Origin of the sequence: Dysgonomonas sp. PH5-45 (genome assembly GCF_029893235.1) — a bacterium.
Lineage (GTDB): Bacteria > Bacteroidota > Bacteroidia > Bacteroidales > Dysgonomonadaceae > UBA1309.
On sequence record NZ_JARXWE010000001.1, the window covers coordinates 1 to 57,671 of the forward strand.

The 57,671-nt window shown below is 39.7% G+C and carries 45 protein-coding genes and 1 pseudogene (1 of these 46 running past the window's edge); 25 read left to right on the forward strand and 21 right to left on the reverse strand.

Annotation, left to right across the window (positions count from 1 at the left end):
* Positions 1-61 precede the first annotated feature (61 nt).
* From M2132_RS00005 to M2132_RS00020, 4 genes and pseudogenes are all read right to left on the reverse strand, one after another.
* Positions 62-448 carry a hypothetical protein gene (locus M2132_RS00005; protein WP_280670014.1) on the reverse strand — a complete coding sequence of 129 codons (387 nt, stop codon included), beginning with the start codon at positions 446-448 and terminating at the stop codon, positions 62-64.
* Positions 423-1,154 (reverse strand): annotated as a pseudogene (locus tag M2132_RS00010) (RHS repeat-associated core domain-containing protein); the annotation flags it as partial. The gene M2132_RS00005 and the pseudogene M2132_RS00010, both read right to left, overlap by 26 nt.
* A 271-nt stretch (positions 1,155-1,425) precedes the next feature.
* Positions 1,426-1,860, reverse strand: a complete 435-nt coding sequence (locus tag M2132_RS00015) for a hypothetical protein (RefSeq protein ID WP_280698169.1) — start codon at positions 1,858-1,860, stop codon at positions 1,426-1,428.
* Positions 1,861-1,933: 73 nt separating this feature from the next.
* Entirely contained in the window at positions 1,934-3,082 is a 1,149-nt protein-coding gene (locus M2132_RS00020) for an RHS repeat-associated core domain-containing protein (RefSeq protein ID WP_280670016.1), read from the reverse strand.
* On the opposite strand from M2132_RS00020, the gene M2132_RS00025 reads away from it, so the two are divergent.
* Positions 3,053-3,253, forward strand: a complete 201-nt coding sequence (locus tag M2132_RS00025; protein ID WP_280670018.1) for a hypothetical protein — start codon at positions 3,053-3,055, stop codon at positions 3,251-3,253. The genes M2132_RS00020 and M2132_RS00025 overlap by 30 nt on opposite strands.
* Here the strand turns inward: M2132_RS00025 and M2132_RS00030 are convergent, their stop codons facing one another.
* The 12 genes from M2132_RS00030 to M2132_RS00085 form a co-directional block, all read right to left on the reverse strand.
* On the reverse strand, positions 3,254-3,784 hold the full coding sequence (locus tag M2132_RS00030; RefSeq protein WP_280670021.1) for a hypothetical protein: 531 nt from the start codon (positions 3,782-3,784) through the stop codon (positions 3,254-3,256).
* A complete protein-coding gene (locus tag M2132_RS00035) occupies positions 3,781-13,659 on the reverse strand; it encodes a SpvB/TcaC N-terminal domain-containing protein (protein ID WP_280670023.1) in 9,879 nt (3,292 codons plus the stop codon). The genes M2132_RS00030 and M2132_RS00035 overlap by 4 nt, the downstream gene beginning before the upstream one ends.
* Positions 13,660-13,676: 17 nt before the next feature.
* Positions 13,677-16,067 carry a T9SS type A sorting domain-containing protein gene (locus M2132_RS00040; protein ID WP_280670025.1) on the reverse strand — a complete coding sequence of 797 codons (2,391 nt, stop codon included), beginning with the start codon at positions 16,065-16,067 and terminating at the stop codon, positions 13,677-13,679.
* Positions 16,068-16,163: 96 nt separating this feature from the next.
* Complete coding sequence (locus M2132_RS00045) at positions 16,164-16,634, reverse strand: DUF3244 domain-containing protein (RefSeq protein WP_280670027.1); 471 nt, start codon at positions 16,632-16,634, stop codon at positions 16,164-16,166.
* 389 nt (positions 16,635-17,023) lie between these two features.
* Positions 17,024-17,494: a hypothetical protein gene (locus M2132_RS00050; protein WP_280670029.1), complete on the reverse strand. Its 471-nt coding sequence runs from the start codon at positions 17,492-17,494 to the stop codon at positions 17,024-17,026.
* Between the two features lie 32 nt (positions 17,495-17,526).
* Positions 17,527-18,705, reverse strand: a complete 1,179-nt coding sequence (locus M2132_RS00055) for a hypothetical protein (RefSeq protein ID WP_280670031.1) — start codon at positions 18,703-18,705, stop codon at positions 17,527-17,529.
* A 354-nt stretch (positions 18,706-19,059) separates the two neighbouring features.
* The gene (locus M2132_RS00060) at positions 19,060-20,970 is read right to left on the reverse strand and encodes a S8/S53 family peptidase (RefSeq protein WP_280670033.1); all 1,911 of its coding nucleotides are present in this window, start codon (positions 20,968-20,970) and stop codon (positions 19,060-19,062) included.
* A gap of 112 nt (positions 20,971-21,082) precedes the next feature.
* Positions 21,083-21,724 carry a WbqC family protein gene (locus M2132_RS00065; protein WP_280670035.1) on the reverse strand — a complete coding sequence of 214 codons (642 nt, stop codon included), beginning with the start codon at positions 21,722-21,724 and terminating at the stop codon, positions 21,083-21,085.
* A gap of 16 nt (positions 21,725-21,740) precedes the next feature.
* Positions 21,741-22,727, reverse strand: coding sequence for a signal peptidase I (gene lepB, locus M2132_RS00070; protein WP_280670037.1), 987 nt, complete (start codon positions 22,725-22,727; stop codon positions 21,741-21,743).
* Positions 22,728-22,741: 14 nt separating this feature from the next.
* Complete coding sequence (lepB, locus tag M2132_RS00075) at positions 22,742-24,232, reverse strand: signal peptidase I (protein WP_280670039.1); 1,491 nt, start codon at positions 24,230-24,232, stop codon at positions 22,742-22,744.
* A 49-nt stretch (positions 24,233-24,281) separates the two neighbouring features.
* Positions 24,282-24,998 carry a 4-hydroxy-tetrahydrodipicolinate reductase gene (dapB, locus tag M2132_RS00080; RefSeq protein ID WP_280670042.1) on the reverse strand — a complete coding sequence of 239 codons (717 nt, stop codon included), beginning with the start codon at positions 24,996-24,998 and terminating at the stop codon, positions 24,282-24,284.
* A gap of 268 nt (positions 24,999-25,266) precedes the next feature.
* Positions 25,267-25,650 (reverse strand): GntR family transcriptional regulator, encoded by a 384-nt coding sequence (locus M2132_RS00085; protein ID WP_280670044.1) that lies wholly within the window; start codon positions 25,648-25,650, stop codon positions 25,267-25,269.
* Between the two features lie 434 nt (positions 25,651-26,084).
* Here M2132_RS00085 and mnmG point away from each other — a divergent pair, with 434 nt between their 5' ends.
* The 9 genes from mnmG (at position 26,085) to M2132_RS00130 (ending at position 34,693) form a co-directional block, all read left to right on the forward strand.
* Entirely contained in the window at positions 26,085-27,959 is a 1,875-nt protein-coding gene (mnmG, locus tag M2132_RS00090) for a tRNA uridine-5-carboxymethylaminomethyl(34) synthesis enzyme MnmG (RefSeq protein WP_280670047.1), read from the forward strand.
* A 67-nt stretch (positions 27,960-28,026) separates the two neighbouring features.
* Positions 28,027-28,557, forward strand: a complete 531-nt coding sequence (locus M2132_RS00095; protein WP_280670049.1) for an adenine phosphoribosyltransferase — start codon at positions 28,027-28,029, stop codon at positions 28,555-28,557.
* A 40-nt stretch (positions 28,558-28,597) separates the two neighbouring features.
* Positions 28,598-30,412: an excinuclease ABC subunit UvrC gene (gene uvrC / locus M2132_RS00100; protein ID WP_280670051.1), complete on the forward strand. Its 1,815-nt coding sequence runs from the start codon at positions 28,598-28,600 to the stop codon at positions 30,410-30,412.
* A gap of 120 nt (positions 30,413-30,532) precedes the next feature.
* Entirely contained in the window at positions 30,533-31,099 is a 567-nt protein-coding gene (locus M2132_RS00105; protein WP_280670053.1) for an HdeD family acid-resistance protein, read from the forward strand.
* A gap of 114 nt (positions 31,100-31,213) precedes the next feature.
* The gene (dtd, locus tag M2132_RS00110) at positions 31,214-31,666 is read left to right on the forward strand and encodes a D-aminoacyl-tRNA deacylase (protein ID WP_280670055.1); all 453 of its coding nucleotides are present in this window, start codon (positions 31,214-31,216) and stop codon (positions 31,664-31,666) included.
* A 10-nt stretch (positions 31,667-31,676) separates the two neighbouring features.
* Positions 31,677-32,012 (forward strand): nucleotide pyrophosphohydrolase, encoded by a 336-nt coding sequence (locus tag M2132_RS00115; protein WP_280670057.1) that lies wholly within the window; start codon positions 31,677-31,679, stop codon positions 32,010-32,012.
* 29 nt (positions 32,013-32,041) lie between these two features.
* Positions 32,042-32,902 (forward strand): deoxyribose-phosphate aldolase, encoded by an 861-nt coding sequence (gene deoC / locus M2132_RS00120; RefSeq protein WP_280670059.1) that lies wholly within the window; start codon positions 32,042-32,044, stop codon positions 32,900-32,902.
* 15 nt (positions 32,903-32,917) lie between these two features.
* Entirely contained in the window at positions 32,918-33,805 is an 888-nt protein-coding gene (locus M2132_RS00125; protein ID WP_280670061.1) for an alpha-1,2-fucosyltransferase, read from the forward strand.
* Between the two features lie 9 nt (positions 33,806-33,814).
* Positions 33,815-34,693 (forward strand): glycosyltransferase, encoded by an 879-nt coding sequence (locus tag M2132_RS00130; protein ID WP_280670063.1) that lies wholly within the window; start codon positions 33,815-33,817, stop codon positions 34,691-34,693.
* 49 nt (positions 34,694-34,742) lie between these two features.
* Here the strand turns inward: M2132_RS00130 and M2132_RS00135 are convergent, their stop codons facing one another.
* Positions 34,743-35,798 (reverse strand): hypothetical protein, encoded by a 1,056-nt coding sequence (locus M2132_RS00135; protein ID WP_280670065.1) that lies wholly within the window; start codon positions 35,796-35,798, stop codon positions 34,743-34,745.
* Between the two features lie 274 nt (positions 35,799-36,072).
* A complete protein-coding gene (locus tag M2132_RS00140) occupies positions 36,073-37,047 on the reverse strand; it encodes a polyprenyl synthetase family protein (RefSeq protein ID WP_280670067.1) in 975 nt (324 codons plus the stop codon).
* A 152-nt stretch (positions 37,048-37,199) separates the two neighbouring features.
* Here M2132_RS00140 and polA point away from each other — a divergent pair, with 152 nt between their 5' ends.
* From polA to M2132_RS00160, 4 genes are read left to right on the forward strand one after another with little or no spacing between them, the layout of a single operon-like run.
* Positions 37,200-39,971: a DNA polymerase I gene (polA, locus tag M2132_RS00145; RefSeq protein ID WP_280670069.1), complete on the forward strand. Its 2,772-nt coding sequence runs from the start codon at positions 37,200-37,202 to the stop codon at positions 39,969-39,971.
* Positions 39,972-39,990: 19 nt separating this feature from the next.
* Entirely contained in the window at positions 39,991-40,434 is a 444-nt protein-coding gene (locus M2132_RS00150; protein ID WP_280670070.1) for a YqaA family protein, read from the forward strand.
* A 29-nt stretch (positions 40,435-40,463) separates the two neighbouring features.
* Positions 40,464-41,243: a radical SAM protein gene (locus M2132_RS00155; RefSeq protein WP_280670072.1), complete on the forward strand. Its 780-nt coding sequence runs from the start codon at positions 40,464-40,466 to the stop codon at positions 41,241-41,243.
* Positions 41,244-41,278: 35 nt separating this feature from the next.
* Positions 41,279-41,830 (forward strand): NAD(P)H-dependent oxidoreductase, encoded by a 552-nt coding sequence (locus tag M2132_RS00160; RefSeq protein ID WP_280670074.1) that lies wholly within the window; start codon positions 41,279-41,281, stop codon positions 41,828-41,830.
* Positions 41,831-41,914: 84 nt separating this feature from the next.
* On the opposite strand, the gene M2132_RS00165 is transcribed toward M2132_RS00160, so the two are convergent.
* Entirely contained in the window at positions 41,915-42,712 is a 798-nt protein-coding gene (locus M2132_RS00165; protein WP_280670076.1) for a M48 family metalloprotease, read from the reverse strand.
* A gap of 841 nt (positions 42,713-43,553) precedes the next feature.
* On the opposite strand from M2132_RS00165, the gene M2132_RS00170 reads away from it, so the two are divergent.
* The 4 genes from M2132_RS00170 to M2132_RS00185 all read left to right on the forward strand — a co-directional run bounded on the left by M2132_RS00170 (position 43,554) and on the right by M2132_RS00185 (position 47,068).
* Positions 43,554-44,228: an MIP family channel protein gene (locus M2132_RS00170; protein ID WP_280670078.1), complete on the forward strand. Its 675-nt coding sequence runs from the start codon at positions 43,554-43,556 to the stop codon at positions 44,226-44,228.
* Between the two features lie 104 nt (positions 44,229-44,332).
* The gene (locus M2132_RS00175; protein WP_280670080.1) at positions 44,333-45,094 is read left to right on the forward strand and encodes a tRNA threonylcarbamoyladenosine dehydratase; all 762 of its coding nucleotides are present in this window, start codon (positions 44,333-44,335) and stop codon (positions 45,092-45,094) included.
* A 48-nt stretch (positions 45,095-45,142) separates the two neighbouring features.
* Positions 45,143-46,126: a hypothetical protein gene (locus M2132_RS00180; RefSeq protein ID WP_280670082.1), complete on the forward strand. Its 984-nt coding sequence runs from the start codon at positions 45,143-45,145 to the stop codon at positions 46,124-46,126.
* A 33-nt stretch (positions 46,127-46,159) separates the two neighbouring features.
* Positions 46,160-47,068, forward strand: coding sequence for a hypothetical protein (locus M2132_RS00185; protein ID WP_280698171.1), 909 nt, complete (start codon positions 46,160-46,162; stop codon positions 47,066-47,068).
* Between the two features lie 65 nt (positions 47,069-47,133).
* On the opposite strand, the gene M2132_RS00190 is transcribed toward M2132_RS00185, so the two are convergent.
* On the reverse strand, positions 47,134-48,108 hold the full coding sequence (locus tag M2132_RS00190) for a glycosyltransferase (RefSeq protein WP_280670086.1): 975 nt from the start codon (positions 48,106-48,108) through the stop codon (positions 47,134-47,136).
* Positions 48,108-49,106, reverse strand: coding sequence for a stealth family protein (locus tag M2132_RS00195; protein ID WP_280670088.1), 999 nt, complete (start codon positions 49,104-49,106; stop codon positions 48,108-48,110). The genes M2132_RS00190 and M2132_RS00195 overlap by 1 nt, the downstream gene beginning before the upstream one ends.
* A gap of 109 nt (positions 49,107-49,215) precedes the next feature.
* On the opposite strand from M2132_RS00195, the gene M2132_RS00200 reads away from it, so the two are divergent.
* The 7 genes from M2132_RS00200 to M2132_RS00230 form a co-directional block, all read left to right on the forward strand.
* Positions 49,216-50,313: a glycosyltransferase gene (locus M2132_RS00200; RefSeq protein WP_280670090.1), complete on the forward strand. Its 1,098-nt coding sequence runs from the start codon at positions 49,216-49,218 to the stop codon at positions 50,311-50,313.
* A gap of 286 nt (positions 50,314-50,599) precedes the next feature.
* Positions 50,600-51,811 carry an aminopeptidase C gene (locus M2132_RS00205; protein WP_280670092.1) on the forward strand — a complete coding sequence of 404 codons (1,212 nt, stop codon included), beginning with the start codon at positions 50,600-50,602 and terminating at the stop codon, positions 51,809-51,811.
* A gap of 172 nt (positions 51,812-51,983) precedes the next feature.
* Complete coding sequence (gene ahcY / locus M2132_RS00210; protein WP_280670094.1) at positions 51,984-53,402, forward strand: adenosylhomocysteinase; 1,419 nt, start codon at positions 51,984-51,986, stop codon at positions 53,400-53,402.
* 108 nt (positions 53,403-53,510) lie between these two features.
* Positions 53,511-54,059 carry a nitroreductase family protein gene (locus M2132_RS00215; RefSeq protein WP_280670096.1) on the forward strand — a complete coding sequence of 183 codons (549 nt, stop codon included), beginning with the start codon at positions 53,511-53,513 and terminating at the stop codon, positions 54,057-54,059.
* Between the two features lie 32 nt (positions 54,060-54,091).
* Positions 54,092-54,595 (forward strand): low molecular weight protein-tyrosine-phosphatase, encoded by a 504-nt coding sequence (locus M2132_RS00220; protein ID WP_280670098.1) that lies wholly within the window; start codon positions 54,092-54,094, stop codon positions 54,593-54,595.
* Positions 54,592-55,500 carry a DMT family transporter gene (locus M2132_RS00225; RefSeq protein ID WP_280670100.1) on the forward strand — a complete coding sequence of 303 codons (909 nt, stop codon included), beginning with the start codon at positions 54,592-54,594 and terminating at the stop codon, positions 55,498-55,500. Before M2132_RS00220 ends, M2132_RS00225 begins: the two co-directional genes overlap by 4 nt.
* A gap of 100 nt (positions 55,501-55,600) precedes the next feature.
* Positions 55,601-57,671, forward strand: partial view of a valine--tRNA ligase gene (locus M2132_RS00230; RefSeq protein WP_280670102.1) — the 5' portion only. It continues 545 nt past the right edge of the window; the window shows 2,071 of its 2,616 coding nt (coding positions 1-2,071); its start codon is at positions 55,601-55,603; the stop codon falls past the right edge of the window.

Consider the following 57,671-nt stretch of genomic DNA (forward strand, 5'->3'; position numbering starts at 1 on the left):
AAACTAATTTTCAATATGACAAAGAACGATGCGACTCTAATGAGCCAAGTTTATTTGATTTTTAATAACGTCCCAATTTTAATGGGACACTAGTGACCATATTTTTAATCTCATTATATTGACTGTCAATAGGTAAATTTTCCCAATTTTTTCTAATCCATACACCATCAGATAAGTATAATTTATTTTGTCTATTTCCTACAAGAAAAGAATTAAAATCTTCCTTTGTCAAATCATATGTTTCACAAACATACCACTCTCCAATAGCACCACTTTCACTTATACTTTTATCTCTTATTTCAACTTTGTCAATATCAAGTATTTGAGTTATTTTACTTTCATATATATACTGCTCGTTGCAAAAAAAGAATATATAAAATATTACAATGCATAGGATAAAACATATTATCACAATGGTAATTTTATTCTTTAACTTTAACTTGCCCATTGTTATAATTGAATATATCATACTCTTTTCCATTGCCAGCTACCATTTTTCCGATTTTAGTTGCAAAATTTCTAAATTTACTACCTCCCTTATGCATTTCAAAGCCGTAATTATCTAACAAGCCATTTTCTCCTCCCAATTTAACTGAACCAGTATTTTCATTTAAAAGAGTCAATTTTATATTACCATATACCAATCCGGTTTCTAAGTTAGCATAAGATGGCGAAGCAAAATTAATGTATCTTCCTTTTCCTTCTTCCAAGTCTGTAGTTGTTACTGGAGATAAATCTATTTTTGAAGCATCAACATATAATGGCTGCCCATTTCCATTTCTATACCAATCATTTGCTTCGAAAAATGTAAGTTTCCCATCATAATCTGGCCTGTCAACTAAGCCTGCTACATGAGCATCTCTTTTTGAACGAGCTTCATCTGTTACATCAGTCCACAATAGCTTACGAGCATCAGCATTTGACATACCTTGCACAAAATTCTTTCTATCTATCATAAGAGCATCACCAGCGATACCCTGATCATCTGTCCCTAAAAAATTACCATCTTGGTCATATATGGAACTTCTTCCATCCGGATCAACAAACTTCAACGGATTATTGGCACAATAATTATACGGACTCATGCCCGGGTATTTCTCCGCCAGCGGGTCTACACTCAACCACAGACTGGTATGGGGGTCGTAATAACGGGCGCCATAGTAATACCTTAAAAAATAGTAGCAGGGGAGGCTCGAAAGCCTACCCCACTATTCAATTTACCTACTTATGGTTGTCCTTATTTATTGAAAAAAAAGTAATCCTTGACTTTTTTCAGGTACGGCTGCTATTCTGTGTTCACCTTTGCACCTGCATTCGCTAAATTACCACTACCACCATTCTCTTCGCCAGGAAACACCTAATTTATCCAAAATCTCTGTTTCGAATATTTTCTTTGTTCTCTTTAAAATACATAGCGTGGTGCATTTAAATAAAAAAATCTACTGTTTTTTCTATCCTTTTTGCATAATTATTCACAATCTTTTTTTGAGAATTTAAATCATACTTGATTTCCAAACTTGGTTCCCATTCTGCTACATCATAAGGAATTGAAATTTCTTTTCCACTTAAGGTTAGGCTAAAATGTATTTGCTCCGCCTTCTTTTGCAATTTAGAAGGAACATCCTTAAAGATAATTTTATCTTCACCTATTTCATCAAGATAATAAATACATAGTACATTGGAAAATACCCCCGCACCTAAATCTTCTTCTTTCCTCATACTTTTTCGCAAATAACCCAAAGATGTATTCTTCGGTAAATCTTTTATTGAAATTCCGTGATTTTCTCTTTTTTGAATGAGTATTGCATCGGGGGGGCCATTAAAATCTGAAAACTCCAAGATATAATCATTTATTATCATGGAGATTATATTCTCCTTGCATTTCACATCCTTTTTGACAGAGCAACTACAAATAAAAAGCATTAGCAAAATGCTAATATTTTTTAACCGGATAAAATTTAGTGGAATCATATTTATAAGCTTTTTTTGAATTAGGTACATACACATGACGATTAATCGGCTGCCCTTTCGCATTGGTAGGATATTCAATAGCACTCTTCGCATCTCCTTTAGGTCTATAAGGAATAATCTCTCCAGAAATTCTGTCATATCCTGAAGGTTCAGCAAGACCATTCGGATGACTGTGATCAATGGTAGTAACTATTCCTAATCCATTATATTCTATTGCCTTAGCCATAGTTGTTGCAGATACTTCATTACCTATCCCATTGGTATACAATAGTGTTTTATCTGTATCAGTAGCTGTTTCATTATACTCAATCTTAGCATATTCAACAGATGTATGTTCAGCAATACCTTTAAAAGCATCATGAGCCTTTACTTGGTCATTAATAATTAAACCTTGTGTTTTCCCCTTGCCGTTAACTAATTTGACATTATCTCCGATATTATGAGCCATTCCTGTACTTTCACCCTTCTTATTAACCAATACAACTGTATGCTCTCCGTCCTTTTCTACTTGCTTAATTTTACCATTTGGATGAACAAAATAATCATCCTCCCCATCCGGATCAATTCTATTCACCGGATTGTTTTTACAATATGCATAGGGGCTTACTCCCGGGTATTTCTCCGCCAACGGGTCTACACTCAACCATAGACTGGTATGGGGGTCGTAATAACGGGCGCCATAGTAATACAAGCCGGTCTCATCGTCCAACTCCTTGACATTAAATAAAAACGGCGTTTTCCACGTATTATTGTACCGCTCCTCGATAAACACCTCCCCGAAAGCCGTGTACTGGATGCTCTGAGCCATATCGCCGTTCGCGTCGGTAGTAATTGTCGTTGAACTCAGATGGTCGCCATGGTAGAAGTATTGGTGACGTTCCTCCTTGGGCACTGTCAGCCCATTCGTAGAGGCTGCCATTGGTGATGCCGGAAGGTCGTTCTCGCAGAGGCAGGCATGACCTCCGGTATAAGGATTATTGTCCATACCGTTATACTCCTCGTTGAAGTAAGCGTAGTTCTTGCGGATAGACTCCACAGACCGCGCGTACTTGGCATTGTAGCCAACATCTATCCCCTGGTTATGACCCGCGCACTCCGAGGTGTTGGGCAAGGACGTGAAGCTCTCCGCATCCCCAAGCTTGCTGACGATACGCTGGCTACCAACATAGATATGCTTCGTGTAGTTGCCACCGGGGCTTACAACATTTCTACTTTTTTGATATTAAAAATAGCAGGGCAGACCAGAAAGCCTACCCCACTATTCAATTTACTTATTTGTTGATTATCTGATGGAATCATTCAACTCTTTCATATACTTTAAATCTGTTGAAGGTATCCATAAATAATATCCACTATAATGTTTCAATAGATATAATAATTCTTTACTATTACTTTGTAGTATTCCACTTTTAAGCATATTTTGTGCATAGTAACCTGTAATACAGAACTCTACTGTTTGATTATTTTCATACATTATAATGACATGCATACGTGCATCTTCACTATATGTATCATTATCATTATTTGCTATTAGTTCTATCCCTTTTTCTATTTTTTTTATTACTTCGCAATCTGTGATTAATGTATCAATTATACCCATATTATCATTTGGATTATATTTTTGAGACACGGCATTTTTCAATAAGTAATTGCAAGGTATTGCAATGCTTGTTTCAAAAATATTGTTAAAATACAATACTCGAACAGACTTTATAGAACTTTCGCATTGACTTTTCTGCTGTTTCGATTGACTATTACAAGCAATAAAAACAAATATGATAGAAATAGAAAATAAAAAGAATTTATTTATCACCTTATCTTTAATTTATATTTAACTTTTGAACCTCTCTTTGTTGATATAGGACTTATAACTTTTATTGGATCATATTTTGCAGTATGACTAGATCGCACATATCCTTTTGGAAATTCTTTATTTGCTCTAGCTGTTTTTACCTCAGAACCAGTTATAACTCGTCTTTCTTCTTTTCTGGTATACTGACTATCATAGGTGTTTACCCTATCCTTATGAGCCTTAGAGTCTTTTTCAAAACTTAGTCCATGATCAAATTCATGCTCTAAAACTGTTGCAGGAGAATAAATATACCCTTCATTAGTTATATTTGCTTGGGTCGGATTCCAATATACAGTTGAAATTTCTTTTCCATCAACCATCTTAGAACTACGTCTGCTTTCCTCTAATGTTTTTTCCAATCTCACTGCTAGACCTTTAGTCATCGCTGCTTCTTTCATTTTATCTCCACCTCCATTTCTAGTATTATAATCATAAGAGAGAAGAAAATCAGAAACAAACTCATTTTCAATTGGAGCACTTCGCATATTTTTTCCATTAAATACCCAATGTTGGCTATTTCCATCTTGGTCTTTATAAAAGACCCAAATATCTTCCCCCGTCGGGTCTACAAACTTCAACGGATTATTGGCACAATACGCATACGGACTCATGCCCGGGTATTTCTCCGCCAGCGGGTCTACACTCAACCACAGACTGGTATGGGGGTCGTAATAACGGGCGCCATAGTAATACAAACCGGTCTCCTCGTCCAACTCCTTGGCATTAAATAAAAACGGCGTTTTCCACGTATTATTGTACCGCTCCTCGATAAACACCTCCCCGAAAGCCGTATACTGGATACTCTGAGCCATATCGCCGTTCGCGTCGGTAGTAATTGTCGTTGAACCCAGATGATCGCCATGGTAGAAGTATTGGTGACGTTCCTCCTTGGGCACTGCAAGGCCATTCGTAGAGGATGCCATTGGTGATACCGGAAGGTCGTTCTCGCAGAGGCAGGCATGACCTCCGGTATAAGGATTATTGTCCATCCCGTTATACTCCTCGTTGAAGTAAGCGTAGTTCTTGCGGATAGACTCCACAGACCGCGCGTACTTGGCATTGTAGCCAACATCTATCCCCTGGTTATGACCCGCGCACTCCGAGGTGTTGGGCAAGGACGTGAAGCTCTCCGCATCCCCAAGCTTGCTGACGATACGCTGGCTGCCAACATAGATATGCTTCGTGTAGTTGCCTCCGGGGCTTACAACCAGATACGGGCTCACGTAGGTAGTAAAGCGGGTGGTTTCAGTATTACCTCCACTGAACACCCCGTTTACAAAGACGCCATTGCTACCCCCTGAAGACTTTACTACACGTTCCCCTGAAGCATCATACAGGTAAGAAGAGACATAACCGTTGTCCGAGATAGATGATAGGCGGTTCTCTTCGTCCCAACGTAGTTTGCGTTCGCTTCCTCCGGGAATTCGTTTGCCAGTCTCTTTCCAACGGGAGAAATTAACGTAGGTCAGGTTACCGTTGAGATCGTAATCGTAAGTACGACGGTGTTCGGTTTCCCCACTTATATCGCCCTTCTGCTCCTGAATAAAGGATACCTGGTATGGATTAGACCCATACGCGTAAGCAAGGTTGTACCCATCTCCGATTTCCGCGTTGCCCTGGCTCGTACTTTCCACTGTGACACCCTCTTGGGATGCCATCTGGTACTTATTGCTGATATTGTGAAGGTTGTCGTAACTCATTTGCAGGGTATATTGAGCCAAACCGCCATTGGTAGAAGTATAGTCGCCCACAGCCGAACTCAGACGGTAAAGACCGTCATATCTGTAAGTATGATGGAAAGACGGACTGGAAACCGAACTTACATTACCTACAGCGTCGTAACCGTAAGTGCTATTCATATAATTAGTCGCGGAGTGGGAAACCTTAAGGTTCTTCAATCGGCGCATCTGAGGATCGTAGCTATAAAACGTTTCCACGCCATTCCCGTATTGGAGATAAGACCGTTCCTCGAACTTATCGTAACCCAGTTTTGTGACATAATGATAGGTGCGACCCTTCACTCCATTTACGCTACATAACAGACCACCGGAATTATAAGTGTAATTTACCTTTTCAGTATCGGGATAGCTCATGTTGAGTAGACGGTTCCATGAGTCGTAAACCCACTTCGTGGTATAGGTGGCTACTCCTTGGTTGGGTATAACAATGGTACGGGTCAGTTCGGTTACTTCACCCATAAGGCCGTAAGTATATTGCTGGGCGCCGCTGGCATCCTCCATCAGGATAAGGCGTCCTCGCTGGTCTTCGTCCGTATAGGAGTCTCCGTAATGATATTTCACATTGTTTTCCGGGTTATCGGGGTAATTGATGCCCGTCAGACGGTTGAAGTCGTAAGTATAAGTGATATATTTATCTTCCGCCAACAGATTGGCTGTCTGACGACTCGTAAGGTTACCCTGAGGATCGTATTGATACGTACTTACGCCCGAAACCGGATGCGTTACACGGGTGCGATGACCGGCATAGTCGTAATCAGAGAGAGTTGTGTTGCCCTCTGTATCAATCGTTTCGATAAGTTGCCCGATTCCATCGTAGTTGAAACGGGTAGTGATGGTGCCATTAGGACCGGAATATTGCTCCGTTTTTACAGTCAGACCCGAGCCATTGGTAAAGATTGACTGCCGCCCCCCCTTCGCATCAACTTGCTGGCTTACAAGAGTGCGCGAAGCATTGTCTTTAGAGTAAGTCATCGTCGAGGCCTTTCCATCGGGATAAACAACACGCACGGCACGGTCCATTACATCGTAATGGGTGACGGTAGGCGATGTAGTATCAAAGTCTCTCAGGAAAATGTTGCGGTTGGTCAAGGCATCGGTCAACGGATGGTAAGATTTGACCGCGCGACCAAAACAATCGTATTTCATACGACCGCTTACAATCATTTGGTCTTCGGTACTTTGCCCATTGCTCGACGTAATAGCGGCATCCTTTTTCACCTGAATGACACGACCAAAGCCATCAACAAAAGTAACGGTTTCCATATCGCCGCTCGTAGCCCTGTTCTGAGCATCGAAATGCCCGGTCACGGCATATGCCGGAGAGGTAATATTACCCTTATTATTTTTCACAACAGACGGATGGTATTCAAAACGGATAGTGTACGGATTCCTTAGCTGTCCATGTATTTCATTCGGACCTGTTACACTTGTTATCCGTCCCAGATTATCGATAGCCGTTCTTGATTTTTTACCATTTTTACTTATCGAAAGTAAGGGTATACCATAGCGATAATCAATACTATCTATCTTACTTGTATAACCAAACGAATCGGAAACATCCTTTACATACATCTTGTACTTATCATCGTAGCTATAGGTATATTTCATGCGTTGTCTTTTGGCATTCTGGGGCAAAGTTTTGCTCGTAATATTGCCATAACGGTCGTAAACGATATCGGTAACGGCAGGCAACGATGATGAATCCGTGTATTGGGTTACCTTAGTCAGGTGAGCCGGAGAATAACTGTCGCCATACTCTGCTTCGATCATACGGTATACATTTGAATTCTCACTTACCATAAACTGATATGGCAAACTTAAAACATATTTATTAAAATCGTTTATATAAGCGATTTGGGTATAATAATTGAAACTACCTCTACCCCTTTCGCCCAGATTTCCCTTATCGCTATAGGTATAAGTGCTTAGTTCTCCATGATGACCGGTCAGGTAGTAAGTATAGTAGGCTTCGTTGGCTACAATACCTGTTGTATTACCTTCATAAATAAGCGTTTTTGTATATTTCAACGGGGCATAAATACTAAGCGGAGCGTACGTAGTACTGTCTATAGTAACTGTAGCAAACCTATAAGTATTTGTATTGTATTTACTTACGCTATATGTATAGTACTTATTTATGGTTTCCGTATATTTTTTGCCTGCTGCATCCTGTATTAAAGTACTGATAAGGTTACCGGCTTCGTAAATGTTCGACACATTGTAGGTCTGTACCGTTTCGCGATAAATTTTATCATTATCCTCGGTATTAATACTTTGAGTTATTACTTTACCAAATCCGAGGAATTCGCGTTCGCGGCGGTCATGCTTCCCGTTCTCATAAACAAAACGTGTTTTCATATTGCCTCCATCGTCGTTGATTCCATCGTTAATTTCGACCGAAGACATGGCCCACTTGCCACCCGGATGATTGTAAGTGGCTTTAGTATTTGTATAATCGAGTGTAAAACTACCTCCTAACGGATTATTCACTGTTTTCAGCTTATTGGTACGGCCTATAGTTGAACGGTAAACGGTCATTTGACTATCATCATCCGAAAGTACAATATCGGGAAATCCATCACCATCAACATCGCGGATAGCATACAAGTCTCGAGTCATGGATTTGCTCTTACTTAATCCTGGATTGAGGGATATTTTTATTGTAATCCACCACGGGGTCGGTATCAGTATATTGTATGTGTAAGCACCATTAATAGACTCAGAACAAGATGCTGATTCATTTATTTTGCTTAGTCCTCTCCATGTGATTGGAGCGGCAAAGCCGTTGCCTTTATTTAATGCAACTTTCACTACACTTCCGCTTGTCCATACTTTATCGGGCAAACCATCGCTGTTTATATCCATCAGTATATAGCTACTTTTGCTGCTTGTTTTGCTAAAACCAGCTCCGATTGAGAAACTCGAACCAAAAGTATAGCCAAGACCACCGTTCGAACTGGTATTCTCTCCGTATTGAATGTCGTTCAGGTCCCAAGTAATTTCTTCTGAAAAGGAGTATCCATAGTTGAACTGCACGGAATTTTTCCTTACTTTGTCTGGTAAGCCATCGCCATTGATATCCATAAAGATGAAATCGGCCTGATCGTTCCCTGCTGATTTTCCTCCACTAATTGCTGGCAGCTTAGATGCGTTCTTGGCAAGATCGTTGGCAGCGGCAATTTCCTTCGAATCTTTAAACCATTTACTTCCTGCTAATCCTCGAATGGAAGTAGACCCTGAGTGGATGGGTGACCCATCTAAAGAGTACCCTTCTGAAGAGTTACTGGTTTCTGATATATTATTATTACCTATTGCAATACCACTGAACCCTCCTTGCGGATTGGTCATGTGTATTTTTTGGGCTGAGATAATATCAGGATAACCGTCACCATTGATGTCCATAAAAGCAGTTTTGGTAGATGAGTTGCCCCTTGCCAAGCTTTTACTAACACCCATCATTTTCTTCGATAAATCGGCTGTACTTGTGCTTTTGTTTTCCAATGTAATACCTCGGGCACCCCCACCTTCCATTGTCATATTATTAAAACCGGCAAGTGGATTTGTTAACACTACATTTTGTGCTCCCAATCGGGAAGAACTCATAGTTGTACCCATAAGATGGGTCTGGTTATTCTGCCCTATCCAACATTTAACACTGTCTGGATTTAGACCAACAGTCATTGGGAAAAAGACCGTTGAATTAAAATTCATAGTATCTTTCTTCAGAATATTCGGATCAGCATATTTGTCATAATTTAATGCACTTTCGTTAATTTTGGTAGCATAGCGTCCTTCCGCCGAATTATAAACAAACTGTCCCCAACCACGATACATAGGACCAAAGTAACTCGATTTATGTGAAGTATACATATCGGCTTTAGAAAATACTACAAGAGGAAATGGTATAAGAAGTGTTTCATTGTAGATAATACGTACTCCTAAATGATTAAGTTGGGTTACATATTTACTACTATCCTTGAGATAATATTCAAACCAATAACTGCCCGGTGGCAAATAGGGGAAAGAAGCGCTCCCTTCCCATGATGTTTTCCTGTAATTTGTTTCATCTACTGTTACATCCATCTTGGCTATCACTCCTGTTGAATCTTTCACTACCATCACCAAGTCTATTGCCTCTTTTATCATATCACTGCTTTTCAGATATGTATCATCTTGTATATTTGACGGCAAATAAGTTGTACTTATTGATACATTATATATCTCTTTAGTAAAGACAGTAGGAGCTATCGGTGTTTTCAATTGTTTGGCATAGACTTTATATTCTACAGGAACCAATGAGTGCATCTCTTTTCCATTGCTTGTTATGCCGGTTTCCCATTTTATTTTATACCACTCTATATTTGAATCTGAAATGATTTCAAATTTCAGGTTTTTATGATTAGAAGAAGGTATATTTCCAAATATTTGATCCGAAAGCCTTATGTTTGCGGCTTCTTTAGAGAATGTTCTTGTGTACACAATCTGCTCATCGTAGTTTGGATTCTCTTGTTCTTCCGAATTGTCATTTGCTTGTATGCTTCTTTCGTTGGCTGCAATAATTCTTAAAGTAACTATATCGGAAGTGATTGGCTTTGAGAAAGATCCTTTCAGAAAAACCTTATTGGATACGGTATCAACCCTTACCCAGCTTTCTTCACTGTAAATAGTTCCTTCTTCTGCTCTATAAGCTATCGAGCTTTCTCCATTCGGGTTTACAAAAGCTGGTTTTCCCTGATAGGTTATTACAGGACTCCATTCCACCTGGTCAAAAGCTCCATTAGACATCTCATTTCTTCCTGATTGCAACCGGAAGAAAAGTTTTTCGCCAGCCTTCACCACAAGGTTATTTACATTCATCGGGTAAGGCTTACCTGTATTTAACAAAGAAATCGTTTGTGTAGCCTTTTCGGTCGATTTAAATTGAATAGCAGCTCTGACACCATCGGCGTTACTGTATTCATCAGTATCATATTTTCCTTGTGGAGCCAATAGTTTAATAGTACTGGCGACATTTACCGTGCCATCGAAAGGAGCTTCCCAAACACGTACCACATCCTGCATAGGAGAATTTTTAATTTCTTCGGCCTGTTCTTCCGGATCTACCTGAATATCTTCTTCATCTAAACTAAGATTGCCACTCCCGTTAATCGGATTGGGTGTACCTGTACTGTTTGTTGTGAAATAAGGAACTAAACGTCCGTTAGAATCAGTAATAATTTTATTAAAATGAACCGTTCCATTAGATACGATATCCACTAATCCGTCGTTGTTCACATCAGCAAAATAAACCTTGATTTTGGATGTTGTAGAACTTTTGTCTTTTCCTTTAGCGGCCGTAGCAATAAAGATACCAACACTGCCTTTCCAACCTCCGGAATAAGAGCGGCTGGTTGTTTTGGAGAATTCTTCTATTGTTCCGCCTATTTCAATCCTATCTCCATATTGATGGGAAACGTTTGTTGCTTGCGAAATATTGGGACGGTAATATAATTTGCCTTCATCGACAAAAACTTTATCGGGTAACCCATCGCCATCAATATCGATTAAAGTGGATAAGCCTTCGGTAGTACTACTACTATATCCGGTGCTTGCTCCAATGGTACTGCTTATCGTTGTCGGATCAATCCCGACTCCGACACCTCCATAAAAAGAAATACTTTGGGAGGTTGTTGTATTTCCACCCAAAGCTGTGGCTTTGTTGCTAAATCCAGATACGTTTATACTACTCATGGGATTTTTCATACTTGTCTCGATATTATCATTATGAAGACTCCATTCTTCTGCCGATTCGGTGAACGGTTTATATCCAGCTGAAGAGTTTACATCGTCGTAATAATCGAAAGTATGAGTAGCGAATTCACTGCCTGAAGAATCCAAATGAGTTACCGATTGCAACACTTTTGCATTAAAAGCACCTGTCCCATAATTGAACGTGTAGCTGCGAAGCGTGTTTCCTTCAAAAGCAATCGTGATCCCGTTTAACAACTTATTAGAAGAAGTAAGGAATCCGTAACGCGCGTTGTTAGTTTGTTTTTCTTTTTGCGTATTGCTTGTAAAAGTAACTACAGTGTGAGGATCTTTGCTTACCTGGCCTGCTTTAACTGTTCTCAGGTAAAGAGACTGGGAGGATAATCCGGAGGTTATTGGTTCCGCCACTTGTTGATAATGATATTCTATGTAGTCGCCATGTAGTTCTTCAACGCGCGAAAGTTTCCATTCAACTGCTACATTTTTTTGAACGCCATCAGTCGTAGTAACATTTCCTTTTAAAGTACCTCCGTTAGTTCCATATATATATTTTGTTCCTGATTTGTCTGTTACTTCCCAATAATAATTACTAGGAGAATTTCCTTTTCGTATAATCTTAGAGAAACTGTTTTCGTTGCGAGGATAAAACTGTCTGTTTTCAATTCGGGCTATTTCATCATTCCGATGAGCCACAGAAGCAGTATTATTATGTAATGTCATTAACATAGAACCATCCATTAAATATGTTTCTGTTTCATAGCTATCATCATAACGAGGTACACCCCAGCGGGTATCAATATTTATGGAAGCAATATTCAAATCCCAACCTTCGCCGAGCCAACCATTACCTCCATCACTGTTATAGGCAATGGATAGGTTGGGAGCCATACCGTTGCGGGCGGGAGGCATTTCGAACGAGTAACTTAATCCGGCAGAACCCCTAACATTTGCCTGAGGCGGGCTGATCAGTTGTACTTTAGATGTCGGATCAGCAGCTTGTATGTCGCTCATCATCGTGGGTGTATAACCTTGTGTTTCGGGCGATTCTGGAACCTGAATCACTCCATTGATCATATCGGTAAAGTGCGTGGTGCGGGAAATGATGAGTTGATTTTTCTTGTCGATCGAATCTACTTCCAAAGCAGCCCAAAGCCGAGTATCCATATCGAAATAGAACGTACGGATATCATCTTCGGTAAATCCTTTGGGTATTTTTGTTGGATCGTACTTAAGAACAACACGTGCGCCATCGGCAAAATGCTCCCCGTGAGGAAGAAAACGATATCCTTTATGATCGGCGGTAATATTACTTAGCCCCATGTTCATAACCGGAATATCAATATCACGCAGTGTAGTGAGGGATATTTTTTTAGATGATCCAAGAAGAGCCGCAGAATCTACTTCCAAACAGGCCGTTTCCAGTTGGATACGGTCGGCGATACCTTTTTTAAGTTCTTTACTTGCATAAAGCACTTTTGTATTGATATCGTACGCATAATCGACCCTTGTGTTTTTAGGGAATACAATGCTTTTTGTTTTATTTTTGCCATTCAACACAGCTTTCACATCTACCTTCCGACTATCATCTAAAGATACGATTGTTTCGAATTCGCCATTTCTGCTCTTTATTGGTTTTTCATTTACATAGAAAACGGCATCCGAGGCGGTCTTGTCTTGAACAAAGCCATGAATATAAGCTTTATTGTCATAACTCAGGTTTACTGTATTCAGAACTAAAAAGGAGTTATTCGATCTTTTATTTACCTCTATGGACAAATTACTGACCTTATATCCGTATTCTACATCTTCAGGTAAAGTGAACTGAACAAAGTTGTTTCCTTGGTTTAGCCACAAAGGATTAATTTGTATTTTTTGACGGGCAGAAGCATCACTCTTTTTTACCAGATATCCGCCAACAGCTAAACGATCGTTTATGCTATAAGGAATATTGGTGTAATCATTTACTCCTTCCAAATCGAAACTTAGCCAAACTTCATCTTTCAATTCGGGACTTTCGGCCAAGCTTACCGTAAAAATATTATCAGAAGGATTGTCTACTTGTTTTCCATCGTACAGACCGATCACCCCTTCTTTCGAGATAGAAAGGTATTCGATTCTTTCGGTTGTCTCGCTTCCTTCAGCGGAATTAGACATAAATTCGACCGCCGGTTTCGAGGCTGAAACATTACTACTCTCTCCTTCCGGAAGGATATTCGTTTCTGTTTTCGGAGAAACAACGGTTTGCTGATTCTTTATCTCTTTAATCCTTGGATTATTCCAGGCAATGCCCACAAGAATAGATGTGGCAAGTAAAGCCCCTGTTATAGCTGTTTTATAATTGATTTTCATGATAAATAGCATTAGAATTATTCGGCAATAATTTTTCTGGTAAACTCTCCATGATTGCGTGTAAATGCTTTAATAATATACACACCTTTGGACGGCAAATGAAAATCGGCCGATTGTATTTGTTGGAGAGACATGTTTTCTTCTTTCAGTATCAACTGCCCAGTGGTATTATAGATTAAGAACGAAACTACGTCAGGCTTTTCAAACTGTAGTTTAGCAGTTAAATTGAGATTCTTTTGTATGCAACTAAAATTTACGACTTCGGCCGCTGCCTCTTCAATAACTGTAGAAGAATCTTCGTCAGACTGGTTTGGACGAGCTGAAGAAGAGCGCGAACATAAATTATTTAATGTTAAAGTATGAACAACAGAAGCTTGTTCAGAGTAAATCTTTGTCACATTACCCGTAGTAATCCAATCGTAGAGTGTTGTGAAACCCACCGCATTTAAGTTTCGCAGTTCGAGAAAGCCTCTACTCATGTCTATAAATCCATAATAGGTGGTAGCTGCAACAGTAGTCGGATTAGGTCCTATCCGAACTCCGTTCTTATAAAAACTAACTTTATTATTTTGAAACTTTACCTCTAATTCGTCGCCAAGAGCAACCTGTATACCCGAAGGTGTTGAAACATTAGAGATTATTAATGACAAAGTATTACCTTCTTTGCTGATTCCGTGATAGAGAATATTGGAGGCTGTTCCTTTAAACCCAACGGTGTAATTGTCCGTCAAATCTGTAACAACCCATTTTAACGATCCTCCTTGCGCAGGAAATGGATTAGTAGTAAGAGCTTCCCGAGGAGTAGCTCTCGTTAAATTCTCAAAACTGTAACCTCCTCTTTGCTCAATGTATAGTTCGTATTCGCCAGCCGAAAGTCCGTTTATATCGAACTCATAGCTATTTTCATTCCCAGAACGGATCACTTCGCCAGAATTAACATCTTTGAGCTTATAGAAAAATACCCTTTCGCCCTTTATGATACGGATATGCAACTCTCCATCATTATTACAGTTTTTATGCTTAATATCAATGTCTCCGGCAATAGGCGAATCGCAATATACGAAGGTAAATACATCTTTATAATTGCCATCAATATCGAACAGAACATTGTTGTAGATTGCTTTTTTACGAAGAGCATCAATACCACTTACCTCAACATACCGGATAACTGTTTGTTGAAATTCGTCACTTCCCGAATTATTGATCATCAGGTAAGAACTTCCATTCACATGATCTTTAAAACCAGAAGCTTTTCCATCAGCATAAGATAACTCCACATAGTAGCTTTCGTTCTTTAGATTTTGGGTATTGACTAACCAATGCCGGGGCATCAGCTTCATTCCAATTAAGTAATCCTTTCGTTCAGGTTTCAGTCCTTGATTATTATCGCCCCAGAGAAGATGAGAGTAGTTACTCCAAGTGCTTATAGATTCTCTCCCTATGGTTAACAAACGTGAGGTAGAACTCCCATTTTCAGGATTAGCTTTATGAAAATAATCGTTTGCCTGCATATAGGTGTAATAAGGAGCTTCTTCATAACTGGTGGCCGCCTCAGTTTGGTCAAGGCCACTGGCATCATCCTTGCATAGCCCCGTTATCCGATTGTTATATTTGGTTTGTTCTGTAATATTCCACAGTAGTTGCCCATTACTACCTATGTAAGAAACGGGCAACGTTATCCCATATTTAATAGCCAAATATGATTCTACTTTTTGTCGTTCAAGAGGGGTAAGAAAACGATTGTACGCAATAATTTCGGGAATATACCCAGAAAAAGACAAGTTTGTTGGAGAAGGTGACGGAAAAGCAAAAGATGCTTTTTCCTTTCCTCCCCATATGCCATTATGGGGAATTAAACTACGATAATGGCTACTTATACACATGGACGACTCGCGCGCAGAAGTTCTTAAATCCATACCCTCAGACTTACCATAATCCAAAGTATCCAAAGGCAAATAATAGACCTTATCCGTTCCCTGAGTATAATCTGTTCCGCTTCTACCTGATAAACTGTATATAGGAACTTCTTGCGAAAACTGACTGTTAGGAGCAAAAACACCAATAACAGTAGACTGGGCTAAATTGACATACTTTAAAGGCAGTTCAAAAATCTGATTATTAAATTGTTTTTTTAACATGATGGCCGGATGACCATTATAGAAACGAACCGAATCTGTTAAATATTCTTGTTTTTGAGAAGGACTTGCGTAATTGTAAGTATACAATTTCAAGTGGTCTCCGCTATAGTCCATCCATTGATATTTTAACGGAATTCCGGTACCCTTTGTCTTCATCCACAATTCAGGACTACCAACATCACCTGGAGACTGGGAATAAAGCAATTTGGGTAGAACAATAAGCCCAATTCCTATTATTGAGCTTATTATAAGCCTTTGGGTATAAGTCATAAGTTTTAGGCGTTTGTTTGGTTAAAATATTTATGTTAAATCTTCATCATTTTAAGTTTATAATACTACAAGATTGATAGAATGGAAAACTAAGCATTACATTTCAAAACTTCCATAAATACTGTTGCCATAATTATTGCTGAAAGATATTTTATATTCTCCTGAATTCCAGTTTATTGAAGAAATGAATAGATTACCTCCCGTAATTGGATTAATGGTATTATAATATACTATCTTCCCAAATTTGTCGAAAATCTCAATAGTAATATTATTCAAATCTTTTAGAAAATAAACCTTAAGAAAAGAACTGTTTTTAGTTACTGAAAACGGGATGCCACTACTACTACCAGCAATAGTAGACCTGATTGTAATGTGAATCAAAGAACCCTGTAGGTCGATCTGTTCCTCTTTATCCATTTTTTTACCCTTATTCGTAGTATAGCTGACAGTATTATTACTGACGGTATTGTTAACCTGATTGGAGCCCAATGCGCTATTGAAAGTTAAAACTCCTGTCAAAACAAAAACTAACAACAATGATAGTAGTGAATGTGATTTAGCTGCCATAAATAAAAAATTTACAAAAAATGAAATAAATACAAATTTATCCTTCTTAGAAATGACGTGCAATAAAGGAAATCGTCATGGCAGGTTTTGGGAGAATGTAAAATTATTTAATTTGCTAAAAATTAGTACTATATTAATTTAAAACAACATCTTTTGGCAGATTTTACAAATAGTATGTTTAAAGTTTATTAGGTATATATTGATAATAAACTTTACAAAAGGAAGCATTTTGTGTTATTTTTAATAAATTGCATATTCCCCTCAGAGTAGCCCAATCATATTGGAAGCAATATTTCTAAAGCAATTTATTTTTATAAAAAATGTAAACTGAAGCTCTTTGTTAAAAACGAAGACCCCTATTTTGCAGGAGTTTTGTTAATGGCTGATTATTATACTAAGGTAATTATGTCTAATTGTTTTGCAAAACTCTCCTGTTTTTTCATTCCTGTAAGTTCTCTGATTACGGTTTTTCTTTTTTGAATAATATTCTGATTTGATTTTATCAACAATGCTATCTCAGTATTATTGAACTCTAATTTTGTAAGACAGCATATAAGAATATCCCTCTTATCCAATTGAGGATGCAAGTTTGTCAGTCGAATTAAAAAATCATCATATAATGCGTTAACTGTTTGAAAAAACAACTCCCAATCAAACTCTTCAGCAGAATCATATATAATTTCATTAACTTTTCTAAGAATACTTTTTCCATCTTTTTTGTCATAATCATTTAAATAATTTTCCAATAAAGATATTTTCTTTATAGTATTGAGTTGTTTAAATAAAATTTTACGCAAATCACCGATATTTTTATCTTTAGTTGAAGAAGTATTTATTTTTTTATCCTGTTCATTAACCATTGATTTTAACAGATAAATTTGCTCTTTGGCTGTTAATAATGCTTCTTTATTTTGAGTTCGTATCCGATAAACATAAAAGTGCCAAGAGCAATTACTACAATTGAAATAATAACAATCCAAAGTCTTTCTATCACTAATTTCTTATTTGCATTTTGAAGCAATTCAAAATCATATTTTTTTAATACATTCAGAATATGGAAATTCTCCTTTTCTTCAAAAGTGGATGATAAACTTTTTGAATATAATTTATGATAATCCAATCCTCCCCGATAATTGCCTGAATTTTCTTCAATTTTAGATAACTGCCTGTAAATAGAAGCTTTCGATAAATCATCATCAGATAAATCTAATGCTAAAATAGAATAAAATAAAGCGGAATCCTTTTTATTTTCATGAATATATATTCTGGATAAACTCATACAATGTTTTGCTTTCTGATCATTATCACTACATAATGATAAAGCTTGCATTGAAATTTCTTTTGCTCGATCATCCTCATTAATCATCTGAAAAGCGAGCCCCATGTTATGCATTACATCAATTTGAGCTGTTAAATCGTTATTCGATTTAGCTAAACCCAAACCTTTTTCATAATATACAAATGCACTATCAGGCAACTTTTTCAACAAAAAAGAATTAGCGATACAATTATTAGATGCTATTCGATTCTTATATTTATTACAACGTAAAAAATTATACTCAGCTTTCTTAGAATATCGAATAGCTTCATCAAATAATAATTGATTATAACTTATTTCTCCTATAAAAAAATCACATAATCCACACAAATAATAGTCATTAATAGTTACAGCAATATTTTTAGCTTCAAGATAATTTATTACCGCATTATCGAATTTCTTTTGTGATTGTAAAACTCGTCCACAGTAAAATGCTGATAAACAAATGTTTTTCTTTTCATTATTTTTTATAAAATAATCCTTTGCTTGAAAAATTAAGTTTTCAGACGAGATGTCCAAAAAATTTTTATCCTTTGCTTGTACTAAAAGTAAAATATATTTAGCATGTTGATCTTCTTTTAATTCGTATGGATTGTGAATTGAATCCAAAAATATCAAAGCACTATCAGGGGTATGATCTATAAAATATTCCACTGTACCCAATATCTCCTCAAATTTATCCGATTTTTTATTACATGATGTAAAAAAGTAAAATACTATAGAAAGGCAAAAAATAAAAGAAATTTTTTTCATAAAATTCATATTATACCGGACACTGTTAGTACAAAAATAACATAACTATTTAAAAGTGAAAAGTTTTCTTTTTAGTGCAATTATTGTTTATTCCGTAAGTAAACCCTAAACAATAGATTACTTATTTAAACATAAAATTCAACGCACCACCCACTAAATAATGCTTCGGCTAAAGCCGACTAAAGTATAAGCGTCTAAAGACGGTGGTATTAACCACAACATTTGGAAAATAAAGTAGTATCCCTTTTTTATATTCCATCTATATCTCCTGCCCCATCTTAAACAAAAAAAGGACTGCAACCTTTTCTGGATAGCAGTCCCTTTTAAATGGAATATTGAGAGTTTTTATTTATACTATTCTACAATAACAATCTCTGTTTTGGTCGATGTTTTTCCGGTCAACTTCAACAAATAGGTTCCCGATTTGAACGGAGAAACATCAATCTGATTATGCCCCGCATCAAAAGATGTACTGTAAACCACTGACCCAAGAAGATTGTACAGCTTACAGTCAACCACTTCGTCAACTTTAATATTTAATACACTTTTTGCAGGATTCGGATATACCCACGCAGATAAGCCCGCAGCTGTATCTTCATTGATAGACATCGGCCCCTCAAGATCTTTGCCTGTTACCACCAAAGTATAATCTTGCGGTGCAGCCAATTCTCCTTTATGCGAAACTGTAATCAAATATTTTCCCGATGGATTCTTTATATCAATCCGCTCGAAGTTATCCACATCGTTATCGCCTGTTGTCGCCGCATTGGCAGGATTATCCTTATCAAGTTTCCAAGGATAGTAAATATTACCGTTTTCATCTTCTACAACTACGTCAAGATCATTCACCAGCGATTTCACATCCCAATCTATAATCTGATCCTTGTTTTCCGGTCCTACGGGGTCTGTCCACGATATGGAAACTCTCATTGGTTCTTCGCTTTCTCTTACATATAGTGATTTAATGTACACATCACCATTTTTGAGTGTATTCTCTTCAATGACAGAGTTACTAATAAAAATAGAGCCACGTTGTTTATCGATAATCGCTTTTGCAGCATCCTCAAAGTTTGCCACACCCCAACCCATATCGTAATCGGGACCATCGTTTACCCCGGCTTCGAGGGCTGTGTGTTGCAACACGCCCCGCACGGTGGCCGAATTCATATAGCTGCCGTACAGGTTATTGTGCAACTCCTGAATCAATAATATGCCGGCTGTAACGGCAGGTGCAGCCATTGAAGTACCGCTCTGCACACCATAAGAATTATTATTGCTTGCCATTGTTGAATATACATCCACTCCTTTGGCAACAAGGTTCGGTTTGATGCGTCCGTCGTCGGTAGGCCCCGGGCTACTGAATACGCCTAAAACAATCGTCTCGGGCGAATAATCCGTTATTCTTTCGATAGCCCCTACGGTAAGGGTATTTTTTGCAACAGCCGAACCCGACAGTATTTCATATCCGTTCTTATTAGGATTCAGTTTTTTCCAATCCTCTCTGAAATTTCCAATTGAATTTACTAACTGATATTTAGGATAAGTATAGCTCAGATTGTCCCATTGGGAAGCAATCTTATTGTAAGCCCCAAATTCCCACTCTTTATCGCCTGACAGAAGAGAGTTATAAGAGTGGTTAGAAACCAGATAGCCTTTGCGTGCAAATATCCCCATTTCTACTATATCGTTTGTCCACTCATAGGCATGCACTTTCGATTTGGGAGCCAGCCCTCGCGCCTCGATGTTTGCTCCTTTTGCGGTAACCGTTCCTACAACATGGGTAGAGTGCCAAAGAATAGTACCTGCAATTCCATCGCCAAAAACTATTTTTGAGCCATCAGTTCCTTTAAATTCGGTATGAGTGCCCAGCACTTTTCCACCATCCCAAACTCCGGCAATCATATTTTGGCCTTCCAAGTCCAGCCCTAAACTACCACCTTGGTACAACGCCGAGGTACGAATTGTTGATGCAGAAGTAAGGTTTGAAGTTGTATAATAGACAGGACTTCCATCAGTATCCACGTCTACCAACTGAATATACGCTCCGTTTTTTGTAGCTCCCGACCGCAGTATTCCGGGATTTTTACTAATAAAACCGTTCAGCCGCTCTTCGCGTGCCTTGCTTTCGGCTTCAAGTTCTTTTATAAGGGTTTCAGACTTAGTCTGATTGTACCCGTCAACAATTTTTTTTCTTTCCTCCGGCGTTTGCCCATTAGATGAAATGAACAATGCCAAAAAGAACAATAACGTAAAACTTTTTTTCATTTTGTAACACTATTAAATAATAACCAGTAAGATTTTTTCAGTTCTCGGTAATCGTAAAGATATAATATTTCGGAAATCTATTTACAAATGATATCAGTACTTAACGATTTTTTTATTTCTGACAGCATTCAGACAATATTAACAAACTTTCGTTTCCCATATTAAACAACAAATCCACAATGCTCAGATTGGGCACAAAGCCAAATCGTTGTTCAAAAACCTGATAATAAGGCACTGAGGCAAAACCAGGGTCGGCTATTTCCCATTTTTTCTTGGGATGAATAGCCGAACGGAAATCGTATTCATCGCAAAAAAAAGATTCTTTGTACGAATCGGTGTAACTGACCAAAGGCGTCTTATCAAAACCTATCAAAGAGGAAATCAATGAGTGCAGTTCGTCGTTGAAATCGATAAGAAAAGTATATTTTTTCTCATATAATGGCTGAAAATCGTCACGATAGTACTCAAAAAAAGGAGTGGAATTGTATGCCGAAACGAGTGCATTCCAATGTATATGCCGCCAATTTCCATGATCGGCAATGCGGATATCCTTTGTATGGCTTTTCTGCGTTTGCGGATGCTCTACCGGTATAGACAGAGCGATAGGCCCATTGGCCGACAAGATAGTACACCGGTTACGATAAGTTTGCTTTTCGTAATTATCGTACCGCTCAATCCATACTTTGTCTGCACAAAGCATTTTTGAATAATACTGAATGGGAGCTAAATAAGCAGTAGATAACCAAATATCCATTTTCAACACAAAAAAATTACTTTACTGACGAGAATATGCGCGACCACCGCACCCCCGACTCTGCGGAACTATACCAAACGAACGACGCCCTGCCTATTATATCCCTTTCCGATATAAAGCCTACGTAACGCGAGTCGACCGATTCATCGACATTATCGGACAGAAACCAATAATAATCGTTCCGGAAGATATAGCTATCAACAGGTTTTCCGTTACAATAAAACTTTGATTTCAGAAATATAAATTCCTGCCCTTGTTCGTCCAGAATCAGTTTTTTGTACAGAGGAATGGTTTGTTCGTTCAGTTCTATTTTCATTCCTTTTTTAGGAACAAGTACTTTATAGTTGGAGGCATCTTTTTCCGCAATCTGAAGCTGCATAGTGTCAGGCAGATTTTTATTAATCAGAAAAGACTCATATCGGTTTAAGGAAGCATAAACAAGCGAATCACTCTCGTTCAAATTACGCAAAGGTATATCCAAATGGCGGGCAAGGCTACGAACGGTATCGAGTAAAACATCCGGGAAACGGAACTGCATCAGAAAATCGGGCGAAGTTACATACTGTTTGCCATTGATCAGATACGCGAATCCATCCACAAAAACCGTATCGCCCGGCGATGCCACACAACGGCTGATACATACGCTGCGTTTGTCGAGGGGTTTATCTGTTTCCAACGGGTTGTTAAAAACTACAATGTCGTTACGCTCTACTTGCGATGCAAACAAACGATTGTAACCAAACTGAACAGCATCCGAATACGTGCGTAAACCGGCAATAGAATCGAATACAAACGGAATGGAAAGTAAAGTAACGGGCATCCGTATGCCGTATGCCGTTTTGTTCACCAAAACCCTGTCACCCTTTAGCAATGAGGTTTCCATTTGTATCGATGAAACCGAATAAGAGGCAATAAAAAAAGTACGTATAACAAGGATAACGAGCAAGGCTATGACAAACACCTTGCTCCAATATTTAAACATATCCTTATACTTTTCTGTCATCTACACATGTGTTTTTAGTCTTTTTCGGCACTCGTAAAGAGTCGATCCCAACGGATAGAACCCTTGTCTTTATCAATCGACAGCCAGATGAACAGGGGTTTACCCACTATATGGTCTTCGGGAACGAAGCCCCATGCACGCGAGTCGGCCGAGTTGTCACGGTTATCGCCCATCATAAAGTAATAGTCGAGTTTAAAGGTGTATGAGTCGGCTTGCTGCCCGTTGATATAAACTTTTCCGCCTTCGTATCTGAAATCGTTGCCTTCATAATTTTTTATACAACGCTCGTAGGCTGCTACCTTATAGTCTACGTTCTTGTCGAATCTGAGGGTTACACCCCGTTTCGGAATCCAGATGGCGGGATAGTCGCCGTATTCGGCTTTCAGATTATAGTTGATAGGATACAAAAAGACGGGAGCTTCCTGATAATATTTCTGACCATTGAGCACACCCATTCTTTTCATGAAATCGCTGCTTTTGATAACAGTCCAAACATATGGTTTTTGTTTCAGCTTATCAATCATATCTGGTGTAAGGAACACTGTGGAATATAATATTCCTGCCTTTCCATCCACCATTTTAAGGCCTAATGCTTCGATGGCATGAGGGGCAAACTGCCCTAAATCGTCAGGAGTACTGCTTATCCGGGATCTGTCTTCGTTTGTTATCCCCAATTCGTCTAACAGAGCCGGAGAGAAATACGTTCCGTCGGTCTGTACATAATACATATGCTGAACGTTCTTGGGTGCTTTTTGGGCTTTTCCGTTGATGAAAACGGTGTCGTTTCTCAAAGAAATCACTTCGCCGGGCAGGCCCATGCAACGCTTCACATAATTTTCGCGGCGATCGGCAGGACGATAAACAATATCGCCAAACAATGCTTTGTTACTCCAAACGGCATCCCTTCCGTTTTCTTTACAAAGGGCATAATAATCGGCATTTTGCATCTTAAGGGCAACCGTATCGCCCGAAGGGTAGTTGAACACCACGATATCGCCGCGTTTTATCTGCCCTGTTCCCGCAAGGCGTTTATAGTCGGCATGGGGTTTTTCGAGATACGATTTACAATCAAGAATAGGCAGCGTATGCTGAACCAAAGGAAAAGACAACGGAGTCATTGGCGGACGTCCGCCATAGCTCACCTTGCTCACACACAGAAAGTCGCCCACGAGGAGCGATTTTTCGAGCGAAGAAGATGGTATCTGGTAATTCTGAAAAACATAGTTAGTAACAAAATAAGCAGCAACCAAAGCAAAGAGTATGGCATCCACCCATTCTGTTATACTTCTGATTGTCTTATTTTTAGACTGTTTCCAGAATCCCCAGGGGATATATTTTGTAATATAACTGTCAAAAAACACAAGGCAAAAAATCAGCATCCATGTGTAACCTGTCCATACAACAAACGAAACACATATCACAAACATCAGAATCCATTTTATCCATTGTTTGCGGGGGGCAGACTTAATCCTATCGGTTAGCGACCTTTTTTTATTTTCCTCCATATTCTAATTTAGCTTATATTCTTAATTTTTTCTTTTCTATGCGTAATACTCAAAATTTAAGCATGTCTTTCATTCCCAGAAAACCCTTTTTGTTGTATGCGAACTCGGCTGCCATTACAGCTCCCAAAGCGAGGCCTTCGCGGTTTTTGGCATCGTGTTTTATACTTATCGTATCGACTGCCGACTCGTAAACCACCTCGTGCATGCCCGGCACTTCGTCTTGGCGAACACAATGAATAGCTATATCGGTAGGCAAAGACTCTTTCTCCAAGCACCAAGCGGTTTTGCGCTCTACGTTTTCTGTTATTCCCTCGGCAAGGGTTATAGCTGTTCCGCTGGGAGCATCAAGTTTGTGAATGTGGTGCACTTCCTCCATACGGACATTATATTCGGGAAACCGATTCATCACCCGCGCCAGATGTTCGTTCAAAGCAAAAAACAAGTTTACCCCCAAACTGAAATTCGAGGCATAGAAAAATGTATGCCCTCCCTCCTTGCAAGCGGCTTTCACCTCATCGAGATGTTCCAGCCAGCCTGTTGTACCCGAAACCACGGGAACATTCGCCTCAAAACATTTTTTGTAATTACGGGGCGCGCTTTCGGGGGTTGTAAACTCTATGGCTACATCGCTGTCTCTGAAGACCGGCGAATCGAAATCAGCCTTATTATGTTCGTCTATAATGACCGAAACGGTATGACCTCTTTCTTTTGCTATCCTTTCGATGGTTTTACCCATTTTTCCGTAGCCGATAAGTGCAATCTTCATAATCAATTATCTAAGCGTGTATTCTCAATTTTGCAAATGTAAATAAAAAACACGAATACAGACCCATTGCCCCACTTCGTGCAAAAAATATTAACATCAATTTTGAAGCCCTCCTACCCTATCAGCACAGCGCATCGCCCCTCTCAATACAGTAAAGAGAAGAGATGTTCACCACCCAACAGCAAAAACGGAGTACAATTATCCGTCCTTAGCATACTATAATACATTATACAGCAATGCAAATATTTTTGCCGTATGGTTGTTTGCCTTAGTGTTCTTGAGGCGTTTTCTTGTTTTCCTTATTTTCTTTGTATAGGTTTATCAACTCACCCAAAGTAATTTTAAGGGCATTCATTGTTGTGAAAAAATCGGGAACCTGATTCTCGTAAAACGATTTTTTCATCCTTCCCAAAGCATTGTTGTACGACTCTTCTTTCACAAACATCCCTATTCCCCGTTTCGAAGAAATTACATTTTCGGTTTGTAGAATTTCGAGCGAACGCATCAAGGTATTATGATTCACATCAAAGTCTTTGGCAAGCTCTTTCACTGTTGGAATTTTTGTTCCGGAAGTCCATTCCTTAAAAATAATTTTAAAAGAAATAGCATCTGCTATCTGTAAATAAATTGGTTTATTTTTATGATATTCCATAAATCTCTCAGAGTAAATGTAGTTATGTAAAATACGACACAAATATATACACTACTATTCTATAATACAATATTTATTGAACTATTTTTAATAAATAACATGTATATATGACATACACTATTTTTTTAAATATAAAATATTTATATAGATATAGTATTATAGATAAGAAGTTTTATTGAAATAAATTAACGTATTTGTTATTAAAATGAAGCTCCAACATATTTATAGGCTTTTGAAGCATCAACAAGGTGCAAAAATCGGTTTTAAGAAAACAGAAAGTTTTCCAAAAATTTTATTATTAAAAAATAAATAAGGATTAGTTTTGCCAAAAAAGCAAAAGTTTATTTCATAAAAACAGCGGATTGTTCCGTTACTGTATAAAAATAGTAACTTTGTAGAAAGATAATTTATATTTTAGAGAACTATACTGCAGAATGAATTTCAGATACGATGTAATAATTGTCGGGGCTGGCCATGCCGGATGCGAGGCCGCTAATGCCGCAGCAAAGATGGGTTCAAAAACCCTTCTTATCACAATGGACATGAACAAAATTGCCCAAATGAGCTGCAATCCGGCTGTTGGAGGCATAGCGAAAGGACAAATTGTACGCGAAATAGACGCTTTAGGCGGACAAATGGGAATCGTGACCGACAAAACGGCTATACAGTTCCGTATGCTGAACAAATCGAAAGGGCCAGCAATGTGGAGTCCCAGAGCACAGAGCGACCGTGCCCAATTCATTCTAAAATGGAAAGAAATACTCGAAAACACCGACAATTTATTCATCTGGCAAGATACAGTTACTTCACTTATAATAAATAACGATACAGTAGAAGGGGTTAAAACAGCGATGGGAGTTACATTCCACGCCAAATCGGTGGTTTTAACCAACGGAACATTCTTTAATGGACTGATGCACATAGGGAAAACTCAGTTTGCAGGCGGGCGCTTATCCGAACCGGCTTCGTACGGGATCAGCGAACAACTGCAGGAATCCGGATTCAAAGTAGACCGGATGAAAACGGGAACTCCGGCACGAATTGACGGTCGAACCGTAGATTTTGGGCTTATGGAAGAGCAAAAAGGAGACAACGATTTCCATAAATTCTCGTATCTCGACTTTGCGCCACGAAACCTGAAACAACTCAGTTGTTGGATTTGCTATACCAACGAAGAGGTTCACGATAAACTTCGCGAAGGATTGTCCGAATCGCCCCTTTACAACGGGCAAATACAAAGTATTGGCCCTCGGTACTGCCCCAGTATAGAAACAAAAATTGTGACTTTTGCCGATAAAACAGCACATCAACTTTTTCTTGAACCCGAAGGAGAGAACACGCAGGAGTATTATCTTAATGGTTTTTCATCATCCCTCCCACTGAATATCCAGATAGAAGCCCTGCGAACTATTCCCGCTTTCCGCAACCTGCACATATATCGCCCGGGATACGCAATAGAATATGATTTTTTTGATCCCACACAGTTAAAGCACACGTTAGAAACAAAACTTATCAAAAACCTATTCTTTGCGGGGCAAATAAATGGGACAACAGGTTACGAAGAAGCCGCAGGTCAAGGGTTAGTGGCAGGGGTAAACGCACACATCAACGTACATGGCGGCAATGAATTCACTCTGAAACGCAACGAAGCATACATCGGCGTTCTTATAGACGACTTAGTAACCAAAGGCGTTGACGAACCCTACCGCATGTTTACATCGCGTGCCGAATACAGAATACTCCTCCGGCAAGATGATGCCGATAGCCGCCTCACCCCAAAAGGATATGAATTGGGATTAGCCACAGAAGAAAGAAAAAATTTGTTGGAAGAAAAAACCTGCGAAGTTGAGCGAATACTCGACTTCGCGGCTAATTACTCTTTAAAGCCCGAATATATCAATTCTGTTTTAGATAAATTGGGGACGAGTCCCCTTAAACAAAAAACAAAACTAAAAGACATAATTACCCGTCCGCAAATCACGATAGCCAACATTTGCGATGCTATACCCGCTTTCAGAGAAGAGATAGAAAAAATACCCAACAGAAGAGACGAGATAATTGAAGCCACCGAAATAAAAATAAAATACGACGGATACATCCGGCGGGAACAATTGATTGCCGAAAAAATAACCCGTCTCGAAAATATTCGCATAAAAGACAAGTTCGATTACAACAACATTCTATCGCTATCTACCGAGGCAAGACAAAAGCTCAACAAGATAAATCCCGAAACAATTGCACAAGCAAGTCGCATCCCGGGGATTTCTCCAAACGACATATCTATACTATTGGTTCTCTTGGGGCGTTAATGTTTCACGTGGAACAAAAAACATAAATCACTGAACAGCAAGACATAAAAAAACAAAACATAAAAAAATGAGTGTGGAACATTTAAAGACCATTGTGCGTAACATTCCGAACTTTCCCATAGAAGGCATACAGTTTAAGGATGTAACCACGATGTTTAAAGAAGCGGCTGATCTGAAAGAGTTAGGCCAAGAACTGTCTAATCTGTACAAAGACAAAAAAATAACCAAGGTTGTAGGAATAGAATCGCGCGGGCTGATAATGGGACCCATCATGGCCTTAGGGCTAAATGCAGGATTTGTCCCCATCCGGAAGCCGGGTAAGCTTCCCGCCGAAATATATGAAGAAACCTATTCGAAGGAATATGGCACCGACTCCATACAGATACACAGGGATGCCCTCAACGAAAACGACATTGTACTTCTGCACGACGACCTCTTAGCCACAGGTGGAACCATGCTTGCCGCCTACAAACTGGTAAAAAGAATGGGGGTAAAAAAAGTGTATATAAATTTCATTATTGAATTGGAAGATTTAGGAGGGCGAAAAATATTTCCACAGGAAGTGGAGGTAAAATCGCTCATTAAGTTTAGTGAATAGATATATTCATTTACCATTCGTATATTTAATTTTACAGCAGATGGAAAAGCCAATATCATACAAAGAGCATCTGAAAAGTATTATCGTAAATATCCCCGAAAAGCCGGGATGTTATCAGTATTTCGACGACAAGGGTACTGTTATATATGTAGGTAAGGCAAAAAACCTAAAAAAAAGAGTTTCGTCTTACTTCAGTAAATATCAAGACAATGCCAAAACCCGCGTTTTGGTAAGCAAGATTCGGGACATAAGATATATTGTTGTAGACACAGAGGAAGACACTTTTTTGCTCGAAAACAATCTCATAAAGGAACTCCGCCCACGATACAATATTATGCTCAAGGACGATAAGACCTACCCGTCTATCGTCATCAAAAATGAATATTTCCCGCGTATATTCCAAACCAGAAAAGTAATAAAAGACGGCTCGGAATATTTTGGCCCTTACACCTCTATTCTCAGCATCAGAGCCATGATGGAGATTATACACAAACTATATCCCATCCGCACTTGCAACCTAAACCTGACGCCCGAAAATATTGCAACAGGCAAATTTAAGGTATGTCTCGAATACCACATAAAACGCTGTTTAGGCCCATGCCAAAAGCTGCAAACAATGGACGACTATAATCAGAATGTGAGATACATTAAGGAAATATTGAAAGGAAATGTCAGCGTTGTAAGCAAAACAATGTTTGACGAAATGCAGGCTTTAGCAGCTGAATATAAATTTGAGGAAGCACAAAAAATCAAAGAAAAATACCTGCTGATTGAGAATTTTAAGAATAAAACAACCGTTGTTAGCAACCTAAATTACAATATTGATATATTTAATTGCGAATCGGACGATAATTCTTTCTATATCAATTATTTGCATGTGCATAATGGAGCTATAATACAAGCATATACCTTCGAGTACAAAAAACGCTTGGACGAAGACCAAGCCCTTATGCTGGGCATGGGTATTATTGAGATGCGCGAACGCTTCAAAAGCAAATCGAAAGAGATTATAGTTCCTTTCTTGCCCGACATTACATTAAGCGGTGTTGAATTTACCATACCTCAGAAAGGCGATAAAAAGAAACTTCTGGAGCTATCGCACCAGAATGTGAAACAATACAAAATAGATAAACTAAAACGTAACGAAACACTGAATCCCGACCAAAGAGGTATGCGTATTGTAAAAGCAATGCAAAGCGACCTTCACCTGAAAGCCCCGCCCGTACATATAGAGTGTTTCGACAACTCTAATATACAAGGCACAAACCCCGTATCGGCATGTGTGGTTTTTAAGATGGGAAAACCGTCGAAGAGAGATTACCGGCATTTTATTGTGAAAACGGTTGAAGGCCCTAACGACTTCGACACGATGAAAGAAGCCGTATATCGCCGCTATCACCGTATGATAGAGGAAGAGACTCCCCTACCCCAACTCATCGTTATAGACGGAGGAAAAGGTCAATTAAGCGCTGCATGTCAGATACTTAAAGAATTAGGCATTTACGGCAAAGTAGCCATCATAGGGATTGCAAAACGGTTGGAGGAAATATATTATCCCGAAGATTCAATACCCTTATATCTCGACAAAAACTCTGAAACACTCAAGGTTATACAACACCTACGTGACGAAGCCCACCGCTTTGGTATAACCTTTCACCGTAAACGTCGCAGCAAATCGCAAACGACTTCCGAGCTCGACAAGATAAAAGGAATCGGAGCCGAGACAAAGAAAATTCTATTAAAACACTTTAAAAGCATAAAACGCATAAAAGAATCTGATTTACAAGAAATTAAAGATATCGTAGGTCACCATAAAGCCGAACTTATAAAAACATATTTCGATACAAATAAATAACTATATCTTTTTGCCTTTTTATCAGGCAATATTCATTGTTAAAAAAACTGTTATTTCCCGTTTCGTCAGAACTTACACTTGCCATTCATTGTTATAAAAGTATCTAATAATAAAGCAACTATGGAAAGAGAAGTAATGTACAAATTAAGAAAAGCGGTAAAATATTGGTGGATATCGCTTATAATTGGCCTTTTGGCAATAGGTTTGGGTATTTGGTGTATCGCTTCGCCGATGTCTACACTGATAGCCCTTTCTATCGTGTTCGCAATCAGCTTTTTGGTCACAGGAGCCATGGAAATATCATTTGCCGTAGCAAACAGAGATAATATAAATGGTTGGGGATGGTCGTTGACAAGCGGTATAATAGACTTGCTGTTTGGCGTATTCCTCATAGTTATGCCGATAGAGGTTATCACCACAATATTCGCCTTGTTTATAGGTATCTGGATTATGTTCCGTTCCATTTGGGGAGTGGGTATGGCTATCGACCTCCAAAAATTTGGGGCAAAAGGCTGGGGATGGCTGCTTACGCTGGCCATTTTAGGAATTTTGGTTTCATTCATATTTATCATGGATCCCCCGTTTGCAATGAGCTTTATTGTAGCATTTGCTTCCGTTGGTTTTATTTTTTACGGGTTATTCAGGGTATTCTTGGCAATAAAACTAAAATCACTACACAGGCTTTAAAAAGCGGCTTATTTAGATAAAAATTATCAAAAGACCATGCAAAATAACCTTGTATGGTCTTTTGGTTTATGATAACATCATATAAATTCTTATTTTTGCATTAAAATAGGAGGAATGAGGGTACTTATTCAACGGGTCAGAAAAGCTTCGGTAACAATAGAAAACGAGCTGAAATCTCAAATAGGCGAAGGCTTATTGATTCTATTGGGAATAGAAGATAGCGACACAAGGGAAGACATAGAATGGCTTGCCGGAAAAACGGTGAATTTGCGCATTTTTGACGACGAAAACGGCGTGATGAACCTTTCGGTACTCAACACCGGAGCCGATGTAATGGTTGTTTCGCAATTTACCCTGTTGGCTTCGACCAAAAAGGGAAACCGCCCCTCATACATAAGGGCATCGAAACCCGATGTGGCGATACCTCTTTACGAAGAATTTTGCAAAACTATAGAAACAAAAATAAACAAACAGGTACAGACAGGCCTCTTCGGGGCCGATATGGAGATAGAACTTATCAATGACGGGCCTGTTACCATTTGGATAGATTCCAAAAACAAAGAATAAACTGTAGGCTATGACCGATATAACCTTGCACCAAGCACAACAGAAGGTCGATGAATGGATATCAAAATATGGTGTCCGCTACTTTAGCGAACTCACCAATATGGCTATCCTCACCGAAGAAGTGGGCGAACTTGCCCGCATCGTAGCAAGGACTTATGGCGATCAGTCGTTCAAGAAAACCGATTTGCAAAAAAATTTAGCCGACGAAATGGCCGATGTGCTGTGGGTCTTGATATGTATGGCCAATCAGACCGGCGTAGACCTGACGGAAGCCTTTCTGAAAAATATGGAAAAGAAAACCGAAAGAGACAGCACAAGACACCTTAACAACGATAAATTGAAATAAAAAAACGAAAGGAAAATATATATAGAGATATGAACAAATACCAAGATACGCTCAAGCAATACAAAACAAACCTCAACGACAACGAGGTAAGAGCAAAAACTGAAGAAATACTATTCAAAAAATTTGCTGAAAACAATACGCAGGAAGTGTATCGGAAGCTGTATTCGTGCATCGACCTGACCTCGCTTAATACTACCGATACTCGCGAAACGATTTGGAAACTAACCGAAACAGTAAACAGTTTTGAAGGCACACGCCCCGACATGAACAACGTTGCCGCCATTTGCACATACCCCTCGTTTGCCGAAACGGTAAGGGAAGCACTAACGGCGCAAGATGTGAAAATAGCATGCGTTGCGGCTGGATTTCCTTCTGGACAAACGTTTCCCGAAGTAAAAGTTGCCGAAACAGCTTTGGCCGTAGCTTCGGGAGCCGACGAAATAGACATCGTACTTAACCTTGGTTTGTTTCTGGACGAAAACTACGAAGAACTTTGTGAAGAAATAGGCGAAATAAAAGCCGCATGCCGCCATGTCAAACTGAAAGTCATTCTCGAAACAGGAGCCCTGCGCACAGCGTCGGATATAACCAAAGCGACTTTGCTGGCAATGTATTCGGGAGCCGACTTCATTAAAACATCCACAGGCAAAGACTACGAAGGGGCTACACCCGACACCGCTTACACGATATGCACGGCAATAAAGGAATACTATAAGAAAACAGGGTTGAAAATAGGCTTTAAAGCCTCTGGAGGTATCAGAACAACTGCCGATGCAGTTAAATACTACACCCTTGTGAAAGAAATTTTAGGCGACGAATGGTGCAACAATAATCTGTTCAGAATCGGTGCAAGCAGCCTTGCCGACAACCTACTAAAAGAAATAAAGTAAGAATAATATTACTCAATGGTTTACACTGTTTTAAACGGCCGATTGGGCAACAATATGTTTCAGATTGCAGCAGGGGCAACCCTTGCAGCAAGGAATAATGATGATTTTATAGCTCAATGTTATAATGGGCTTGTATCTGTTCCGGGCGACAACCGCCACATAACAGAATATATAGAGCAATACCGGAACAATATTTTTCGCAAAGTAAAGATAGAGGCCAGTAAACCGGGCGATTATTTCTTTTACAGTGAGCCTTCGCTTAGGTATTCGGAGATTCCTTACAGGAATAATATCCGTATGCACGGCTGGTTTCAGTCCGAAAAATACTTCGACCGCAAAGTTGTTCTTGACCTATTTGAGATACCTGCCCAAACAAAAGAATACATAGAAAACAAATACGGACACATATTTGCCCAAGGTGCTGTAAATTCAATACATATCCGCCGGGGCGACTATCTTAAGATTCCGCACTATTATCCTGCCACAACGCTTCAATATTTTAAGAAAGCAATAAAAATGCTTGGCGAGAACGAACGCTATCTGATCCTCAGCGACGATATCGACTGGGCAAAGCAACACTTCACAGGTAGTAATTTTTACTTTTCCGAAAAAGAAGAACCCCTCGTAGATCTTTACCTGCAAACATATTGCAAAAACAATATTATCAGCAACAGCAGCTTTAGCTGGTGGGGGGCATGGCTCAATCCTAACGAAGATAAAACAGTGATCTGCCCTACCCCATGGCATGGAATCATATACAAGAAAAAAGACGATTGCGACCTCGTTCCCGAATCGTGGGTGCGGATCAAGAACAATATACCTCTCAGTAAAAAGCTTTTAGCAAGGCGTTTATACATCAAAGAAAAGTGGAATGGCCTGAAAAGACGGCTCAATAAAAAATAAATTAAGCTTATGAACCAGCAGCCTTTGTTTTCGCTGATAACACCCAGCTACAATACCGTCAAATACGTACAAGAGATGATTGACAGTGTGTTTGCCCAAACATATATCAACTGGGAGCTTATCATAATAGACGATTGTTCGACCGACGATTCGTGGCAATATCTGCAACAATATGCCAATCACCCCCAGATAAGTATTTACCAGAACGACCGCAACCGTGGTGTGGGGCATTCGTACCACAGGGCAAGCTATTTGGCAAAAGGAGAGATTATAGGTATTCTCGACCCCGACGATTCGCTGGCAACAAACGACGCTCTTGAGATAATGGTGAAGCATCATTTGCATTACAAAGACTCGGGCATAATCTGTTCGCGCCACTATGCGTTTAACGAATGGCAGGGGATTTTGTGGGAGTCAGCTCCAAGAGATAAAGACGAAAATCTCAGCTATCTGACCGACCGTGAGAACCACGCAGAGCATTTTATTACCTTCAAGAGAGAACCTTATCGCCTTGTGGGGGGTATCAATCCAACTTACAGGAATGCACCCGACCAAGACCTTTATTTCCGCATGGAAGAAGTAAGCAAAATTACCTTCGTTGACGACATTCTCTATAACTACCGCATAACCAGTGGCGGACTCACCCGCAACAGTTATAAAAACATGTATTGGCACGTAAATTCTATTATCATATCGTGTCAAAGGCGGGGCATTGACCCCGAACCTGTGGTCGATAAGCTGATAAAACAACTCATGCAGCCACGTATAGACCAGTATAACCGCCTCCTAAATTCACGATACTACAAAGTGGGTTACAAGGTGCTGACACCTATCTATAAGACAAAAGATTTTTTAAGCCGCATATTTAAACCAAAAAGAGGTATCTAATTTATAAATACCTCCTTTACATTATTTTAGATTCGTAAATTAACTATATTTATTTCATCTGAACAAATTTCAATTCTGGCGAAATTTTATACTTAGTTACAATTGTTTCTTCATCATCCCCTTCGGCATAATAGTTCGTAACTGTTATCGTTTCACCTTTCACAATCGCGTATATATCGTTTGTGTAAAATGTTCTTTTCTCACCTACCTGCAAATGATTAATATAATTACCATTAAAATCATAACTGATTAAATACTCAAAAAATTCCGGACTTTCTCCTGGATACTTAGACACAACAATAACAGATTTTATACTTCCGCTTTCATCTTCATAAATAGTTTTTCCTTTTACTAATTCATTGTTTTTTAGCTCTTTATTCAACATATGGTCTTGGATATTATTTATTTTTAACGCAAGCCTTTCCTGCTGAGTAATTCCTTTGCTTTTAGAATATTTATCTTGTTCTGCCTGACTCCAGTAGTTCATTCCGAATTTTGTTTCCGGAATATCTTTTTCAATAGAAGTATTAACCTCCTGTTCTTGTTCTCTTACTATAGGTACGTTTTTAAATATGAAATAACCATTAGGCTTATCAATATAACCAGAATCCCAAGCTTTTCCTACCAGCCGTACCTGAGTAAATGACGTTGCTTTCGAACTAAATCGTGATAATAAGACTTTTACTTTACTGGGAGTATTGTTAAGCAATCTGCCACTTGCGTTTCCGCTATGCTTACTTTCTGTACCCGCAAAAATAATATCTATACGGCATTTATTTCCTAAGTTATCATACGCTTCATAACCACCCAGTCGATAACTTCCAATGTCTTCTCCTTTGTTAGTTATTGTAAATTCCAACACGTAATAATCCCCACTCATGGTTGCTCCAACCCAATTCATTTGTATATTTTTGTGCGGAGTACTATAAGACATTTTTGAATCACTACCGCTCAATTCTACTGTCCCCAAAATCTTGTCAACTTGTTTTACTGTCTTTTCTAAGCTTTTAGCCAGTTTATCTAAAAACTGTGCATGACAGTCGCCACTATATGCGAGTAATACGACTGATAATAAGATAAATGCAATTTTCTGTTTCTGTTTCATAGTTCATGATTTTAATTAATAAATTTCAATAAAAAAACGTGGGTACTGCTATCTATCCATTATTGAGGTATCGCCAAACACCCTATCCGCAGATAGACAACAGCCCCACGTCCATAATGAAACAGACGTGAGCGCATGTTGCTATTATTATCTCTACGGTTTTTGGGAAAATTTGGCGATTTTCAATAATCGAGATAATATCTCATAACGCTTCCGTTATTTTTTTAATATATATCTAATTGTCAACGCTTTGACTATTAATAATAAATGCTATTTAATAAGCACGCTCCACAATATACTCTACGGCATTTGTCAGAGCTTCTTTAACTTCTTTGTTTTCTATTTTTTCTATAAATACTTGCGCTTTAGCCTTATACTCGTCTATTTTGCTGTAAGCATAGTCAATGCCACCATTTTCGAGAGCAAAGTCAATAAGTATTTCTACATTTTCGTCGGTGAAATCGGCTTTCTTCAACACGTCTACCAAGAAGTCTACTTTTTTACTGTTGGTAGATGTTTTCAAGGCATAAAGTAGCGGTAAGGTTACTTTTCCTTCACGTATGTCGTTGCCGGTTGGTTTACCCACATCATTCTTGAAATAATCGAAAATATCGTCCCTCAGTTGAAAGCAAATACCCAGATTTTCGCCCAAACAGGTAAAATCTTTTATTGACTCTTCATCCCCTCCTGCCGATATAGCTCCTATCTTCATGCAAGTGGAAAGCAAAGATGCCGTTTTCTCCTTTATTACATTAAAATATTCGTTTTCGTCGAGAATAACTTCTTTTGCAAGCGACAATTGGTTCAACTCGCCCTCAGCCAGATTACGCCCCAGCATCGATACCGAAGATATAATTTCCAGATTGCTCGTCATCACACTCTTTATGAGTGCCGTAGATAAAAAATAATCGCCCGCCAGAACCGCAACCTTATTGTCGTAAACAGCATTTACCGAAGGATTGCCACGTCTCAGCAGGGATTCATCAACCACATCATCATGTATCAGCGATGCGGTATGCAAAAGCTCTATTGTAACAGCCGACAGGTAAGCCGTATCGTTTATCTGTCCGCAAGCTTTTGCCGCCAACAGCAAAAGGGTTGGGCGTATGCGCTTCCCATCCGATTTCATTATATAATCAATAACACTCTGAATACGAATATTATCGCTAAACACCGATTCCCTAAAAAGTGAATTAAACTTTTCAAGTTCTTGTGCTATTGGTTTTGAAATTAAGGATTTTTTATCCATCGTTACATCTGATTGAGGTGCAAATTTATAAAATAATCAGATTTTAATAGCCATATATTTGTAACTTTACAACAATAATCAGTAAAATAACCTTTTAGTACGAATTTTTGCTTTCATTATTCATGCTAAAGCTATACAGTACCGGAACAACCATGAAATTATTTCTTTTAGATGCCTATGCGCTCATATACCGCTCGTACTACGCATTCATCAAAAATCCGAGGGTAAATTCGAAGGGGCTGAACACATCGGCAATTTTTGGCTTTGTGAACACGCTCGAAGAACTTCTACGCAAGGAAAATCCCACACATATAGCCGTAGCTTTCGATCCCGCGGGGCCAACTTTCCGTCACGAGGCATACGAACAATATAAAGCCCAACGGCAAGAAACGCCCGAAGATATAAAGCGGGCTGTGCCCATCATCAAACAAATTATCGGCGCATACAACATCAAATTGGTTGAAGTGCCCCGTTACGAAGCCGACGATGTGATAGGAACATTGGCAAAGAAAGCTGAGAAACTGGATTTCAACATCTATATGATGACACCCGATAAAGATTACGGACAGCTCACCAGCTCCCGTATTTTTATGTACAAACCCAAATTTATGGGTAGTGGCTTCGATGTGTTAGACGATAAAGCGGTGATGGAAAAATATAATCTCACTTCTCCGATACAAATGATAGACCTGCTGGGATTGATGGGCGACTCGTCCGACAACATTCCGGGATGTCCGGGCGTGGGACTGAAAACAGCCGAAAAACTAATCACAGAATATGGCTCCATAGAAAACATACTGGAAAATACCCATCAGATGAAAGGGAGCATAAAAACAAAATTGGAAGAGAACAAAGAGCAAATCATTTTCTCTAAATTTTTGGCAACCATAAAAACCGATGTCCCTATCGATTTTGACGAAAAAGAATTTGAGCGAAAAAATGTAAACGAAAAAGAACTCGAAAAAATTTTCGAAGAGCTTGAATTCCGAAATCTCCTTAACCGAGTTTTGAAAAAAGAACCAAAACCCATCGTCACCAAAAATGTGCCTCAACAAGGCTCCCTCTTCGAAGAATTTACGAGCAACGAGACGGAAGAAAAAAAATATTCGAATCTCACGGAGTTAAAAGACATTCCTCATAAATATCATTTTGTTGATAATGAGGATGAAATGCGTCAATTATCGACCAAAATATCAGGTTGTGAATTTTGTTCGTTCGACACCGAAACCACCGGCGTTGACCCTATAAGCAGTCAGTTGGTAGGTATGTCGTTTGCCATGGACGAAAACGAAGCATATTATGTGCCCGTTTCCAAAAATTTTGACGAAGCGAAGAAACAAGTCGAAATTTTCAAAGATTTTCTCGAAAACGAAAATATTGTTAAAATAGGACAAAACATAAAATACGATATCGTTGTTCTGAAAAAATATGGAATCAACGTCTGCGGAAAACTTTTCGATACCATGATTGCCCATTATTTGCTGAATCCTGAACTCAGGCATAATATGGATTACATGGCCGAAACGTATCTCTCTTATCAGACCATACATATAGACCAACTGATTGGCGCACGCGGAAAAAACCAGTTGAATATGCGCGATATTCCACAAGAAAAGATCTGCGATTATGCCTGCGAAGATGCTGATGTAACCCTCAAACTAAAAAATATCCTTGAAAAGGAAATAGAGAAAAACAATCTCAGCAACCTTCTTTATAATATCGAGATGCCTCTCGTATATGTGCTTGCCGATATGGAAAATACAGGTGTATTGCTTGATACAAAAGCTCTTAAAGAGTCATCGACCGTTATTGCTAACGAACTTGTTGCCCTCGAAAAAGAAATCCACACAATGGCAGGAACCGACTTCAATGTAAACTCTGCAAAACAAGTGGGTGAAGTTCTTTTCGACAAAATGAAGGTGGTTGAAAAAGCAAAAAAAACCAAGACAGGGCAATACACCACCAGCGAGGAAGTGTTGGAAAGTATAAAAGACCGACACCCCATCATAGGCAAAATTCTGGAATACCGGGGACTGAAAAAACTACTCAGCACTTACATAGATGCCCTGCCACAACTTATCAGCCCGGTGGATGGGAAAGTACATACATCTTATAATCAGACTATTACAGCAACAGGACGTTTGAGTTCGAGTAATCCTAATTTGCAAAATATTCCTATCCGTGATTCGCAAGGTAAAGAAATTCGCCGTGCATTCATTGCCGAAGAAGGATGTACTTTCTTTTCGGCCGACTATTCGCAGATAGAACTCCGCATCATGGCACATCTTAGTCAAGACCGGAACATGCTTGATGCCTTCAATAGCGGAGAAGACATACATGCCGCCACAGCTGCCAAAATATATAAAATACCTATCAGTCAAGTAACTTCCGATATGCGCCGCAAAGCAAAAACAGCTAATTTCGGCATCATCTACGGCATATCGGTATTCGGCCTTGCCGAACGTTTGGGAGTGCCTCGCTCCGAAGCCAAAGAACTGATTGACGGATATTTCGATACCTATCCACAGGTGAAAGAATATATGGACAAAAGCATAAAAGTGGCACAGGAGAAAGGTTATGTAGAAACCATATTCGGCCGGAAGCGGTATTTGCCCGATATTAGTTCGCGCAACGCAATAGTAAGGGGTTATGCCGAACGAAATGCCATCAATGCTCCCATACAGGGCAGCGCGGCCGACATCATAAAAATAGCCATGAACAAGATTTATGAACGATTCAGGAAAGAAAAAGTACGTTCCGAAATGATTCTTCAGGTGCATGACGAACTTAACTTTAATGTCTGTAACGACGAATTGCCCCATGTGCAACAAATAGTGACCCAAGAAATGGAAAAGGCCACTACCCTCGTTGTTCCCCTGAAAGTAGATACAGGCACAGGAAACAATTGGTTGGAAGCACATTAAATAAGACAAGCAATAAATCATGCTCGATTTTCTGGTAGAATATGGCTATATAGGCTTGTTTTTAGCGTCTTTTCTGGCAGCCACTATCCTACCCTTCGGTTCGGAATTCGTGTTTGCGGGAGTCATAGCTTTGGGCCTCGATTCGTGGGTCTGCATAGCAATTGCCACCGTTGGAAACTGGCTGGGCGGTATGACAAATTATTATCTGGGAAGGCTCGGAAAAACCGAGTGGATAGAAAAATACCTGAAAGTAAAAAAAGAAAAAATAGATAAAATTCATACATGGCTCGAAGGCAAAGGCGCAGCGATGGCTTTTTTCAGCTTTCTGCCTGTTGTAGGCGATGTTATAGCCATAGCTTTGGGATACATGCGTGCGAATGTTTATATAGTAAACATCAGTATGCTGATAGGAAAATTTGCGCGATATTTGATAATAGCATACGGAATGAAACTTATTTTTTAAAGAAAAAAACAATATAATATTTAATAGAAATGGCAACCATATTATTCGATGAAATAGTTTTCGGCCCCATTCATAGTCGCCGGTTGGGTAGTTCGCTGGGAATAAATCTTTTACCTTATAACGGAAAGGTATGCTCGTTCGATTGTATTTACTGCGAATGCGGATATAACAAAGATTTCAGAACCAAGACTCCCCTACCCTCGCTCGAAGAATTTAAGGCGGCTCTGCATGCAAAACTCGAACAATTGAAAAAAGAAGGTACAACACCCGACGTTATAACCTTTTCGGGCAATGGCGAACCCACCATGCACCCGGATTTTGAAGAGATAATAGATTATACCATCCAAATGAGAGATCAGTATATTCCTACCACTAAGATAAGCGTCTTGACCAACGCCATGAATATTGGTAAGGAAAAAACATTCAACGCCCTCCGGAAAGTGGATAACAACATACTGAAACTCGACTCAGCTTTCATTGAAACCGTAAGGCTTATTGACCAACCCGTATCGGTAAATTACAGTGTAGAAAAGCAAGTAGAGTTGTTCAAAAAATTTGAAGGAAACTTTATACTTCAAACTATGTTCCTACGTGGTATGCACGACGGAAAAACAGTAGATAACACAACCGAAGCGGAAATATCGGCATGGATCAAAATAATAAAAGAAACCAAGCCTCGTGAAGTAATGATATACACCGTAGACCGCGAAACTCCCGAAAAAAACCTTCGGAAAGTACCCATCGAAGAACTAAAGCAAATAGCTAAGCGAGTGGAAGAATTAGGTATCAAAACCATTGTTGCAGGCTGATATTTTAACAAATTAAAAAAAGTAAAAAACATAATATGGTAACAATAATTTTGGCTCATCCTTGGCATGGCAGCTTCAATAAAGCCATTTTGGATGTTATAACAAAAAAATACGATATCGAAAATACTGATTATCAGATAATAGACTTATACAAAGATAACTTCAATCCGGTACTTACCGAAGCCGAACTGGAACTGTATTCGAAAGGTGAATATTTAGATCCCCTTGTTGGTAAATACCAAACAATTATAAAAGAAACAGACAAGCTAATCTTTATCTTCCCTATCTGGTGGAGCACTATGCCGGCAATACTAAAAGGCTTTTTCGATAAGGTATTGTTAGTAAACTTTTCGCACAGCTATGCCAATGGATGGACACCGTTGCTCAACATAAAAAGTTCGGTTGTTGTTACCACAAGCGAAAGCCCTACCGAAAATTTTAAAACATCTATCGAAAACAACTTCATAAAAGCTATGTTAAATCCTGTGGGAATCGGCAATACAACATGGATTAACTGCCAACAAACAAGCCATGGAAGCAACGAAAACAGAGTAGAGTTCTTAAATAAGGTACAAAAAACCGTTTAACACACATAACCAACAAAAAAGAATAGCCTGATAAGACGAACACTTATCAGGCTATTTTATTATAAGGAGAGCGTTTAATCTCTCTTATTTCATCTTATTCAATGTAGCGATACGTTTGTCAAGATTTGGGTGAGTAGAGAACAGTCTGTTAATTTTGCTGTCGGACGACGATGCGCCTGCTTCTTGTTGCAATTTCAACAAATTACCCAACGACGATGCCATAGCTTTTGGATCGGCACTTGCTTTTTTCATAAACTCAAAACCATATTTATCGGCTGCATATTCTTGTTTTTGAGAGAATTGTGCATTACCTAAAGCTTCGCTCAACTCGCCAAGTTGCGAATTGTTCAAAGAAGCAACCTTACCTCCTGCCGACGAAGCAGCATCTCTAAGAGCCGAAGCAAGTAACGCTGTTTTGAAAGCGTCTTTAGAATCTTTGTTGGCAACGTGACCTATTTCGTGGCCGATAATCGCCAGAATTTCGTCGTCGGTCATGATATCCATCAAACCGGCAAAAACACGAATACTACCATTAGCACAAGCAAAAGCGTTGATATCTACAACATAGTAAGCCTGAATGTCGAGCTTCATTCCATTAACTTCTTTAATGGGCACTCTTTCTACAATTTTAGCCAAACGGGTAGCTACGGCTTTCATTCCTGCGTCTTTGTCGGTTACTTTACAAAGTGGGTTATTAGCGTCCGACCAATCCATATACTCTTGCGCATAACCAGCAATTTCAGCATCGGTTAAGGTAAATGCTTTAGCTGTTTTAAGCGCCGCATTAGCTGTTTTGTCACTAATTTTAATTTTTCCGAATTGCGCATTCGCTGCAAGGCTGAATACAGCAACAAAACTTAATGATAGAAGAATTTTTTTCATTGTTAGTAAAGATTTTGTGTACTAATATATTTAGTAAATTAAAAAATGTTCTGCCTTGTTAAAAAACAATGCTACAAAGATAATTTAAAATATGTGGTAAATAAAAATAAATCCGTCAATTTATCAACCTGTTCCCAACGGATTATTATTTATATATATTTTTAAATTCAAAAAATTAATATCGTAGTGATAATAGACTGTTAATTGTGTTGATATTTAAATGCTGGTTTTCTTGTTTCTTTTGTTATTAAAACGAGAAGTTCGGCTTTCATTAGGTTATTAACTTCTACTTGTTTGGTTAACTTGCTTTGTGTTTGATATATTACAGTTTTTATTAAAATATTGTTGATAAACCTAAGTGTTCAAAAATATTGTTCGAATGTTTCGTTGTCTGTGGTTGAAAACCATATAAAACATCGTATGAAACATTTGTGTTAATTATTTTCGGGTATAGAAATCAATTTTATATATGAAAATATAATCCGGAAGTCAATGCACATTCTTTCATTTTTTATGTGGTATTTTTCAACAATATTTGAACATCGATTTGTTGATAAAATGTTTAAATAGGGTAGGGGAAAAGGAAAATATATAATGCGGTGCAAACGGTTTAGCATGGTATATTAAAGTATAAAATAAAATTAATGCAAATTACAGAAAAAACTTTGAAATACAGGCGAAAACAAAAGAGTTAAATTATTACAAGAAGTGTAGCCGGAGGGAGTAAAATTTGAATGCAGTAATATTTTTATATATATTTGGAAATATTTAACACACACTTTTTAAGTTTTAAACGTTTAAAATAAAGTAAACAGATTATTAATTAATATCGTTTTAAATCATGAAAAAATACTTTGCAGAGCTTATAGGTACAATGGTTTTAGTGTTGATGGGTTGTGGCGCGGCTGTTTTTGCGGGTGCCGATCAGCCTTTTGCCAGCGTAGGTACGTTGGGTGTGGCTTTTGCCTTTGGGCTTGCCGTTGTGGCAATGGCCTACTCCATTGGGAAGGTATCGGGTTGCCATATCAATCCGGCAATCACATTCGGGATGCTTGTATCGAAACGTATATCGGGTAAGGACGCGGCCATGTACATGGTTTTTCAGGTGATAGGTGCTATATTGGGTTCTGCCATACTATATGTATTGGCTAAAGATAGTGGTTCAGAAACTACCTTAACGGGGTCGAACGGTTATACCGAATTGCTGCCTGCATTTGTAGCCGAAACAGTGTTCACTTTTGTTTTCCTTATAGTAGTTTTGGGTGTTACCTCCAAGGGGGCATTAAACAACTTTGCAGGTTTGGCAATAGGTCTTTCGCTTGTGCTGATACACATTGTTTGTATTCCTATTACAGGTACATCGGTTAATCCGGCTCGTAGCATTGGCCCTGCTTTGTTCGATGCGATTGAAGGCGGTAAAGCCCTTTCACAGCTTTGGTTATTTATTGTAGCTCCGCTTTTGGGTGCGGCTTTGGCTGCCTTTGCATGGAAAGCGATAGATACAGAAAAAGAATAAAAAATAATTTCTACAATAAAAGCGCGGTTATCTTTGTTATGAAGATAACCGTTTTTTTGTGGTGGAATACTGTATTTTTGCAGTTTAATCAATATTGTTTGTACATGGATACATCTGGAGATATTTTTAAACGTACGGAGCTTTTGCTTGGTAGTGAGGTGATGGAAAAAATAACTCATACGCGCGTCATTATTTTTGGCGTGGGTGGGGTAGGGAGCTGGTGTGCCGAAAGCTTGGTGCGTTCGGGCATAAAGCACCTCACTATTGTCGATTCCGACAGTGTATGCGCCACTAACATTAACCGCCAGCTGATGGCAACTACCCGAACCGTTGGGCAAGCCAAAGTTGATGTACTGAAAACCAGATTGCTCGAAATCAACCCCAACGCCCAAATCGTTGCCTTGCAGAAGATTTATAGCGAAGATTCGGCCGCAAGCTTCGAACTTGATACCTACCATTACATTATTGATGCCATAGACAGCCTCCGGAACAAAATCCATCTGATACAGACAGCCACACGGACGCCTGCCGTCTTCTTTTCGTCGATGGGTGCGGCTCTGAAGATGGACTCTCAAAAAATCCGTGTCGATGAGTTCTGGAAGGTGAAAGGCTGCCCCCTCGGAGCCGCATTGCGCCGTAGACTTCGTAAGGCGGAAAAACCTGCAAAAAAATTTCTGTGTGTGTATAGCGAAGAAGTTCTTGAAAACAAAGGTAAAGATTCGTTTACCGAAAGCCCGAATCCCGATAACGCTCTCCACGATTGGAATGCCACGAAAGCCCAAACAAACGGCACAGTGGCACACATCACGGCGATTTTTGGTTTCACCCTTGCAGGTTTGGTTATGCAGGATATTTGTAAAAGTTAAAGGCACTGTATTTATTAATAAATATTTGATTTAAAGATAACAACGCTCATGAAAACTAATAAACATTTTCTTTTATTACTATTCGTCTTAATTTCGTTTTCGTCCTTTTCGCAAGCTCAGGAAGAAACAAAACCTGATTATATAACTAGTGGTTATTACCAACTAATATACGAAGCCGATATCGCCCGTCTTGAAGGGAAACCTGACCGTGCCTTTGAATTGTACAGCAAAGCTGAAAAGGTAGCACCCCTACTCAATCAAAGGGGATTTAATGAAATGATGTATTATGCTGAAGGGTTGATGAGAAATAGACAATTTGATAAAGCTATATATTATGCAAAAAAATTTGCTAAAGAGTATGGGGGCTTAGCTACAGAATTTTTTATGTTAAACGAAATTGACAGCCTGTTATATCAGGAATTATTGTTAGAGTATCCATCGTTTAACGATTCCATATTGTTAGAAATAGGAATGAGTTTCCAAGCATTTTATGACGACCCTGAACGCAAAGCTTTAGTGCAGGAATTGAAAGAAATGAAAGATAATGATAAACGGGTGCGACTAAAGACTGCTAATCTGACCGATGAAGAGAAGGACGAATGGGATAAAGTTGATGAATACAATGCAAAACGCTTTTTAGAGATAATAGAGCAATATGGTTATCCCGACGCACGGATATATGGTGCAAACATGACTGATATTAATTTTACTATTTCAGCAGGACTCCCTACAATGACAATGCATATTAGTGCGAGAAAGGATATTGAGGATGCGATTTTGCAGAATGTACGGGATGGTAAATGCCCCCCATCTACATATGGTTCTATAATTGACTACAAAATATTACATGAGCGCAATTATGGTGATCGCAACAAAAAATACATTTACGGCATATATACAGATACGCCAGAAGACCAAATAGAGGATTATGAATATTTGGATGAACGCCGTGCAAAAATAGGTATGCGTTCTCGTAAATTGGATAAGAGAAATAGTGAGTTGTTTCACGAAGATAATCCTGATATGAAATAAGCAAATGCGTGAAAACTTAAATTGATAATAACAATGAAAAAAATAATATTTATTTTGCTGTGTATTAATGTTTTTTTAATACAGAAAGTATTATCTAACGATGGTTACAACTACATTACCAGTGGTTATTACCAGTTAGTAAATGAGGCTTATCTTGCCTATTTGGAAGATAACGAGGATTTAGCTTTCCTAAAACTTCAACAAGCCGAGAAGGCTTGCCCCATTGTTGAACAGACGGAATACGGTGAAATGAGTCTTTATGCCAGATTATTGATTAAAAACAATGATTATGATAAAGCTGTACATTACATCAATAAACTGGCTACAGACTATGGTAGTATAGCTCTTTTTTTAGCAGAAGAAGATACTACCGATTATATTATGAAATTTAAAGAAAGCATAGATCTTCATGGTTTAATAATGGATATATACCCTAAATTTCAGGCATTTTATACCCCAGAACGGAAAGATCTTATAAATGAACTCCGGCAAATGCATGAAAATGACCAAAAAATTAGGGAGGATGCCAATAATAAAATTGAGAACCCTACGCTGGATTGGGACGAGGTAAGCCAACACAATGCCGATAGAATAATAGAGATATTGAAAATTCATGGTTATACAAACTATAGAGTAACAGGAGTAATGAATGGAGATTTGGGTAATTCGTTCTGGGTTCCAATAATACATGCTTCGGACATAAGGGAAGAAATCGAGCCAATGATATGGCGTTATGTGGAAACAGGAGAATGTACACCATATGTTTGGGCTTTCATGCGGGAACGGAAAACAGGAAAATACATCTATGAGGTATTGAACTGTAATAAAGAGAATAAAATTGATATCGAAGAGGTAAACAAGAACAGATTATCTATTGGACTCCCTACTTTAGACATGCAAGAGAAAATAAGTTCATTGAAAAAGAAGAGAAACAAAAGATAAGTTCTGAATAGTCTTCGCATCTTCAATTCAAGATACTTCGTTTTACTCAACATGACGAAGGGGGATTACTTTTTCTTTATAAGCCCCATGCGGGCGGCACGCAGGATATTGTTTTTACTGTTGAAAACGAATCGGAACAGTTTGTATTTGCCCGAATAAGAAGCTTTGGCAAGAGGATATAGGTTTCTGTCGTTAAGTTTTTGCAGGGTAGACAGAATGAATTTTTTTTCGGCTTGTGCCTGAATAAGGTTTATTATGATATCAACGGCGAGGAAATTGAGTTTTTTCTCCAAGCTCTGTCTTTGCAGTTGGTTTAAGGCGGTTTCCTTTAAGAAAAGGATAAGATTGTCGAGAACCGAAAAATAATCGGTAATACGCCTCTCGAAAAGGGCCGCATTGTTGGTTATAGAGCCACTACGCTGATAATAGGCATATACGGTGAGGTTTATGAAGGTAACCCGCTGGGCATACGTAAATACTTTGGGCAGGAAAACTTCGTCTTCGTGATATATTCCTTCGGGCATCAGCACAGGTGTTTCCTGCAAAAGGGTTCGCGCGAATAAGTACCAAACGCCGCCACTCAGGTTATATTTGCACAGGTATTCGGCTCCGGGCATCAACTTATTGTACATTTCCGGTTTTCGTTTTTTTTCTGCCATCTGCCTGTTATCGTAAACAAAAGCATAGTCAAAACCTATGATATCGAGCGGATTATTTTCGGCATAGCGAACCAGTTGGGGTAGAGTACCGGGGAAGAGGTAGTCGTCCGAATCGACAAAGAAGATATAATCGCCCTGTGCCAAACCTATCCCTACGTTGCGGGCTATGCTCAACCCTAAGTTTTGTTGGTGTATGGCACGGATGCGGCGATTGCTTTCGGCCAGTCGTTTTATTACGTCTGCCGATTCGTCAGTCGATCCGTCGTTTATGATAATAATCTCAAAAACATCTTCATCAATACCTTGACTGAGAATACTGTCAACACACTTTTCCAGATACCGGGCGGTATTATATACGGGTATGACGAAACTGATTACCATTAAATTTCGAATGCCGATTTATGAGGAAGTATTTCGTTGAATGCCTCTTGCAGTTTTTGGCTCATGGCCTCAAAGTCGGGTATGTCCAACCCATCGTTGAGGCATACTTGTTTGTATTTTTGAGTACGCACGGCGGTGCAAATATCGTCCAATGTTGATGTTTGTATCTCGAAGGTCTGGCCTGTTTTCAGAATATTGCGTGGGCAGAATTCGCCTTTTGCTATGTACCAAAACCTAAAAATCCACTGGTTCACATTGGTATGCGAGCGAAACTTAGCCAAACCTGTTGTGTTCAGTATATCGGGTTCGGCTTGCCATACTTCGGCAAATGTTTCTTTTCTGAAAGGGTGTGCCAGATGCGCATTGAGTAGCCCCGGAAATTTGTTCCACGGTAACAGCAGTAACGATTTCAGCAGGTATTTTCCGTACCGTAGGTTTATCCATTTGCCGAGGTTCTTTTTTATTGCTGTTTTTTTCGAAAAATTGCGGTTTATGACAAGAGTATTGTTGACAAATATTTCGGGATATTCTACCGGAAATATGGGATCTAATATAGCAAAATCGCAGGGTAGGCCATTACGGAAAAAATCGGTTGGAAGGGTTTTCCGTGTCAGAAACATATCGTCGTTGAAGTATATGAACTGAGAGCTTAATCCCTCTATACGATGAAAATTTGTTTCTATGGCATTTATATTGAAAGTGGGCAGGTATTGAGCGGGAATAAAATCGCTGTGTTTTACCCAGTTCAGTTTAGGATGATTTAGATTGAGCCATTCGGGTAGTTCGCCCGATGTAACAAAATGGATTTTCCTTACCCAAGGAGCAAACGTTTCGATACCGCGAAACCAATGCCGGAGAAGATTCCAGTCGCGAAAGCGTATTTCGCGCTTGTCTCCTTCCTTCGTACTATTGCAGAACTGTTTGTACCGTGCCTGCCATTCGGGGTTGTTTCCGTCTACCCATGTAAGTACTATATCTATATCGTTAGCTTGGTTCATTCTTACTTTTTAGGGGAATTAAGATTATGTAAAAATATAGATTATTTTAGATATTTCATATACCTTTGCTACAAATACGAGGTTAATCCTAATTTTGCGATATACTTGAATGAAAATTCTCTTACTGGGCGAATATAGCAATCTGCATTGGACACTGGCGCAAGGCTTGCGAAGCTTGGGGCACGAGGTAACGGTTGTCTCATCGGGCGATGGTTATAAAGGCTATCGGAACGATATACAGCTGAAGCGGAAGGGCTATGGTAAGGTAGATACACTGAGGTATGTGGCAAAATTGTTGAGGGTGTTACCTTCGTTCAGAGGGTATGATGTTGTGCAGCTCATAAATCCTTCTTTCCTGAATCTGCGCATCGAAAGGGAACTGAAAGCGTTTCATTTTCTGAAACGGAACAACGGAAAAATTTTTCTGGGTGCTTTTGGCGATGATCATTATTGGGTGAAAGCCTGTGCCGAAAAAAAGCTGTTCAGATATTCGGAGTTTGATATTCCCGGAAGAACCGATTATATAGCTTCTTCAAAAAAACTGATGCGCGAGTGGATAGGCACCGAAAAGGAACGTGTAAACAGACAGATAGCCGAACAGGTAGATGGCATAATAGCCTGTCTGTACGAGTATTATGAGTCGTACAAGCAGGATTTTGAAGACAAACTCGTTTACATTCCGGCTCCAATAAATACACACGAGATCAGTTATACACAACGTGGTATTGACAAGACGAACACTAATTTTTTTATAGGCATACAAAAGCATCGCACCGAATGTAAAGGAGCTGATGTGCTGTTGAGGGTTTTAGAACAGGTACACGAAAAATATCCGCAAAACAGCTCCCTACTGAAAGCCGAGTCTGTTCCCTATACCCGCTATATGCAGATGATGACAAACTCGGACGTATTGCTCGACCAGCTTTATTCTTATACTCCCGGCATGAATGCCTTGGGTGCGATGGCAAAAGGCTTGGTTGTTGTTGGCGGTGGCGAACCCGAAACGTATGAAATATTGGGCGAAACAGAGAATAAACCAATCGTAAACGTTTTGCCCGACGAGCAGGATATTTTCCGTAAACTCGAAAATCTGATAGCCGATAATGAGCAGATAGCCGATCTTTCGCGCCGCAGCCGGATGTTTATAGAAAAGCATCACGATTACGTGAAAGTGGCCCGGCAGTATCTCGATTTTTGGACTAAATAATATCCGTAGTGCATTTAGAAAATAAAAGCTAATTATTTGAGAAATAACATATATTCATTTCAGATTGTCATCCTGAGTGTAACGAAGGATCTTTAATAAAAAACACAGAGATTCTTCACTTTGTTCAGAAGGACAGATACTATAAGATATTTATAATAAGCTGTTTGTCATAAGTTCTCTAAATGCACTACGGGTTAAATAAAAGATTAAAATACGTTTATTTTATTGTATAAGGCATAGTTAATGCCTATTTTTGTTGATAAAATTAATCATAATCAAATAAGTAATGAGAAAACTGTTTACATTATCCGTGTCTATACTCTTGGCAGCATCTTCATGGGCACAAACAACAGGAAGCGATAGTAAAACAACTGATGGCTATCAATTTAAAGTAGTAAAAGAAAACCCCATAACGTCTATAAAAAATCAGGCGAGTAGCGGAACTTGCTGGAGTTTTTCGGGAATTGCGTTTATTGAGTCGGAGCTTATCCGTATGGGTAAAGGTCATCACGATCTTGCCGACATGTATGTGGTGCGCCGCAACTATGAAGATAAAGCTCAGAAATATGTACGCTTGCATGGTCGTTTGAACTTTGCCGAGGGAGGCGCTTTTTGCGATGTAGTGAATACCATCAACGAATATGGAGTAGTGCCCGAAGCCGAAATGCGTGGCATTAACTATAATGCGGGCGACACTCTGCACCGCCATGCGGAAATGAGTTCGGCTTTGAGTGGATATCTGAAAGCCATTATCCAAAATCCTAACAGGAAACTGTCGGCTGCATGGTTCGAAGGTTTTAAAGGCATCCTTGATGCTTATATGGGCAAAAAACCCGAATCGTTCCAGTATAATGGGGCTACATATACTCCTCAAAGTTTTGCAAAAAGTTTAGGATTGAATTCCGACAATTACATATCGTTAACCTCTTTTACGCATCATCCGTTTTATACTGCTTTCCCAATCGAGGTTGAAGACAACTGGCGTTGGGCAAATTCGTACAATCTGCCTTTGGACGAAATGATGCAAACGATGGACTATGCCATCGAAAACGGCTATACGATAGCTTGGGCTTCGGATGTGAGCGAAAAAGGATTCAGCCGTAATGGTATCGGTGTTATTCCTGACGAAGGTTCGTCCGATTTTGTAGGCTCTGACCAAGCACGTTGGTTGGGTCTGTCGGCCGGTGCGAAGAACGATTCTATCAGACGTAAAATTGAAGAAGGCCCTGTGAAGGAACTCACCATCACACAAGAAATGCGTCAGCAGGCATACGATAATTACGAAACAACCGACGATCATGGCATGCAGATTTTTGGTATAGCCAAAGACGTAAACGGAACAAAATACTATATGGTGAAAAACTCATGGGGACTTACCGGAAAGTATAAAGGTATCTGGTATGTTTCGGAGGCGTTTGTGCGATACAAAACAATGAACTTTATTATCCATAAAGACGCTTTGCCAAAAGATATTGCAAAGAAATTGAATTTGAAATAGACATGCCTTTAGCATAAATCTAATAAGGAGCCTTTTTTCGGAGGCTCCTTTTTTATATCTGTGTATGAGTGAATAGTTTATAAATGAGTGTGTGTGTAAAAGAGAATATTTGTACCTTTGCGGCACTGAAATTTTAAAATCTTATATAACAAATAAATACAAAAAAAAGATTATGGCAAAAGAACTATTACCAGACCTTCCGTATCTGGTGGCCGACATCAACCTTGCGGATTTTGGACGTAAGGAGTTAGACATAGCAGAACACGAAATGCCCGGACTGATGGCATTGCGTAAAAAATATGGAGCTTCGAAACCGCTGAAAGGTGCTCGTATTATGGGCTCGCTGCATATGACGGTACAAACTGCGGTTCTGATTGAAACCCTGAAAGAACTGGGCGCGGATATCCGTTGGGCGAGTTGTAATATTTTTTCTACACAAGATCATGCGGCGGCGGCTATCGCAGCGGCAGGCATCCCTGTGTTTGCATGGAAAGGTGAGACGCTTGAAGAATACTGGTGGTGTACCGAACAGGCTTTGCGTTTTCCGGGAGGAAAAGGCCCGCACCTCATTGTTGACGACGGAGGCGATGCAACCTTGCTTATACATACGGGGTATAAAGCCGAAGACGATGCCGAAATCCTTAACCGCAAAGCATCGAGCCACGAAGAACAAGTGATTCTTGATACCTTGAAGCGTATCTTGGCCGAAGACAATCAACGCTGGCATCGCACTGTTGCCGAATGGAAAGGCGTATCGGAAGAGACTACAACAGGTGTTCACCGCTTGTATCAGATGATGGAACGTGGCGAACTGTTGATCCCTGCTATTAATGTAAACGATTCGGTTACAAAATCGAAATTCGATAACCTTTACGGATGCCGTGAGTCGCTTGCCGATGGTATTAAACGTGCTACCGATGTAATGATTGCCGGAAAAGTGGCTGTTGTGGCCGGATATGGCGACGTGGGTAAGGGCTGTGCGCATTCTTTGCGTTCTTACGGTGCGCGTGTTATTGTTACCGAAATAGACCCTATCTGCGCTCTGCAAGCAGCTATGGAAGGCTTTGAGGTAACAACTATGGAAGACGCGCTCAAAGAAGGCAATCTTTTTGTTACAACAACCGGAAACCGCGATATTATCACTATCGACCACATGAAGTTGATGAAAGATCAGGCTATTGTTTGTAACATAGGTCACTTCGATAACGAAATACAAGTAGATAAGCTTGTTAACTTCCCCGGAGTTAAACACATCAACATAAAACCTCAGGTAGATAAATATACTTTCCCTACCGGAAATTCTATTTTCTTGCTTGCTGACGGACGTTTGGTGAACTTGGGCTGTGCAACAGGCCATCCATCGTTTGTGATGAGTAATTCGTTCACAAACCAGACATTGGCTCAGATAGAATTGTGGCAAAAGGATTACGAAGTAAACGTTTATCGCTTGCCTAAACATTTGGACGAAGAGGTTGCCCGCTTGCACCTTGACCAGATTGGGGTTAAACTTACCAAACTCTCTCAAGACCAAGCCGATTATATAGGTGTACCTGTTGAAGGTCCTTATAAACCAGATCATTACAGATATTAAGATAATATTTTATAGAATAGCAAGGGCTTTGCGATTAATTTATCGCGAAGCCCTTCTTTGTTATATTATAAAACACTAATTTTGTGTATCATATAAAAAATTATCACGATGGATTTTTTAGACCTTGTTAAGGAAAGGCAAAGCACCCGTAAGTTCGACACCAACCGCTTGGTCGAAAAAGAGAAGATAGAGCGCATTATAGAAGCGGCTCGTTTGTCGCCATCGGCATGTAATGCACAGCCTTGGCATTTTATTGTTGTTGACCAACCCGAACTAAAGGATAAAGTGGGCGATGCTGCCTCGGCAAAGTTGCTGGGGATGAATCATTTTACTAAACAGGCTCCTGTACATATCGTTGTTGTTGAAGAAAAGGTGAATATCACATCGGGTATTGGCGGAATGGTGAAAGACAAGCATTTTGCTTTTGTGGATCTTGGCATCGCTGCGGCTCATATTACCTTGGCTGCTCAGGCTGAAGGGTTGGGAAGTTGCATCTTGGGGTGGTTTAATGAGTCGAAGATGAAGAAACTGCTCAATATACCCGATTCACGCAGGGTGATTCTGGATATCATTATCGGTTATTCGGCTCAGGAACTGAGAGAAAAGAAGCGTAAACCTGTCTCCGAAACGGTTTCGTACAATTCATATAAAAGCTAATTGTGAGTGAATCAATAAATCAGATTACGTTAATGGATAATAATCAAAAAGAATATAAGGTTTTGTTCGTCTGTCTGGGTAATATATGCCGTTCTCCGGCAGGAGAGGGGATATTCAAAAAATTGGTGGAAGATAAAGGCCTCGCCCATCGGTTTTTCATAGACTCGGCAGGTACGGGAGGTTGGCATATTGGCGAACTGCCCGATGCCCGTATGCGGCAACATGGAGCACGCCGGGGATACGACTTCAACTCGCGGGCACGTAAATTTGATGTTCAGGACTTCGACGATTTCGATATAATCTTGGCGATGGACGATAGTAACTACAACAATATTATGCGCCTTAGCCCCGACTTGGAATCGGGGCAGAAAGTTTACCGGATGACGGACTTCTCCCGGAAATATAGCTACGACCATGTTCCCGACCCTTATTACTCGGGTGCGGATGGCTTTGAGCTGGTGTTAGACTTGCTGGAAGATGCTTGCGGAGGCTTACTCGAAAATATTTTAGAACAAGGAAACGATCTTCGTAAATGATACCCAATAAACTGAAAGGGGTTCTTTTTGTTCTTGCCGGAGCTATGAGCTACGGGGTGTTGGCTACATTCGTAAAACTGGGTGGCGAAGAAGGCTTTTCTACTGCCGAACTCACGTTTGCCCAAACTTTTCTGGGTTTTTTGTTTCTGTTTGTAGCTTATATTTGTTTACGGCTAAAAGGCAATACTTCGTCTGTACATATTCCCACAAAAAAGAATAAATTGCGGCTTGTTGCCGGCGGAATACCTATGGGGCTGAGTAGTGTATTTTACTACCTGTCGTTGGGTTATGTAGAAGTGTCGGTAGGTATTGTCCTGCTGATGCAATCGGTTTGGATGGGCACGGTTGTAGATATGGTTATAAACAAGCGAAAACCCACAGCGAGCCAGTTTGTGGCTATTGTGGTTGTGCTTGTGGGGACTGTTTTGGCAACAAGCCTGCAAAAGACTGATGTACACCTTGACGTCCGGGGGGTGTTCTGGGGATTGCTTGCGGCTTTGGCATACACTTTCAGTATGTTTACATCGAACCGTATAGCTATCCATAATTCCACGCTTTCCCGCTCCTTGTATATTCTGATGGGAGCCCTTATCACCGTTACCCTTGTGTGGGGATATTCGCTTACGCAGCAGTTCGATGTTTCCGTTTTTTGGAAATGGGGATTACTGCTCGCCATCTTCGGAGCAGTGCTTCCACCCCTTTTGTTTGCTAAAGGGATGCCACTTGCGGGGCTTGGCTTAGGCAGTATTTTGGCAGCTGTAGAACTGCCTGTTTCTGTAATGATGGCACACATATTTCTGCATGAGCAAACCGACGGTCTGCAATGGCTGGGGATAGTCCTTATCCTGTTGGCTATTACGCTGATGAACCTGTCTTTGTTCAAAAGAAAACGGGTACTTGGGTAAGTCTTTTTAATGCAAAGATTGCATTAAGTACCAAATCTATGCAAACAATTTCTTATTTTTGCCTTTCGTAATATTTTTACCTTATATTTTAGAAAAAAGTATGGATATAGCAAGTAAGTACAACCCTGCCGAGGTTGAAGGCAAATGGTACCAGTATTGGTTGGAGAAAAAATTCTTTCATTCAGAACCTGATAGCAGAGAGCCTTTCACTGTCGTCATTCCGCCTCCAAACGTAACGGGTGTACTGCATATGGGGCATATGCTCAACAATACTATTCAGGATGTGTTGGTGCGCCGTGCCCGTATGATGGGTAAAAATGCTTGCTGGGTACCCGGCACAGACCATGCTTCGATAGCTACCGAAGCTAAGGTGGTTGCAAAGCTGGCATCGGAAGGGATTGATAAAAACAGCCTTACCCGCGATGAATTTCTGAAACACGCTTGGGAGTGGACCGATAAGCACGGTGGCATCATCCTGCAACAGTTGCGTAAGCTGGGAGCTTCGTGCGATTGGGACAGGACTTGCTTCACGATGGACGAGCCACGTTCCGAGAGTGTATATAAAGTCTTTGTCGATTTGTATAACAAAGGCCTTATATACCGTGGTGTACGTATGGTGAATTGGGATCCACAGGCAACAACGGCTCTTTCGGACGAAGAAGTTATCCACAGGGAAGAGCACGGAAAACTATACTATCTGCGCTATAAAATTGAAGGCGAAAACGGCTATGCGGTGATAGCAACAACCCGCCCCGAAACAATTTTTGGCGACGTTGCCGTATGTATAAACCCCAACGATGAAAAAACAGCCTTCCTGAAAGGCAAAAAAGTGATTGTACCCCTTGTGAACCGTGTAGTGCCTATTATTGAGGACGAATATGTGGACACGGAATTTGGTACAGGTTGCCTGAAGGTAACCCCCGCCCACGATGTGAACGACTACATGCTGGGCGAAAAATATAACCTCGAAGCAATAGATATCTTCAACGATAACGGAACGCTCAACACAAACGGTTTGCAGTACGAAGGTATGGACCGTTTCGATGTCCGCAAGCAAATAGAAAAAGACCTTGAAGCAGGCGATTTGCTCGAAAAAACAGAACCCTATACCAACAAGGTAGGATACTCGGAACGTACCAATGTGCCTATCGAACCAAAGCTTTCCATGCAGTGGTTCCTGAAAATGGAAACCCTTGCCAAACCGGCAGCCGAGGCTGTGGCCAACGATACCATTAAGTTCTATCCCGCAAAATATAAAAACACGTACCGCCACTGGATGGAAGGTATCAAGGATTGGTGCATAAGCCGCCAGTTGTGGTGGGGACATCAGATTCCGGCATACTACCTGCCCGAAGGAGGTTATGTGGTTGGGGAAACACCCGAAAAAGCATTGGAAGAGGCCCGCAAAAAAAATCCCGCGTTGCAGCAATCCGACCTCCGGCGCGACGAAGACTGTCTGGATACGTGGTTCTCGTCGTGGCTGTGGCCTATTTCGGTGTTCGACGGAATAAATCATCCCGACAATAAGGACATAAGTTATTACTATCCTACCAACGATTTGGTAACAGCCCCCGATATTATCTTCTTTTGGGTGGCGCGTATGATTATGGCAGGGTACGAATATCGCCAGCAGGCTTGTTTCAGCAATGTGTATTTCACGGGGATAGTGCGCGATAAGCTGGGGCGCAAAATGTCGAAACAGCTCGGTAACTCGCCCGACCCGATAGAACTCATGGATAAATATGGAGCCGATGGTGTACGTATGGGCTTATTGCTTACTGCCCCTGCCGGAAACGATATTCCGTTCGATGAAGCGCTTTGCGAGCAAGGACGTAACTTCAACAATAAGATATGGAATGCTTTCCGCCTGATAAAAGGGTGGGAGGTAGACTCTGCGGCAGAACAACCCGAATCGGCAGCTATTGCCGTCAGATGGTTCAAATCGGTTTTGGCAAAGACGGTAGACGAAATGAATGATTCGTTCGGAAAATATCGCCTGTCGGAAGCCCTGATGAATGTCTACAAACTGTTTTGGGACGAGTTTTCGTCATGGTATCTGGAGATGATTAAACCTGCTTATCAAAAGCCGATAGATGCGGCAACGTACCGGGCTACGTTAGACTTCTTCGACTCGCTTTTGCGTTTGCTCCATCCTTTTATGCCTTTCATCA

Bases quoted from the DNA above. Each gene is read 5' to 3' on its own strand.
- M2132_RS00180 (WP_280670082.1), top strand. From the start codon at position 45,143: ATGAAAACTAATAAACATTTTCTTTTATTACTATTCGTCTTAATTTCG.
- M2132_RS00165 (WP_280670076.1), bottom strand. From the start codon at position 42,712: ATGAAAAAAATTCTTCTATCATTAAGTTTTGTTGCTGTATTCAGCCTT.
- M2132_RS00135 (WP_280670065.1), bottom strand. From the start codon at position 35,798: ATGAAACAGAAACAGAAAATTGCATTTATCTTATTATCAGTCGTATTA.
- M2132_RS00195 (WP_280670088.1), bottom strand. From the start codon at position 49,106: ATGAACCAAGCTAACGATATAGATATAGTACTTACATGGGTAGACGGA.
- M2132_RS00125 (WP_280670061.1), top strand. From the start codon at position 32,918: ATGGTTTACACTGTTTTAAACGGCCGATTGGGCAACAATATGTTTCAG.
- M2132_RS00095 (WP_280670049.1), top strand. From the start codon at position 28,027: ATGAGTGTGGAACATTTAAAGACCATTGTGCGTAACATTCCGAACTTT.
- M2132_RS00085 (WP_280670044.1), bottom strand. From the start codon at position 25,650: ATGGAATATCATAAAAATAAACCAATTTATTTACAGATAGCAGATGCT.
- M2132_RS00225 (WP_280670100.1), top strand. From the start codon at position 54,592: ATGATACCCAATAAACTGAAAGGGGTTCTTTTTGTTCTTGCCGGAGCT.
- M2132_RS00115 (WP_280670057.1), top strand. From the start codon at position 31,677: ATGACCGATATAACCTTGCACCAAGCACAACAGAAGGTCGATGAATGG.
- M2132_RS00025 (WP_280670018.1), top strand. From the start codon at position 3,053: ATGACCCGCGCACTCCGAGGTGTTGGGCAAGGACGTGAAGCTCTCCGC.
- M2132_RS00185 (WP_280698171.1), top strand. From the start codon at position 46,160: ATGAAAAAAATAATATTTATTTTGCTGTGTATTAATGTTTTTTTAATA.
- M2132_RS00205 (WP_280670092.1), top strand. From the start codon at position 50,600: ATGAGAAAACTGTTTACATTATCCGTGTCTATACTCTTGGCAGCATCT.
- M2132_RS00015 (WP_280698169.1), bottom strand. From the start codon at position 1,860: ATGATAATAAATGATTATATCTTGGAGTTTTCAGATTTTAATGGCCCC.
- M2132_RS00055 (WP_280670031.1), bottom strand. From the start codon at position 18,705: ATGAAAAAAATTTCTTTTATTTTTTGCCTTTCTATAGTATTTTACTTT.
- M2132_RS00170 (WP_280670078.1), top strand. From the start codon at position 43,554: ATGAAAAAATACTTTGCAGAGCTTATAGGTACAATGGTTTTAGTGTTG.
- M2132_RS00040 (WP_280670025.1), bottom strand. From the start codon at position 16,067: ATGACTTATACCCAAAGGCTTATAATAAGCTCAATAATAGGAATTGGG.
- uvrC (WP_280670051.1), top strand. From the start codon at position 28,598: ATGGAAAAGCCAATATCATACAAAGAGCATCTGAAAAGTATTATCGTA.
- M2132_RS00130 (WP_280670063.1), top strand. From the start codon at position 33,815: ATGAACCAGCAGCCTTTGTTTTCGCTGATAACACCCAGCTACAATACC.
- M2132_RS00160 (WP_280670074.1), top strand. From the start codon at position 41,279: ATGGTAACAATAATTTTGGCTCATCCTTGGCATGGCAGCTTCAATAAA.
- M2132_RS00140 (WP_280670067.1), bottom strand. From the start codon at position 37,047: ATGGATAAAAAATCCTTAATTTCAAAACCAATAGCACAAGAACTTGAA.
- M2132_RS00065 (WP_280670035.1), bottom strand. From the start codon at position 21,724: ATGGATATTTGGTTATCTACTGCTTATTTAGCTCCCATTCAGTATTAT.
- M2132_RS00035 (WP_280670023.1), bottom strand. From the start codon at position 13,659: ATGAAAATCAATTATAAAACAGCTATAACAGGGGCTTTACTTGCCACA.
- M2132_RS00175 (WP_280670080.1), top strand. From the start codon at position 44,333: ATGGATACATCTGGAGATATTTTTAAACGTACGGAGCTTTTGCTTGGT.
- M2132_RS00005 (WP_280670014.1), bottom strand. From the start codon at position 448: ATGGGCAAGTTAAAGTTAAAGAATAAAATTACCATTGTGATAATATGT.
- lepB (WP_280670039.1), bottom strand. From the start codon at position 24,232: ATGGAGGAAAATAAAAAAAGGTCGCTAACCGATAGGATTAAGTCTGCC.
- M2132_RS00220 (WP_280670098.1), top strand. From the start codon at position 54,092: ATGGATAATAATCAAAAAGAATATAAGGTTTTGTTCGTCTGTCTGGGT.
- dapB (WP_280670042.1), bottom strand. From the start codon at position 24,998: ATGAAGATTGCACTTATCGGCTACGGAAAAATGGGTAAAACCATCGAA.
- M2132_RS00045 (WP_280670027.1), bottom strand. From the start codon at position 16,634: ATGGCAGCTAAATCACATTCACTACTATCATTGTTGTTAGTTTTTGTT.
- M2132_RS00190 (WP_280670086.1), bottom strand. From the start codon at position 48,108: ATGGTAATCAGTTTCGTCATACCCGTATATAATACCGCCCGGTATCTG.
- M2132_RS00200 (WP_280670090.1), top strand. From the start codon at position 49,216: ATGAAAATTCTCTTACTGGGCGAATATAGCAATCTGCATTGGACACTG.
- deoC (WP_280670059.1), top strand. From the start codon at position 32,042: ATGAACAAATACCAAGATACGCTCAAGCAATACAAAACAAACCTCAAC.
- mnmG (WP_280670047.1), top strand. From the start codon at position 26,085: ATGAATTTCAGATACGATGTAATAATTGTCGGGGCTGGCCATGCCGGA.
- polA (WP_280670069.1), top strand. From the start codon at position 37,200: ATGAAATTATTTCTTTTAGATGCCTATGCGCTCATATACCGCTCGTAC.
- M2132_RS00215 (WP_280670096.1), top strand. From the start codon at position 53,511: ATGGATTTTTTAGACCTTGTTAAGGAAAGGCAAAGCACCCGTAAGTTC.
- M2132_RS00105 (WP_280670053.1), top strand. From the start codon at position 30,533: ATGGAAAGAGAAGTAATGTACAAATTAAGAAAAGCGGTAAAATATTGG.
- M2132_RS00150 (WP_280670070.1), top strand. From the start codon at position 39,991: ATGCTCGATTTTCTGGTAGAATATGGCTATATAGGCTTGTTTTTAGCG.
- dtd (WP_280670055.1), top strand. From the start codon at position 31,214: ATGAGGGTACTTATTCAACGGGTCAGAAAAGCTTCGGTAACAATAGAA.
- M2132_RS00060 (WP_280670033.1), bottom strand. From the start codon at position 20,970: ATGAAAAAAAGTTTTACGTTATTGTTCTTTTTGGCATTGTTCATTTCA.
- ahcY (WP_280670094.1), top strand. From the start codon at position 51,984: ATGGCAAAAGAACTATTACCAGACCTTCCGTATCTGGTGGCCGACATC.
- lepB (WP_280670037.1), bottom strand. From the start codon at position 22,727: ATGACAGAAAAGTATAAGGATATGTTTAAATATTGGAGCAAGGTGTTT.
- M2132_RS00050 (WP_280670029.1), bottom strand. From the start codon at position 17,494: ATGGTTAATGAACAGGATAAAAAAATAAATACTTCTTCAACTAAAGAT.
- M2132_RS00155 (WP_280670072.1), top strand. From the start codon at position 40,464: ATGGCAACCATATTATTCGATGAAATAGTTTTCGGCCCCATTCATAGT.